Origin of the sequence: Photobacterium angustum (assembly GCF_003026365.1) — a bacterium.
Lineage (GTDB): Bacteria > Pseudomonadota > Gammaproteobacteria > Enterobacterales > Vibrionaceae > Photobacterium > Photobacterium angustum.
Window position 1 is genome coordinate 1 of sequence record NZ_PYOM01000023.1, and the last position, 57,671, is coordinate 57,671.

Sequence of the window (57,671 nt, forward strand, 5' to 3'; positions counted from 1 at the left end):
AAATCGGTGTAACAGTAACAAGCATTGAGGCTTATTACTTTAAATAATGGTGCGCGCGGGAGGATTCGAACCTCCGACCGCCTGGTTCGTAGCCAGGTACTCTATCCAGCTGAGCTACGCGCGCACTAAATCGGTGTAACAGTAACAAGCATTGAGGCTTATTACTTTAAATAATGGTGCGCGCGGGAGGATTCGAACCTCCGACCGCCTGGTTCGTAGCCAGGTACTCTATCCAGCTGAGCTACGCGCGCACTGTTCTTTCTTTAGGAAAGATATTCCTTTTAGCTATAAAAGGAAATAATGCAGTCGACAAACCTTACCTTGCGATAATCGTTGACGAAAGCAAAATAAATGGCGGTGAAGGAGGGATTCGAACCCTCGATACGGGATAAACCGTATACTCCCTTAGCAGGGGAGCGCCTTCAGCCTCTCGGCCACCTCACCACACAAATCGGTGTGAATAACAAGTTAACCACTCATCACTCTAAATAATGGTGCGCGCGGGAGGATTCGAACCTCCGACCGCCTGGTTCGTAGCCAGGTACTCTATCCAGCTGAGCTACGCGCGCACTGGGTGTTTCTCGCTAAAGAAAACACCATATTGATATCAACAACGTTGCTACCAATAAAGAATGGCGGTGAAGGAGGGATTCGAACCCTCGATACGGGATAAACCGTATACTCCCTTAGCAGGGGAGCGCCTTCAGCCTCTCGGCCACCTCACCACACAAATCGATGCGAATAACAAGTTTACCACTCATCACTCTAAATAATGGTGCGCGCGGGAGGATTCGAACCTCCGACCGCCTGGTTCGTAGCCAGGTACTCTATCCAGCTGAGCTACGCGCGCACTAAATGCCTTGTCGGCTAACTTATTCTATCAAAATAAAACAAGTTGAAAGATGGCGGTGAAGGAGGGATTCGAACCCTCGATACGGGATAAACCGTATACTCCCTTAGCAGGGGAGCGCCTTCAGCCTCTCGGCCACCTCACCGTCTTTCGGGGGCTCATATTACTGTCAGCCAAAAATAAGTCAATCACTTTATTGATAAAAAATGACAATCACGAACCGCATGCGTACTTAATAGTCAATGAGGTAATTTATACAACGTAAGCGTTGAAATATTCACTTACTTTTAACTGAATTGGGAATGTAATTACTGCTGATTAAATAAATATTTAAACACATTCATTTATTACAGATACAAAAAAGGCCTGGTTTTTATACCAGACCTTCTTCAAATTAATAGTTACCAGAACCCTGAGAGTCTGTTTCTTTTTCCGCTTGAATTCGCATGTAAATTTCTTCGCGGTGAACAGATACTTCTTTAGGTGCATTAACACCAATACGTACTTGGTTACCTTTAACACCTAAAACAGTTACGGTCACTTCATCACCGATCATTAGGGTTTCACCTACGCGACGTGTCAAAATTAACATTTATGTGCTCCTTGAGTCATCTCAATCTTATAAGAATTTAACGTTTATTATCCAATATTATTTACGATTTCGTAAATAGCCACTGCTCAAGAAACAGCGAGATATGATTGATTATCCAGACTTTGACCGTCAACCACAAACCTTTTATGGATTAAATCTACAGCAGCGACATGATCATCATCATTAATTAACAAAGATAAGCATTTTTTGTCACTCTGATAAGTATGCACTTTAATGTTAGCCTCCGTTAACACCTTTTGAACAGAATCCAAATAATGTTCCGTATTCTCTCCTACCAAGGAAAGAATGGAGACCATACCAATATGGCGCATTTTACTATCAAAAACTAGCTTCAAGCGTGCAATATCATCATTTACAACAACTATTTGTGATTTATTCTCATCACTTGCATGAGCAAGAACCCAAGCAGTTCCACCAAATAATGCTAAATGTTTGCTGATCTCAGTTTCTGGAAGCGCTATTTCAAGCAACGCATGTTGATTTTGTAACGCGATACCAATAATAGTTGATGAAACCATACTATCAAAATTTACTAGCGTTCCTTCACTATCATCAAAAGAAGAAAGTACACGAAGTGGAACGCGATGCTGGCAAGCATACTCAACAGATTGTAGCTGTAGTACTTTCGCACCTAAACGCGCCATTGACGTCATGTAGTCAAAATGAATGACATCGAGTCGTATTGCTGTAGGAACAATTCTGGGATCGGTAGAATAAACGCCATCAACATCAGTAAAGATCTGACATTCGTCTGCATCTAACGCACTTGCAATCGCTACTGCGGTGGTATCAGAACCACCGCGCCCTAAGGTCGTAATATTGCCATCAATATCACGACCTTGAAAGCCAGCGACAATAACAATGTTATCGTCGCCAAGTAATGCGGTTATTCGCTGCGTCTCAACTTCACGAATAGTGGCATTATTAAATGCATTATCTGTTCGAATAACAACTTGATCAGCGATCAACGATACCGCACTGTAGCCACGTTTATTCAATGCCATGGCTAACAAGGCAATTGACACCTGCTCTCCCGCTGCAAGCAATACATCTAGCTCACGCGGTGTTGGTATTTCGTCTATTTGCTTAGCTAAACCTAATAAACGATTGGTCTCCCCTGCCATCGCAGAAAGAACAACGACAACTTGATGGCCAGACTGGCGTGCTTTTATCACACGCTCAGCCACCGCTTCAATTCGCTCTATTGAGCCAACTGATGTTCCACCAAATTTCTGCACTAATAGTGCCACATTACCTCTCCAGTAATTACAGTTTATCAGCTAGCCATGGTGCAACGGTTTCTAGTGCTGCAGGTAATGCTGCTGCATCTGTACCGCCAGCTTGCGCCATATCAGGACGACCACCGCCCTTGCCGCCAACTTGTTGAGCAACTAGGTTAACTAGTTCACCCGCTTTAACTTTGCCAACAAGATCTTTTGTTACACCAGCAATCAAGCCAACTTTATCGTCGCTTACATTACCAAGTAGAACAACACCACTACCTAGCTGATTTTTAAGTTCATCAACCATGCCACGAAGGGCTTTATTATCAGCACCGTTAAGTTTTGCGATTAAAACTTTAACGCCATTGATCTCTTGCGCTTGGTTGATAAGATTTGCGCCTTCTTGAGCCGCTAACTTATCTTTTAATTGTTGAATTTCTTTTTCTAGTTGCTTGCTGTGCGAAACTAATGCTTCCACTTTGCTAACAACTGATGCTGAATCCGATTTTACTAGACGAGCAGTCTTAGCAAGCATTGCATCTTCAGTGTGCATCGCTTCGATTGCAGCAGCACCTGTTACCGCTTCAATACGACGAATACCTGCAGCGATACCGCTCTCAGATAGGATCTTAAATAGACCGATGTCACCTGTACGCGTTGCGTGAATACCACCACAAAGCTCAGTTGAGAACTCACCCATGCTTAGTACACGTACTTCATCATCGTACTTCTCACCGAACAGTGCCATTGCACCTTTCGCTTTCGCCGCTTCGATGTCCATGATATTGGTTTCAATCGCATGGTTAGCACGGATTTGGTCGTTAACCATGGTTTCTACAGCGCGTAGTTGTTCTGGTTTAACGGCTTCTAGGTTAGAGAAGTCAAAACGTAGACCATCTGCTTTTACTAATGAACCTTTCTGAGCTACATGCTCACCTAAAATGTTACGCAGTGCTGCGTGCATTAGGTGTGTTGCTGAGTGGTTTAGGCTGATTGCTGCACGGCGCGCTGAATCTACAGACGCTGTTAGTTTTTGACCAACAGTTAGCGTACCTTCAGCAACTTGACCTTTATGACCAATAGCTGCACCAAACTTTTGCGTATCAGCAACGTTGAACAGTACACCTTCAGCAGTAAGAATACCGCTATCACCACACTGACCACCTGACTCTGCATAGAATGGTGTATTCGTAAGTACGACTAGCGCCTCTTCACCTGCATTTACGCTATCAACAGCAACACCATCACGGTATAGGGCAACAATTTCACCTTCACCGTCTGTTGCGCTGTAACCACAGAATTCTGTTTCAGCATCAACTTTGATTGCATCGTTGTAATCAACACCAAAGTTACCCGCATCACGAGCACGTTGACGTTGTTCTTCCATTGCCGCTTCAAAACCGTCTTCATCAATAGTGAAGCCACGCTCACGAGCAACATCGTTGGTTAAATCAGCAGGGAAACCGTACGTATCGTATAGTTTAAATACTGTTTCACCATCAAGCACTTTACCGTCTAAGTTATCGAGTGCTTCGTTAAGAATTGTCAAACCTCGGTCAAGAGTACGACCAAAGTTGTCTTCTTCAATCTTAAGAACTTTTTCTACTAGTTCTTGCTGTGCTTTTAGCTCTTCACCAGCGGTACCCATGATCTCAGCAAGAGGACCAACAAGTTTGTAGAAGAATGCACCTTGTGCGCCTAGCTTGTTACCGTGACGAACTGCACGACGGATAATACGACGAAGTACGTAACCACGACCTTCGTTTGACGGCATAACACCATCAGAGATCAAGTAAGCACATGAACGGATGTGGTCAGCCACAACGCGTAGTGATTGGTTAGACAAATCTTCAAAACCGATCACTTTCGCTGCTTCTTTAATTAGCGTTTGGAAGATGTCGATTTCGTAGTTTGAGTGTACACCTTGCATGATTGCAGCAATACGCTCAATACCCATACCTGTATCAACAGAAGGCTTAGGTAGCGGTTCCATTGTACCGTCTGCTTGACGGTTGAACTGCATAAATACGTTGTTCCAGATCTCAATGAAACGGTCACCATCTTCTTCTGGTGTGCCAGGACGACCACCCCAGATGTGATCACCGTGATCGTAGAAAATTTCTGTACATGGACCACAAGGACCTGTGTCACCCATTTGCCAGAAGTTGTCAGACTCAAAAGGCTTGCCACCTTTCTTATCGCCGATACGAACGATACGATCTGCAGGAATACCTACTTCTTTGTTCCAGATTTCAAATGCTTCGTCATCGGTTTCATAAACTGTCACAACCAAACGATCGGCTGGCAGTTTAAGAACAGAGGTTAAGAACTCCCAAGCGTATGCAATAGCATCGTGCTTGAAGTAATCGCCAAAGCTAAAGTTACCTAACATTTCAAAGAAAGTATGGTGACGAGCAGTAAAACCTACATTTTCAAGGTCGTTATGCTTACCACCTGCGCGTACACAGCGCTGAGCCGTTGTTGCTCGGGTATAGCTACGCTTTTCAAGACCTAGAAATGTATCTTTAAATTGGTTCATACCTGCGTTAGTGAATAACAACGTTGGGTCATTCGCAGGTACAAGAGAAGAGCTTTCCACTATTTGGTGGCCTTTGCTCTCGAAAAACGCAAGATACGCACGGCGGATCTCATCAGTGCTCATGTACATTGGCAAATCCTGAATTAATGCTTTATTGAAAGACAGAAAATCATACTTATGTGATCTTCCTCCTCGCCCTTTGGGGGTATGAAAAACATACTTTAGTTAAAAGGTCGAGCTGAGTAATCGAACTAAGATAAATTTTTTGGGGGCTATTGTAAAACAACGGCAGCAATAACTGAAAATGTTATGTGGGAAAATGCATTAAATAATCCGATTATTTAATGCATTTGGCAGGTGATTGCTCAAGATTGAATAAGAGGTTCGCGTAATTTATTAGATAAACACTCTTTAACTACCTATTTCGAGATCTCTTTTGCTGATAAGCCTTGAACAGAGTTAAGAAGTGAAGAGACTATGGAATCACTATCAATACTTTCACCATTTAACACTCGCGCTAAAATATCACTGGCAAATTGCTGCGGTGAAATCACAATATCAGGATTCACACTTTTCACTTTATTAATATTTTTACTGTCATTTACCAGTGCAACCGTACGTGCACTGCTTTCTAATTCAATCGCTGACAGCACAATAAAAGCATTATCAGCATCGTCATCACTTAATGCGAGCACCGCTTTTGCATTCATGACACCGGCTTGAGTTAAGATCTCACCGTCGCTGTAATCCCCCACCACAACATCCAAATCTTCAAGTAAATCCTTCGCTGCTTGTTGAGTACGAGGAGATACGATCACGGTGATAGGTTGTTTACGAGAAGACAGTTGTTTTATTGTATTTATAGCAAGGCTAGATAAGCCACAAATAATAAAATGATTGGTTCTATTCATTTTTTTTGTATTACCTTTAACAAGTCGCTCAAAGCCACTATGAACAACAGGGCCTAATACTGATGTCGCCGATGTGGCAAAGACCGTGATACCTGAGACAATGACTGAAATAGTAAATAATCGCGCAGGTTCTGAAACTGGAACAATATCACCATATCCCACTGTCGACATGGTTTCTATCGCATAGTAAAACGCGGTCAATAATGAGGTAATTTTAGGGTCAAAACCATCACCAAAATACAACGCACCATAGGTTGACGTTAGCATTAAAGTGATCACGCTGATCAACGCAAAAATACTACCAGCCGCAACACTGCTTCTTGAAAAATGGCGACGAACTAAAAACAAAATTAATAAAGAAATTAAGCCATAGTGAATATTGTGCGTCTGATCAGGGTGGATGTGCGCGGTGTAAAGCGTATCGATGATCATTAAAGTGAAACTGATCATCCACGATATTCGAGCTCGAAAAAAGAGTCCAATAGAGCTCAAAGCTATAAATACGCCCAACATGAAATAAGGCGCATTGGTTAAAAAGCTATGGTTAATTTGCTCATAATCTTTCACATTAAAGATCGTGATCAGATCAATCGGTAAACCATAAATAGTATGGAAAATTAAACCGCTATTAACTAATACAAATAACGCGACAAAAATATGTCTAATACTATATAGCCATAACGCGAAACGCCGAAAAATGCGTCCTATCCAACGCAATAACGAAAAACCGTCTTTCACTTTGTATATACCTATTAAGCGATATCAATAAGTTACCGTTATAGCTTAGTCAAATAAAAATAACGTTCCTCTATATTAAAACAAAACATGGTGCTACGGAGGATCTAATTTTCATTCTATTAATAAAATACACCAGATATAAAAAAACCCAATCCTAAGATTGGGTTTCTTGATACGAAGTTAACGTAATTTAGAATGCTTCGTCTTCTTCAATATCACTATTTTTCTCGTCAACTTGATCACCTTCAATTACAGGTGTTAGCAGCAAGTCACGTAATTTTGTCTCAATTTCAGCGGCAATCGCAGGGTTTTCGACAAGGTACTTACAAGAGTTTGCCTTACCTTGACCAATTTTATCACCTTGGTAACTGTACCAAGCACCCGCTTTTTCTACTAGTTTATGCTTAACGCCTAAATCAATTAGCTCACCATTACGGTTAAAACCTTGACCGTAAAGGATTTGAGTTTCAGCTTGCTTAAACGGTGCTGCAATTTTGTTTTTAACCACTTTAATGCGTGTTTCGTTACCAACAACTTCGTCACCTTCTTTGATTGCGCCAGTACGACGGATATCAAGACGAACAGAAGCATAGAACTTCAGTGCATTACCACCAGTAGTCGTTTCAGGGTTACCAAACATCACACCGATCTTCATACGGATCTGGTTGATGAAGATACACATACAGTTTGACTGCTTAAGGTTACCCGTTAACTTACGCATCGCTTGTGAAAGCATACGCGCTTGTAAACCCATGTGTGAGTCACCCATTTCACCTTCGATTTCAGCTTTAGGTGTTAGAGCAGCCACTGAGTCAACAACGATTAAATCAACAGCGCCAGAGCGAGCTAATGCATCACAAATTTCAAGCGCTTGCTCACCTGTATCTGGCTGAGAAACTAATAGCTGATCGATATCAACACCTAGCTTCTGTGCATAAATAGGATCAAGTGCGTGTTCAGCATCGATGAAAGCACAGGTTTTTCCTTTACGCTGAGCTGCTGCAATCGTTTCAAGAGTTAAGGTTGTTTTACCAGATGATTCTGGACCGTAAATTTCTACAATACGTCCCATTGGCAAACCACCAGCACCCAGTGCAATATCTAGCGATAATGAACCGGTTGAAATGGTTTCGATATCCATAGTACGGTTATCGCCCAACTTCATGATTGAACCTTTACCGAACTGCTTCTCAATCTGGCCTAACGCTGCGGCAAGAGCCTTTTGTTTGTTGTCGTCCATTCGACTCTCCAACGGATGCTAAAATGAAATGAGTGAAGTATTTCTATGTCGCCTAGTATACTGTCTATTCATACAGTGTCCATAGGTGATCATGATTTTTTTGTTAAATGTGCTTTAGTCTTGTGCTACTCCGCCATACTTGTTGCTCGTTCAAGCATGACAGACAATGATTTAGCAATCGCTTGTAATCGTATATTTTTTCGATCGCCTTCAAAGTGGCAACACGTTGTTTGTCGCCAACCCGTTGCATCAGCCCAACAAAACCAGACTGTACCCACAGGTTTTTCTTCACTGCCACCATCAGGGCCAGCAATGCCACTGATCGCCACACTGATATCTGCCCGTGAAGCCGCTAATGCACCACATGCCATTTCAAATACAACAGCTTCACTTACTGCACCAAATTCAGCTAAAGTCGCGCTAGAAACACTTAACATTTCTTGCTTTGCTTCGTTGCTATATGTAACAAACGAGCGATTAAACCAAGCAGAACTGCCCGCAATTTCAGTGATCGCATAAGCAACACCACCTCCAGTACAAGATTCCGCAGTCGTTGCAATCCAATTTTTATTTTTTAATGCCTGACCTAAATCTGTCGCAAGCTGTTCGATATTCATTTTTATTTGCTCCTTGCTAGCGCTATCAACGTGAAATGCTCTAAATATTTCGTTTCGTAATATGAATTACAATTTCTTTTCTCGACTTTACGCCTATCTCAGGCTGTTGCAAATATCTAAAAAAACGTATTTCGCTACTTTGCCCTATAGTCAGATTCACGTATCCTTAGCGATCAAATATTCATTGGTCATGCTGTTATGTAGGCATGCCCACGTTCAAGCAAGAGTAGGCAATATCGTGACGATAAAAGGCTCAGAAAAACATACACCTATGATGCAGCAGTTCTTAAGAATCAAAGCTGAGAACCCTGATATATTATTGTTCTATCGCATGGGTGATTTCTATGAAATGTTTTTTGATGATGCGAAACGTGCCTCTCAACTGCTTGATATTTCGCTAACAAAACGCGGCTCAACCAATGGCGAGCCTATTCCGATGGCCGGTGTGCCTTACCATGCGGTTGAAGGTTATTTAGCTAAATTGGTTCAGCAAGGTGTATCTGTTGCGATTTGTGAGCAAATTGGTGATCCGGCTACCAGTAAAGGCCCTGTAGAACGTAAAGTCGTACGTATCGTCACTCCAGGTACGGTCAGTGATGAAGCGTTACTCAATGAGCGACGTGATAACTTAATTGCCGCTATTTATACTGCAAATAATAAATTTGGCTACGCAACATTAGATATCACCTCTGGTCGCTTCATGCTCACAGAGCCAAACAGTGAAGAAGAAATGCAGGCTGAACTACAACGTACTAGCCCTGCTGAACTACTTTATCCTGAAGATTTTACCTACCTACATTTAGTAGAACCGTTTAAAGGTAAACGTCGTCGCCCTATTTGGGAGTTTGAATTAGACACCGCGCGCCAGCAACTAACTCTGCAATTTGGTACCCGTGATTTAATCGGCTTTGGGGTTGAGAATGCGGAGTTAGGGCTATGTGCGGCTGGCTGTTTAATGCAATATGTCAAAGACACCCAACGTACGGCATTACCACATATTCGTGCGATCACTTTAGATACTAAAGATCATGCGGTTATCTTAGATGCTGCGACACGTCGCAATTTAGAGTTAACGCAAAACCTTGCCGGTGGCTACGATAACACGCTAGCAGCCGTCCTTGATCAAACCGCAACGCCGATGGGGAGTCGTTTATTAAAACGCTGGCTGCACCAACCTATTCGCGATCAAAAACAATTAAATGGTCGCCTAGATGCCATTGAAGCATTTAAAAATAGCGGCATGTTTGTCGATGTATCGGGCGTCTTGCGTCACATGGGTGACTTAGAACGTATTCTTGCACGTCTTGCATTACGTTCAGCACGTCCACGCGATTTAGCACGCATGCGAACGGCAATGCAATATCTACCAGAACTTGCTGAATTATTAGCGGAAATACCCCAAACACGCATTAACGACTTAGCCATTCACGCAGCGCCGATGGACGAGCTATGTGAATTACTTGAACATGCCATTATTGAAAATCCACCGGTTATTATTCGTGATGGTGGCGTTCTTGCACCGGGTTATAACGCAGAACTTGATGAGTGGCGTGATTTAGCCGATGGCGCAACTAAATTCTTAGAAGAATTAGAAGCCAGCGAACGCGAACGTCACGACATCGACAGCCTAAAAGTTGGCTTCAACCAAGTGCATGGTTTCTTTATTCAAGTAAGCCGTGGTCAAAGTCACTTAGTACCAAGTCATTATGTTCGTCGCCAAACCCTGAAAAACGCAGAACGTTACATCATCCCTGAGCTTAAAGAGCATGAAGATAAAGTCTTAAACTCTAAATCAAAAGCACTCGCCCTTGAGAAGAAATTATGGGAAGAGCTGTTTGATAAGCTATTGCCTCACCTTGAACAACTGCAAAATGCAGCAAGTGCATTATCAGAGCTTGATGTATTAACCAACCTTGCTGAACGTGCTGATAGCCTTAATTACTGTCGTCCTGAATTAATGACAGAAACAGGTATCGAAATCACAGCAGGTCGTCACCCTGTCGTTGAGCATGTGCTAAGCGAACCATTCATAGCCAACCCTATTTCGCTACATCAAGAGCGCCGTATGTTAATTATTACTGGTCCGAATATGGGTGGTAAATCAACCTATATGCGTCAAACGGCATTAATTGCGTTAATGGCACATGTAGGCTCTTTTGTCCCAGCTGAAGCGGTAAAAATTGGTCCATTAGATCGCATCTTTACCCGTATTGGTGCCTCTGATGACTTAGCATCTGGTCGCTCAACTTTCATGGTTGAAATGACAGAGACGGCTAATATTCTTCACAATGCTACCAAGCAAAGTTTAGTCTTGATGGATGAAATTGGTCGTGGTACTAGTACTTATGACGGCTTATCGCTGGCATGGGCAAGTGCGGAATGGCTCGCTGATAAAATATCAGCCATGACACTCTTTGCGACTCATTACTTTGAATTGACTGAGCTGCCATCACTGTTAACAGGGTTAGCTAACGTTCACCTTGATGCCGTTGAGCATGGTGATGAAATCGCCTTTATGCATGCAGTACAAGAAGGTGCCGCAAGCAAGTCTTATGGTTTAGCGGTAGCGAGCTTAGCTGGCGTACCTAAGACGGTGATTAAACGCGCTAAGATCAAACTACAGCAATTGGAGGCATCTGGTCACCAGCAAGCTCTGCAACCTAACGAAATCACAACGGGCGCCCCTAAAGAAGAGCATCAATTAAGTTTGATCCCAGAGCCGAGTGAAGTAGAAGAAGCTTTAGCAAACGTTAATCCTGATGAGTTAACACCACGCCAAGCACTTGATGAGCTCTATCGTTTAAAAGCGCTGCTTTAATTAAAAATCATTGAAATCAGATATAAAAAAGGACGCTTCAGCGTCCTTTTTTATTACTTTAAATTCATTATTGGCACGTCAAAAGTGATTTAAATAATTGTTAGCGCCATATTGAATCTAAACTTCTTGATTAAATAGTGATTCGATATTTAACCCTTGATGAGTCAACATATCACGTAAACGTCGTAAACCTTCAACTTGAATTTGACGTACTCGTTCACGAGTTAAACCAATTTCTCGTCCCACATCTTCTAATGTTGAGGCTTCATAACCTAATAGGCCAAATCGACGCGCTAACACTTCACGTTGTTTAGGGTTGAGTTCTTGTAACCAGTGAACAATCGAGTTTTTAATATCATCGTCTTGGGTTGATGATTCAGGACTGCCACCTTTCTCATCAGGAATAATATCAAGTAGTGCTTTTTCGGAATCCCCACCGATCGGATTATCTACCGAGCTCACACGCTCATTTAAGCGCAGCATACGGTTCACATCATCAACCGGTTTTTCCAATTGTTGAGCGATATCTTCTGCCGTTGGCTCATGATCCAGTTTTTGTGCTAATTCACGTGCTGTACGTAAATAGACATTGAGCTCTTTAACGACATGGATTGGCAACCGAATAGTACGGGTTTGATTCATGATAGCCCGTTCAATCGTTTGACGGATCCACCATGTGGCATAGGTAGAAAAACGGAAGCCACGCTCAGGATCAAACTTCTCAACCGCGCGAATCAGGCCTAAATTACCTTCTTCGACTAAGTCGAGCAACGCAAGTCCTCGGTTACTATAACGGCGTGATATTTTAACCACTAAACGAAGATTACTTTCAATCATACGTTTACGGGCAACTTCATCGCCTCTTAATGCGCGACGTGCATACAATACTTCTTCTTCTGCGGTAAGTAATGGCGAATAACCAATTTCACCGAGATAGAGTTGAGTTGCATCCAATGCTTTTTGAGTGGCCTCATATTTGGCAAGTTCAGCATCATCTGTATCATCAGTTACAGGTGATGCTGCGGTAGTTTCAGAACTATCATCAGCAGACGTCGTTGCTGGCACATCAATGTCCAGTTCTTCGTCTAAAGTGAATGAATCAAGGTTTGTGGCTGTGCTGCTTCTACTCATAGCGCCTCCCAGATGGCGAGTTAGCAAGACATTACAACTTCATCATGTCATCTCTTATTGCTGCATCATTGATCTTTCACTTTTTACTTCGGTAAATAGCGCATCGGATCGACGGATTTACCCTTATAGCGAATTTCAAAGTGTAGCCTTACACTGCTAGCCCCAGTGCTTCCCATGGAAGCTATCTTTTGTCCAGCTTTTACTTGTTGTTGTTCTTTTACTAAAATTTTGTCGTTGTGTGCATAAGCACTTAAGTAGTCTTCACCATGCTTAATAATGACTAAATTACCGTAACCCGGTAGCGCATCACCAGCATATACAACAAGACCTGCGGCAGTCGCCTTAATGGCTTCTCCTCGCGTACCTGCAATATCAATACCTCTATTGCCGTTATCTGAATTAGAAAAACCAGCAATAATTTTCCCTTTTACAGGCCAAGCCCATTTAGATGTTGCTGAACTTGTACTTGGTTTAGTTGTTACAGGTTTGTTAACTTTTGAGTTTTCAGAGTACTCTTTTGGTTTTGGCTGTGCAACCGTTTTATTGGTTGTTTTTTGCTCTGGTTGTTTAACAACTGGCTTTTTCGGTGTTGTTGGAGTGGTATTTACAACAGGTGGCTTGACCACAACAGGAGGCGTTGAAGAACTATTACTCCCATTAGGGATCACTAAACGTTGACCTGGGTAGATAATATAAGGTTCTGATAGATTATTGTTTTTCACAATATCTTTTACATTTTGCCCAGTAACATAGGAAATAAAATATAAAGTATCTCCTTTCTTTACCGTGTATGAATTTCCTTTAAAACTACCACGCTCTAATTGTGAATAATCTTTGCTGAGATTGGCAACCGGTGCTGGTGTATGACTACTACAAGCTGATAGCAGGATCATACTCGTCACTGCTAACAAGGAAGGTTGAATTATTTTTTTCATCATACACTCTGTATTCATGGTTTAAGCCAAATCTCCAGCCAATAAAGGCACAAATCTTACGGGTTCAATCACGGTTTCGCAAAATGCTTCGCCATTTCGAACAATCAATTTCAATTCTTGCTGTTGGCAACCAACAGGTAAAATTAATCGTCCACCATCAACAAGTTGAGCAAGTAAGCTCTGGGGGATCTCACTTGCTGCAGCTGTCACGATAATCGCATCAAAGGGGCCTTTGCTTGCCCATCCTTGCCATCCATCGCCATGTTTGGTTGATATGTTATGTAACTCTAACTGCTTAAAGCGTCGTTTTGCCTGCCACTGCAACGCTTTGATTCGTTCAACAGAATAAACATGCTCAACCAGTTTAGCTAATACGGCGGTTTGATATCCAGAGCCAGTACCAATCTCTAATACAGACGATTGATAGGTTAACCCTAGTAACTCTGTCATTCTTGCCACAATATAAGGCTGAGAAATCGTTTGTCCGCTACCTATAGGTAACGCATTATTCTCATATGCCTGATAAGAAAAAGCTTCATCAATAAAGCGTTCGCGAGGCACTGTTGCAATCGCATTGAGAACGCGTTGATTACTTATTCCTTTATTGTTTAAAAATGTTATCAAGCTATCTACTTGATTTTGATACCGCATGATTACTGGATCTCCACATTTTGCATCCAGCCCTCAATTCCAACCATGGCATCATGCGCGGTTAAATCTACTTGTAGCGGCGTGAGCGATACCGCCCCTTGCTCTACCGCATAAAAGTCAGTACCAAGACCAGCATCTTGGCATTGGCCTGGAGGGCCTAACCAATATAGCGGTTGCCCTCTTGGATCATGCTCTTTGATCATATTCTCAGCACGGTGTCTTGCCCCAAGGCGAGTAACTTGCCAAGGCTTAAGCTGCTCAAAAGGCACATCAGGCACATTAATATTTAAAATATTGTTGCTGGGTAATGGCTGCTTAGATAGTTGTTGAATCACTTGTTTCACAACCTTTGCTGCCGTTATAAAGTGTGTATTACCAACAAGTGATACAGCAATAGCAGGAACACCTAAAAAATGCCCTTCTGTTGCCGCAGCCACTGTACCGGAATACAGCACGTCATCGCCTAAATTAGCACCATGATTGATCCCTGCAACGACAATATCAGGACGTTCATCCAACCATTCATTCAATGCAAAATGCACACAATCAGTTGGCGTGCCTTGCACTGAAATACGATTTTCAGCTTCTTGTCGAATACGCAGTGGATAATCTAAGGTCAATGAATTTGAAGCGCCCGATCGATTTCGATCAGGTGCAACCACAATTACATCGGCCAGTTGGCTTAATTCTTTTGCCAGTGTATTAATACCTTCGGCAAAAATGCCATCATCATTGCTGATCAATATTCTCATCATTCACAACCTCAGATTTAAGTGGCATGATTAACTCACGCACTACCGAGGTGGCAAAACTACCAGCAGGCAGAGCAAATGAAACAATCAAATCTTTGTCTTCAAAATGCCATTGCATATTATTAGGCATTAATAATAATGCGCGACGATCATGACGCATTCGGTTATCTCGAACAAGCTTAACCAATGCAGGTTCTCGCTCAACAATTGCTAACTCAAATCCTTGTGCTTCAGCTTGAGTAGGCAGGGCGTTATCACCAAGCAACGGACCGGTAATAGCTACCTCGCCACGATTGACTTGCTGTTGGAGTACATTTGTTACCACATCAGCAATAAACGTACGCTCATCGCCTGCCATTTGTAAGCAATCGCCTGCCATTATGGTTGAAGTTAAACCTTGCTCAATTCGCTTTGATAATACTTGGTTAAACATCCAAGAACGTGCTGCTGATAAGTAAAAACTACGCTTACTCTTATCACGCACACGGAATTCATCATTGCCCCAAGCGCGTGCTTTAACCACGTTATTACCACCATGACCAAAACGCTGTTCACCAAAATAGTTTGCAACACCTTGTGCTTTGACCATTTCCAGACGCTCAGTTAATGCATCAAGGTTATCTAGATCAGTCAGGCGTAATTGGAACCAGTTCCCCGCTAAATCACCTGGGCGTAATTTTTTATCATGGCGTGTCACTTCAAGAATTTCGACACCTGGATGTTCAGCTTCAAATTGGCTTAAATCAGGATCAGCTTTACCCGGTAAGTGAACGCTTAACCATTGCTCAGTAATTGCATGGCGATCTTTCAACCCAGCCCAGCTAACATCACGTGATTTAACACCACATGCTTTAGCTAACTCATTCACTACATATTTGGTGTTTTCACCGACTTTGCGAATTTTCACCATCAGGTGCTCGCCTGTACCGCTAAATTTAAAACCAAGTTCTTCATTAACGATGAAGTCCTGAGGGCTGGCTTTAAGGCGTCCGTGACAGATTGGCTTTGCATGTAGCCAATTAAAACAATCCATTATATTTTCTGCAGTGTTGGAGTGAGACATAAGCTCAAGATACCTTTTTAATTAAAACAACCGCTTCACAAGCAATGCCTTCTTTACGTCCAGTAAAACCTAAACGCTCAGAGGTCGTTGCTTTAACATTTACATTGGCGATATCTGTTTCCAGATCTTCTGCAATCGCTTGGCACATCGCATCGATATACGGCGCCATTTTTGGCGCTTGTGCAATAATAGTAACGTCTACATTACCAAGACTGTAACCTTGTGCTTTAACTTTACTGTAGACATCACGTAATAAAAATCGGCTATCAGCACCAGCCCATTCCGCATCTGTATCGGGAAAGTGACGACCAATATCCCCCGCGCCTATTGCGCCAAGTAATGCATCACATACCGCGTGTAATGCAACGTCACCATCAGAATGAGCGATCAGACCTTGCTCATAAGGGATCGCTACCCCACCAATAATTACCGGGCCTTCACCACCAAATTTATGAACATCAAAACCATGACCAATTCGCATTATGGTAATTCCTTTAATAATTGTTGTAGGTAGAACTCAGCTAAAGCTAAATCTTCTGGTTGGGTTACTTTTAGGTTATCCGCACGCCCTTTCACCAGCACAGGAGAAAAACCACAAAATTCAAGCGCAGACGCTTCATCAGTGATCACCGCTTCTTTTGCTAAAGCGATCGTTAACGCATCACGTAGTTGACCGGCACGAAACATTTGAGGTGTTAATGCATGCCATAGTTGCTCACGGTCAACTGTATGATCAATCACTGCGAGTGAATTTGAATTAACAGTGCTACGTTTCATGGTATCGCGTACCGGCGTGGCAAGGATTGCACCATATTCAGACGTTTCTGCCGCAGCCATTAATTGACGAAGATCTTCGATACGTACACAAGGGCGAGCTGCATCATGTACCATTACCCAAGCGTTATCATCATTGATTGCACCTAAGCCTGAAAATACCGAATCCACACGCTCATTACCGCCATCAACCACAGTGATGTGAGGATCGCTAGCTAATGGTAACGTTGGAAAGTAAGGATCATTCTTACTTACCGCAATCACAACATGTTGGACTTCAGGCAAGCTTAATAACCGCTCTACCGAATGTTCTAAAATAGTTTTACCAGCAATCGTTAAATATTGCTTAGGGCGATCAGCGGCCATTCGACTACCAATCCCAGCTGCAGGTACAATAGCAATGCATTTATCGATCATGAAAGGTTATCTCATCACTTAACTAAAATATGTAATTAGTTACTATCACTAACAACACGAATAAATGTTTCCCCTGGTTTCACTAAACCAAGATCGGTACGTGCACGCTCTTCCACAGCTTCTTTGCCGCCATGAAGATCTTTGATCTCCGCATACATTTGCTGATTACGCTGATGTAATTCGGCATTAGCAGCTTGTTGTAAGCTTACGCTCTCTGTGACAGCGGTAAATTCTTTCATACCGTTTTTGCCATACCAGAAATCATATTGTAGCCAAGCGATAAGAACCAATAATACAATAATAAACAGGCGCATACTTCTCCCTGCGACAGAATTTTAAACAGCAAGCTGCATTCCGATTATTGAATAAACCTAAATAATTGGAATACATTTTGCGAGTCAACAATAATCCCATAATCAGTCAATGGTGACTACTATTATGCCATGAGACTTTACATCTCCCTTACTTAGTCCTTCTTTTTGTTGAAAATAAAAACAGCGTTCATGACTACAATACAAATTAAGCATTTATTGCCGCACAAATATTGATGCCGCTTAGTGATACGTTTTTTTATTTTAGAGATAAAAAAACCGCCTCTTGCAAGGCGGTTTTATTTAACCAAATTGAGTAATCTCAATCATCGCTTAATAAAAAATTAAGCTTGGCCTTTAACTTCTTTAAGACCGTTGAAAGGAGCACGCTCACCTAGTGCTTCTTCGATACGGATAAGTTGGTTGTACTTAGCAACACGGTCAGAACGGCTCATAGAACCAGTTTTGATTTGACCTGCAGCAGTACCAACAGCTAGATCTGCAATAGTTGCATCTTCAGTTTCACCTGAACGGTGAGAGATAACAGCAGTGTAACCAGCATCTTTAGCCATCTTAATAGCAGCTAGAGTTTCAGTTAGAGAACCGATTTGGTTGAACTTGATTAGGATTGAGTTAGTGATACCTTTCTCAATACCTTCAGCTAGGATCTTAGTGTTAGTAACGAATAGATCGTCACCTACTAGCTGGATCTTGTTACCTAGTAGTTCAGTTTGGTGCTTGAAGCCATCCCAATCTGACTCGTCTAGACCGTCTTCGATAGAAACGATTGGGTATTGGTCAACTAGCTCAGCTAGGAAGTGGTTGAACTCTTCAGAAGTGAAGATACGACCTTCGCCTTTTAGGTTGTACTCTTTCTTCTCTGCGTCGTAGAACTCAGATGCAGCACAGTCCATAGCTAGTGTTACGTCTTTACCTAGCTCGTAACCAGCAGCGGCAACAGCTTCTGCGATTACTTCTAGTGCTTCAGCGTTAGACTTAAGGTTTGGAGCGAAACCACCTTCGTCACCAACAGCTGTGTTGTAGCCTTTAGACTTAAGAACTTTAGCTAGGTTGTGGAATACTTCAGCACCGATACGTACTGCTTCTTTAAGAGTCTTAGCACCAACAGGTTGAATCATGAATTCTTGAATATCAACGTTGTTGTCTGCGTGCTCACCACCGTTGATGATGTTCATCATAGGTAGAGGCATAGAGAACTGACCAGCAGTGCCGTTTAGCTCAGCGATGTGCTCGAATAAAGGCATGCCTTTCGCAGCAGCTGCTGCTTTTGCGTTTGCTAGAGATACAGCTAGGATTGCGTTAGCACCGAAGTTTGATTTGTTTTCAGTACCGTCTAGGTCGATCATGATTTGATCGATTTCAGCTTGGTCTTTTGCATCTTTGCCGATTAGCGCTTCAGCGATTGGACCATTTGCTGCAGCAACAGCTTTAAGAACGCCTTTACCTAGGAAACGTGACTTGTCACCATCACGAAGCTCAAGAGCTTCACGAGAACCAGTTGAAGCACCAGATGGCGCAGCAGCCATACCTACGAAACCACCTTCAAGGTGAACTTCAGCTTCAATTGTTGGGTTACCACGTGAGTCAATGATTTCACGAGCTAGAACTTTAACGATCTTAGACATTGTGTTTCCTCTTGCTTTATCTTCAAATTAAAAGCTAAAAAAATAGCTGTAGCCATAACAACTACAGCTATCAGTAATCCTTACTGGTTAAGCTCACCGCGGTGGAAATCGCCCGCCGCTTTTACAAAACCTTCAAACAATGGGTGACCATCTCGAGGTGTCGATGTGAACTCAGGGTGGAACTGTGCAGCTACGAACCAAGGATGATTCGGAACTTCAATAATTTCAACAAGTTTCTTGTCAGCAGACAAACCAGAAACCTTTAGACCCGCTTTTTCAAGCTTAGGTAGTAAAGTATTGTTTACTTCATAACGGTGACGGTGACGCTCATGGATCGTTGGCTGACCGTATAACGTACGCGCCTTAGAACCATCTTGTAGATGACATAACTGAGAGCCAAGACGCATTGTACCGCCTAGATCTGATTTCTCTGTACGCTCTTCAACGTTACCTTCACTATCAATCCACTCAGTAATAAGACCAACAACTGGGTGTTTTGTTTCAGCATTAAATTCAGTTGAGTGCGCATCAGCCATTTTGGCTACATTTCGAGCAAATTCGATTAGTGCTACCTGCATACCTAAACAAATACCTAGGTATGGAATATTATTTTCACGTGCATATTGAGCTGCACGGATCTTACCTTCAACACCGCGGTCACCAAAACCACCTGGAACCAAGATTGCGTCAAGGTCAGCCAGTACTTCTGTACCTTTTGACTCAACATCTTGAGAATCGATGTATTTGATTTTTACAGATAGACGATTTTTCAGACCTGCGTGTTTAAGTGCTTCGTTAACTGATTTATATGCGTCTGGCAGTTCAATGTACTTACCAACCATTCCAATTACGACTTCAGAGGTAGGATTCGCTTCTTCATAAATAACTTGTTCCCACTCAGAAAGATCAGCTTCTGGTGCTGTAATGCCAAAACGCTTACACACTAAATCATCAAGACCTTGAGACTTAATTAATTGTGGGATTTTGTAGATTGAATCTACATCTTTCATTGAGATAACAGCTTTTTCCTGCACGTTACAGAACAGGGCAATTTTTGCACGCTCATTTGCAGGGATCATACGATCAGAACGACACACTAAGATGTCTGGCTGAATACCAATAGAAAGAAGCTCTTTTACTGAGTGCTGAGTTGGCTTAGTTTTCACTTCGCCAGCCGCGGCTAGGTAAGGAACAAGTGTCAAGTGCATGAACATGGTGTTCTCACGACCTTGCTCTACTGCTAATTGACGAATAGCTTCCATAAATGGGAGTGATTCAATATCACCTACAGTACCGCCTACTTCAACGATTGCAACATCATGACCTTCAGCACCCGCTAATACGCGAGATTTGATTTCATTCGTGATATGAGGAATTACCTGAATCGTTGCACCTAAGTAATCACCACGACGCTCTTTGCGTAATACGTCTGCGTACACACGACCAGCTGTAAAGTTATTACGCTTAGTCATCTTGGTACGAATAAAACGCTCGTAGTGACCTAAGTCTAGGTCAGTCTCTGCACCGTCTTCCGTAACGAATACTTCGCCGTGTTGAGTTGGGCTCATTGTGCCTGGATCAACGTTAATGTAAGGGTCAAGCTTCATCATAGTCACGTTAAGACCACGCGCTTCTAAAATCGCTGCAAGTGATGCAGCAGCAATGCCTTTACCTAGAGAGGAAACTACTCCGCCCGTAACAAAAATGTAATTCGTAGTCATGTTTAACCTGGAAGATTGGTGTAGAGGATAAATGTATCTGGACGGGAAATTAGTATACCAGACACCATTTATCGCCACAACGTGAAAACTATCACACCGCCATTTGATTTTTTTTGCTTCAAATCAAGTAAGCGTTATGCCACTGAAATATCAAGCTTTAACAACCAAAAAGATACCAAAAAGGTATAATACATTTAAAAATCATGCCTGAATTTTAATTACTGGTTTTTACTTTCTTTCTCTTTAACGCTATTCCATGCTTCATCTAGCTCAGTTAATGAACACTGACTAATGATCTTCCCTTGTTCTAGCACATTTTCTTCCACTTGGCGAAAACGCTTTTCAAATTTTTTATTGGCTTTTTGTAATGCCAATTCTGGTTTTACTTTTAAATGACGACTCAAATTCACCACAGAAAATAGTAAATCACCAAGCTCTTCTTCTATTCGTTGTTGTTCTGGCACCACTTGAATCACTTCGTCCATCACTTCATCAAGCTCTTCTTTTACCTTATCAACCACTGGTGCTAATTCATCCCAATCAAAACCAACATTCGCGCAGCGTTTTTGAATTTTATCAGCACGCATTAATGCCGGTAGTGCGTTTGGAATATTGGCAAGCAAGCTCACATCTTGCTCTTTGGCTGCGCGCTCTTTGGCTTTTTCTGCTTCCCAGTTTTGTTGAACAGCTGCTTCATCATCAAAATCAGCATCACTAAAAACATGGGGATGGCGACGAACCAGCTTTTCACTTATGCCAGCCACTACATCATCAAATTCAAACAACCCTTGCTCTTTTGCCATCTGACTATAAAAAACAACTTGGAACAGTAAATCACCTAATTCTTCTTTTACATCATTCCAGTTTTTCTGCTCGATGGCATCGGCCACTTCATAGGCTTCTTCAAGGGTATAGGGAACGATTGAATCAAAGGTTTGTTTCAAATCCCACGGACAACCACGTTGTGGGTCTCGCAACTGAGACATAATTGCTAATAATTGTTCCATCTGAGATGCTTTTTTATTATCCATACCACTAACCCTTTAAAAATGGCGCTTTAAAGATCTAACTTTAAAGCGCCAAAACTTCGATAGTTAATACTAGAAAACTAATTTAGAAATTCATAGCAACGATCAATCGTCATGTTGGCAATACTCATGTTGCTTATGATGATGAGCTTTAGCGTGATCACAATTTTCATGTTGATTATCGCCATCATAATAGTGATTCTCACATCGATGTTGATGTGACTCATGGCGATGGTGTCTGCACCCTTGATGATGTGATTCATGATGTTGGCAATCAGAGTGATGAGAGCTTGTATGATTAAAAGAATCTACGTTAGAAGACTCTGCTAACGCATAGTGTGGCAACAGACATGACATTAACAATAGCAATCCTGTTGTAAGACCTTTACCTGTGATCAGGTTTAATACATTCGATTTCATAATACCCCCTTTAATTATTTAAACGTTACTTTATCTGCACCCACTTTCATTCCCTGCAGACAAAGAATAAAAAACAGCAATTGTTTGATTTCATCACTAGGTACATTGACAAAATTATTATCAGGAATAAGAAACATTGAAATAAGTAATAAAACACTCGCAACACTATTTTTAGTTAATAGTTTTAATAGTAAATTTTTCATAATAGTTCTCTTGCCGCTTTATTAATAAAGCAACATCATTAATTAATAACAACTATCACTCATCCATATAATTTAGATGGGATAATTACTTTGTTAAATTAACACTTATTTTGAATCCAACTCAGATCCAGAAATAAGTAAACTATTAAGCAATAGGAGGGCGATAAATTGATTTTATAACGGCAAGAACAAGCGACTCTTGAAGGTATTCAATCGGTAACAGCTTACTAACGCGAGCTATAATGAGTGGAGGAAAAGAGAGTAGATGAAATGGATTACTACCAGTACGAGGCAATACTCGACAACATGAACATTGTGAACAGTCACTACAACCGTTATCACATTGTAAACTGCAGTGATGAGATTGTTGAGTAGCTGTCTGCTGGTTTTGCAGTTCGTTCTTGATATCAATATCTAAATTAACTGCATTAGATACTTGAACATTTTGACTCATATACGCAGCATTTACACTACTACCTAACAGTAATATTGCTATAAATAATGCATATAATATTTTATGTAATTGAGATAAATACATACTGAGTCTTTATTTTTAAGTTAATAGAATACTATCGGTCTATTATATATGAGTCAACATTAAGTCTTGTTTTAGATCATTAAATAAATAAAGAAATGAATTATTTTATATAATATATTAGTGTTAAATAACTGCTACCACTCATTATATTGTATAAATAAAAAGGGAAGCATAATGCTCCCCTTAATTTTTATCTTTAATCAGTTAATTAACCGTATAAACGTTTAGCCTCAGCGACATCTTTAACTTGTTCAATGCGTTTAAGTACACGACCTAACACTTCTAGATCAGTTAATTCAAGCTCAAAGTCCATGATAGACATTTGCTTTTTATAATCAACTCGGCTTTTCATTCCCGCTACTTTTACTTTTTCATTCATTAAAGTATTGGTTAATTCTTTCAATAAGCCATTGCGCTCAGAAGCCGTCACACGCACGGTAATTGTATAGTTACCGACAAAACCACCGCCCCAAACCGTATCAATAATACGCTCTGGCGCATGGTGACGAAGCTCTTCAAGCTGCTCACAATCCATACGGTGAACAGAAATACCACGGCCTTGTGTAACAAAACCTTGAATATCATCGCCAGGAATAGGCTGACAACAACGAGCAAGGTGAGTCATCAGATTATCAACACCTTCAACAACAACTGCATCACGTTGTGGTTTTTTATGACTTGTTGCTTGCTTATTGCTTGCCTCAGATAGCTTTTCTAAAAGCTGCTGATCTTCTTCTTCAGCAGTGGGTTTATTCACTAACGCATTAATATGGTTAATCACCTGATTAATACGTAAATCACCACTACCAATCCCTGCATATAGCTCTTCAGGCGATTTCACATTAAAACGTTTTGCCGCATAGTATTGCGCATCTTTTAATGTTGCATGAATTTTTACCAGCTCTGCTTCTAAGATCTCTTTACCCGCAATAATATTCTTATCACGATCTTGCTTACGGAACCACGCATGAACTTTGGCACGAGCACGGCTAGATGTCACAAATCCTAAATTCGGATTTAACCAATCTCGTGACGGATTCGGCTCTTTTTGAGTGATGATCTCAACTTGATCGCCCATTTGAAGATGATAAGTGAAAGGTACAATACGCCCTTCTACTTTGGCACCAATACAACGGTGACCCACTTCAGAGTGAATATGATAAGCAAAATCAAGCGGTGTCGCATTCGATGGCAAGTCAACCACATCCCCTTTTGGGGTGAAAGCATAAACGCGATCATCAAATACCTGACTACGAAGCTCATCCAGCATTTCGCCAGAATCTGACATTTCTTCTTGCCATGCTAATAGCTTACGTAGCCAATTAATTTTTTCATCATAAGCCGATTGTGCACCACCTGATGCTGTACCTTCTTTATACTTCCAGTGTGCCGCAACCCCTAATTCAGACTCTTCATGCATTTGCTTAGTACGGATCTGAATCTCAATGGTTTTACCTTCAGGGCCTAACACCACAGTGTGGATAGACTGGTAACCATTAGGTTTTGGGTTGGCAACATAGTCATCAAACTCTTTCGGTAAGTGACGGTATTTGGTGTGCACCACACCTAATGCGGCGTAACAGTCTTGTAGCTCTTCAGCAACAATACGTACCGCTCGAACATCAAAAAGCTCATCAAATTCCAAGCTTTTCTTCTGCATTTTGCGCCAAATGCTGTAAATATGCTTAGGACGACCTTGCACTTCTGCACGGATATTTGATGCTTTCATCGCGTCGGATAAATCATCAACAAAATGAGTAATGTAATCTTCACGATCAATACGACGCTCAGATAACTGCTTAGCAATTTGCTTGTAGGTATCAGGATGCTGATAACGGAAAGCGTAATCTTCAATTTCCCATTTAAGCTGACCAATACCAAGACGGTTTGCTAATGGTGCATAAATGTTGGCACATTCTTGCGCTGCAGCTCGGCGTACTTCATCTGGCTGATCTTTAACTTCACGTAAATTACAGATTCGTTCAGCTAATTTAATAACCACGCAACGGAAATCATCAACCATTGACAGTAACATGCGTCGAATATTATCCACCTGCGCAGCTTGCGCAGTTTCTTCCGCCGTTGATTTTAACTGGCTGATTGCACACATTTGTTCAACACCTTGAACTAAATGTAAAATCGTCCCGCTATATTCTTCTTTTAGCGCGTCAGTGCTATAACAACCGCCTTCCACTAATGGGTATAGCAAGGCTGCAATTAACGTATCGGCATCCATACTCAAGGTGACAAGGATTTCAACTAGCTCACGACCACGCCACAAAAGTAACGGACCGTTTTCTTGTTCAGCGGCAAGTTCAATACAACGCTGATATGTTCCTTCTATCCGACTCGATACTTTAGCATCTTGACGTAAACTCTCGACCCACGAGACAAGCTCAAATGTGGTATTTTCCTTTAAATGCGCACCGCGAACTGCGACCATGTTTCTATCCTGTTTTCTCTGAATACCGATGATTGTCTTACATCACATTGCTATTTTTTTTATGGTGATTAGCTTTTAACAAACAACGCCATTGATTCTAAATGCCCTGTATGAGGAAACATATCCATCATACCAAGACGTGCCAACTTATACCCTTGCTGCAACAACATTTGACTATCACGAGCCAATGTTGCTGGATTACATGATACATAGACCACTTTGCTTGGCGCTAAATTTACAATATGTTGCATCACGCCAGCCGCCCCTGCTCGTGCTGGGTCTAATAAAATCTTATCAAATTGCTCTTGCGCCCACACTAGTTTCGTTACATCTTCATCCAAATTTGCTTGATAAAATGTTGCGTTATCTAGACCATTCGCTGCCGCATTAGCAGTTGCTCGCGCGACCATTTCATCAACACCTTCTACGCCGACTACCGCTTTCGCTCGTCTTGCCAGCGGAAGGCTGAAATTGCCTAGTCCACAGAATAAATCGAGTACCCTATCCTGCGGCTGAATATCAAGCCAATTGATGGCTTGTTCAACCATTTTAACGTTAACGTCTCGATTAACCTGAATGAAATCTTTTGGTGAGAACGTCAGTCTTACATCGTCAATATCGTAGTACGGTTGCTCACCTAATACATGATCAAGCTCATCTGACGATGGCGCTAAAAATAGCATCAATGCATGTTCAGTTGCGAAAGCTTTAATCGCTGCAAGATCGTTGTCATTAAACGGCTGCAAATGACGAATTAACAAGACGCGACCATTATCCGCATTAACCAATTCTATATGGCCGACATGCTTACGTCCTTTAAGATTGCTTAACAGTTCGCGTAATGGCGGTAACAAATCATTAAGTGTGGTCGCCAAAACAGGACAAGCATTCACATCAACAATATCTTTACTCTGTTTTTTACGAAAGCCAAATACCATTTTGCCATTAGGTAACATGCGGACACTAAAGCGTGCACAGCGACGGTAATGTTCACTTTGCCCAACAATAGGTTCAACTTGTGTTGCATCGTCTTTTTCTGTGATCGCAAATTTCGCCATCAATTCACTTAGTGCCTGTTGTTTGGCGATAACTTGACCTTGGTGGGATAAATGTTGCAAGTTACAACCGCCACACTGGTCATAGATTGGACAATGAGGTTTAATACGCGCAGTACTGTCTTTTAAACGTTTGATCACGCGAGCTCGGGCATAATTTTTTTTGTCTTCCGTCAATTGCACAACAACGGTTTCATCGGGTAATGCACCATCAATGAAAACAGGTTTATTGTTCAAATGGCCGATGCCAGCACCGATATGATCTAAACGGCTGATAGTTATTTCTTTATGCTTGGTATCGGTTTTACGTTTTTGAGGCTTAAAAAAGCGTGCCATAAAATTTTGCTCACTGTTCAGGCATTGAGTATTTGTCGAACAGCACTGATTTCTTTAATCTAGTGCTACTGATGGGAGCTAATTCTCCCACAGATTTGTCTGCTTGTAATTAAGAGAACCATGACCAGATATGGACTTCGTGCCAGAGTATTTACTCTGACATTAGCACCTACACTTATAATCGGCTTATTATTAAGCGCTTTTTTCACCATGAGCCGTTATCAGGATCTGGAACATCAGCTGATTTCTACAGGTGCGAGTATCATCGAGCCGTTAGCTATTTCAGCGGAATACGGCATGACAGAAAAAAACCGAGAAGCAATTCGTCGGTTGATTGGTTATACCCATAGAAAGCATTCCGACATCATCCGCAGCATTGCGGTGTTTGATAACCATAATCATATTTTTGCCACATCTAACTTCCACCGTAATTTTGATTCCTTCATGTACCCTGAAGGAAAACCTATTCCTCGGCTACTTGATACTCAGTTAACCGATAACACCTTAATTTTACGTGCGCCAATTCTTACCGAAGGTCAATTTGGTACTAATGTTGGTAGCGACGTGCGTGGTAAAGCCCTCGGTTATATCGCTATCGAACTGGATCTCAGCACACTACGACTACAACAATACCAAGAAGTGTTTACCGCCTTAATGGTGTTATTACTGGGCTTAACCCTGTCATCATTGTTTGCGTATCGCTTGATGCAAGACGTGACACAACCGATTTCTCATATGATCAGTGTGGTAGATAGGATCCGCCGTGGCCACCTTGATATTCGAATTGAAGGCCGATTGTTGGGCGAATTAGATACTCTGAAAAACGGTATTAACGCCATGGCAATTTCGTTGTCGGAATACCACATTGAAATGCAACAAAGTATCGATCAGGCAACATCCGATCTACGTGAAACGTTAGAGCAGCTAGAAATTCAGAACGTTGAATTAGATATTGCGAAAAAGCGTGCACAAGAAGCGGCTCGGGTGAAATCAGAGTTTTTAGCCAATATGTCTCATGAGCTCCGCACCCCGCTAAACGGAGTTATTGGCTTTACCCGACAAATGCTCAAAACCAAATTAAATACGAGCCAGAAAGATTACCTATTAACGATTGAGAATTCAGCCAATAACCTGCTGACCATCATCAATGACATTCTCGATTTCTCGAAGCTCGAAGCCGGTAAACTGTTACTGGAAAACATTCCTTTCGACTTTACAGATTCACTCGATGAAGTCATGCGCCTACTTGCGCCAAGTGCCCACGAAAAAGGCCTAGAACTGACACTGAAGATTGACGATCGTATTCCAGCAGGCTTAATTGGTGATCCATTACGTATTCAGCAAGTGGTCACTAACTTAATTGGTAATGCGGTTAAATTTACCGAGCATGGCAATATTGATGTCTCTGTCGAGTTAAAATCCGATGTGGATAATAATATCGCCCTACAGTTTATGGTCCGAGATACTGGTATTGGTATTTCAGAACGTCAACAAGCGCAATTATTCCAAGCATTTAGCCAAGCTGACGCCAGTATTTCTCGCCGTTATGGCGGTACAGGCTTAGGCCTTGTGATCACCCAAAAACTGGTGAGCCAAATGGGAGGCGAAGTCAGTTTAACCAGTCGCTTACACCAAGGCTCGACCTTCTGGTTCACCATCCAAATGAACAAGACGGATCTCCCCGTATCACAGCCAATTGATACAACAGCACTACAAGGTAAGTCCTTACTATTGGTTGAAGCCAATATGCAAGCGGCCTCTGTTATTCAACAACGTTTAATGCTCGCTGGTATACATGTGACATATCGCGCAAGCATGCCTGATGATATTGATCACCATGACTTTGCTCTATTGTGTTTATCGCCGGGTGAGCAGCCACCACTGCCAGTAATACTCAATGATGTATTTAAAGCCGAGCAAACAGCGGATAAGGTGTTAGTTTGCTTACCAACAACAGAGCTTGCGTTATCAGAAAAACTCACTCAAACCGGTGTTTATGCCTGCTTAGGCAAACCGCTTGCACAACGTAAACTGTTTGAAGCGTTATGTGACAATGATGACGAGCCACTTAGTGAATTAGAAGTACCACTATTGCCTACTGTTGTTGAAAAACTGCAACCTCTTACCGTGATGGCAGTAGATGATAACCCTGCTAACTTAAAACTAATTTCAGCGCTACTTGGTGAACGAGTAGAAACGGTCATTACCGCAACCGGCGGTAAAAAAGCCGTCGAGTATGCAAAGAACAAAGCCTTTGATTTGATCTTTATGGATATTCAAATGCCCGAAATGGATGGTGTGACTGCCTGTCAGAAAATCCATGACACAGCACTGAACCATAACACGCCAGTGATTGCTGTTACCGCACACGCCATGGCGGGAGAGCGTGAGCGTTTAATTAATGCAGGCATGGATGATTACCTCACCAAGCCGATTGAAGAGCATATTCTGCAGCAAATTTTAGCTAAATGGATTGCACCAACGACACCTCAACCGCAAGTAACGCCATCCTCTGTAGGCAGAGCGCCTGTTACGCTTGAAGGACAAGTTAATGATATCGCTCCAGTTACAAGCAATAACAACGTTAGTTTTGATTGGGATTTAGCGTTAAAACAAGCGGCAGGAAAAGAAGATTTAGCCCATGACATGCTACAAATGCTGCTTGATTTCATGCCTGAGGTAGAAATGCTGGTAAATGAAGCATTAGATGGTAAAGATGTTGAGCTCTGGCCACCTATTCATAAATTACACGGTAGCTGCGCTTACAGCGGTGTTCCACGTCTAAAGAGTTTATGTTTGGAAATTGAAACCGCACTGAAAGCTAATGCCACTTTAGCCGATGTTGAGCCAGAGCTATTAGAGCTGATTGATGAAATGGATAACATCGTCAAAGCGTCTAAAGACTATCGAAACTAACCCGTTTTTGTTTTAAAACAGATAAGCTAACGATCAAAAAAAGCGGTAGATATATTATCTACCGCTTTTTATTTATTAACCCGAAAAAATGAAAGCGATTTAACTTTCTAAAATAACCGTTGCAACCGCATAGTGGCGCTCATCAGCAATGGTAAGGTGAACATGATTCACTCCCATTGCTTGCGCCAGTTCATTGGCTTTGCCTGATAAGCTCAGTAATGGCTTACCACGCTCATCATTTTTAACAGTAAAATCATGGAAAGAGACGCCACACGCAATACCGGTACCGAGTGCTTTTGATGCTGCTTCTTTGACCGCAAAACGTTTTGCTAAAAAGCGCCCTTTTAGCTTTAATTGCTGAAACTGTTCAAGCTCTGAGCTAGACAGTATTTTCTGAGCAAACGCATCGCCAGAGCGAGCAAAAACTTTTTCGACTCGCTCTATTTCAGCAATATCAGTCCCTAAACCAACAATCGCCATTAACCACGCGCTTCCTGCATTAGCAAACGCATATCTGCCACTGACTTTTCTAACCCATCAAACATTGCTCGTCCCATAATTGAATGACCAATGTTGAGTTCATACAGCTCTGGCAATGCCGCTATCGGCTTAACATTGTGATAGGTTAAACCATGCCCTGCATTTACTTTAATACCTAAATTATGGGCGTAGCTTGCACCTGCAGCTATCTTCTTCAGCTCATCCGATTGTGCCTCTTCGGTTGTCGCTTCTGCGTATTGCCCAGTATGAAGCTCAATAAACGGTGCGCCACATGCATGAGCAGCATCAATTTGCGCGCGATCCGCATCAATGAAAAGTGATACTTTGATCCCAGCAGCTGTAAGCTTTTCTGTTGCCGCTTTTACTTTTTCAAGTTGACCTGCAACATCTAGACCACCTTCTGTGGTTAACTCTTCACGCTTTTCTGGTACTAAGCAAACATATTCAGGTTTAACATCTAACGCAATTGCCACCATTTCATCAGTGACTGCCATTTCTAAATTCATGCGAGTTTGGATCGTCTCACGTAAAATACGCACATCACGATCATTAATGTGACGACGATCTTCACGCAAATGAATAGTAATGCCATCAGCGCCAGCTCGCTCGGCTACTTCTGCAGCATGAACAGGATCTGGGTAACGTGTACCACGCGCATTACGTAATGTCGCAATATGATCGATGTTCACGCCAAGTAATATATTGTTCATGTTCCGATTCTCCTTCCTCGCGGGATAAACAATTCCCGGCTTTTTAATGGCTTAGAACCAAGATACGGTTTTAATGCCATCCTTGTAAATCGTTTTGCTGCGCGCAATTGCTCTGGGGTTTCAAATCGCCTAGCGGCAATAGCTTTTAATTCATTGCCACGAAAGGTTAATAAACCAATTTTCATTGAAGCAATAAACCCCTGCTGCTCGCGATAGTTATAGGTCATATCATCTTCAACACTTAATCCACTACCAGCGCAATGCAGAAAATCAATCCCGTAGCCTAGATGATGTAGCAGCGAAAGCTCAAAGCGGCGCAAAGCAGGCTCTGGGTTTTCCGCTTGTGCTAGTTCTCTAAGCACATTCAAATAATCCAGAAACAGCTGAGGATAAGGAGTATGGTTGCCCAATACACGTACCAGTATTTCATTCACATACATTGCTGAATATAAAATATAGCTGCGTAGGGGTAAACCAATACTGATAGGTTCGGCATGAGTAAGAACAGGCATCGCACCTTTGCCACTCCACTTCATAAATAAGGGAGTAAAAGGTTGGAGTGTGCCTTTTAGATTAGAGCGCTTACGGCGAGCGCCTTTAGAGAGAAGAGTAAGACGGCCGTGATCCTCGCTAAATACATCAAGGATCAGGCTCGTCTCACTGTAGGGACGAGAATGAAGGACAAAACAACGCTGTAGCCCTTCCATTACTACCCTTATAAGTCGTCGATGTAACCAAGGCTGCGCAGTGCACGTTCGTCATCTGCCCAACCTGATTTCACTTTAACCCAAAGTTCAAGGTAAACTTTACGTTCAAACAAGTCTTCCATGTCTAAACGCGCTTCGCGCCCTATCACTTTGATTTTATCGCCACCTTTACCAATTACCATTTTCTTCTGGCCTTTACGTTCAACCAGAATCAAACCATTGATATCGAAGCCATCTGTTTCAGGGTTGTAATCGAATCGCTCGATTTCAACCGTCACAGCGTATGGCAATTCATCACCCGTAAAACGCATCAGCTTTTCACGGATAATTTCAGAGGCCATAAAGCGTTGAGAACGATCAGTTACGTATTCTTCAGGGAAGTAGTACTCACACTCAGGTAAGTGCTGACGTACGATTTTCTCTACCGCATCAATGTTTGTACCATGCTTTGCTGATACCGGAATTACATCAACAAATTCCATCTTACTTGCAAGCTCTTGCAAATGAGGGAATAGCTCATGCTTATCTTTTACGTTATCAACTTTATTCACTAACAATACCGTTGGTAACTGGCTCTTCGCCAGCTTGTTTAATACCATCTCATCGTCAGCAGTCCACATAGTGCCATCAACTAAAAACAATACTAATTCAACATCGGTTAATGAACTGCTTGCAGCACGGTTCATTAAACGGTTAATTGTACGTTTTTCTTCAATGTGCAATCCTGGAGTATCAACATACACAGCTTGATAGCCGTCACGTGTGTCTACACCCATTATACGGTGGCGCGTGGTTTGTGGTTTACGAGAAGTAATAGATAACTTCTGTCCCACTAAACGGTTTAGCAAGGTTGATTTACCGACATTCGGTCGACCAACAATGGCTATAAAGCCACAATGTTGTTTATCTGTCATGATTCCAACTGATTTAGTGCAAGTTCTGCTGCTGCCTGCTCTGCCTTGCGCCGACTGCCGCCTTTGCCAATTACAGGTTTATCCAAACCTGTTACGTCACACTGTACGGTGAACTCTTGGTTATGAGCTTCACCTTGTACCTTAGTTACAGTATATGCAGGTAGCGGTAAACGACGACCTTGTAAACACTCTTGAAGACGTGTTTTTGGATCTTTTTGATTGATGCCAGGCTCAATCGTATCAAGGCGAGTTTTATACCAAGCCAATACGATACTTCGTACTTGCTCAACATCGCTATCTAGATAAATCGCGCCAATGATTGCTTCAACACAGTCAGCAAGAATCGAATCGCGACGGAAGCCACCACTCTTTAACTCGCCAGGTCCCAGTAACAAATGGTCGCCAAGTTCGAATTCTCGACCTAACTCTGCCAATGTTTTTCCACGGACTAGTGTTGCACGCATTCGGCTCATATCACCTTCATCCACTGAAGGAAAACGGTGATATAAGTCATCAGCAATAACAAAACTTAAAATAGAGTCACCTAAAAACTCTAGGCGCTCATTGTGGGTGCCATTAGCACTGCGGTGTGTCAGTGCTAATGTCATCAACTCACAATTATTAAATTGGTAGCCCAGCTTGCGCTGAAGCCTATTCGCTGGAGTTGTCATTTTCTCTCGATTATTTAATGCTACCGATACGATTAAAACGTACGCCGGTAGGGATCCAAGATGGAAGTAAACTATCTGCTTGTCGATCAAACTCAAAGCTGATCCAAATAGCTACCGCCTTGCCAACGAGATTCGCTTCTGGCACAAAGCCCCAGTAACGACTGTCGGCACTATTGTCACGGTTATCACCCATAACAAAATAGTTTCCTTCTGGTACAACCCACTCACCAATACCAGGACGAGGCTCATATGCCATACGACGATCACGACGTAATGGGTTGATCAGAATATGGTGATCAACATCACCTAGTTGTTCTTTAAACTCAACTAAACGTGCCATACCTTGCTTAAAGTCACTATCAGTCATATCGGTTAATTTAACCGGTTTACATACTGAAGTACCTTTAGGTTGAATACACAGTTGCTTATCTTCACTGTAGCGAACAGTATCGCCAGGTAGGCCAACAACACGCTTAATATAATCAATCTTTGGCTGAGGTGGGAATTTAAACACCACTACATCACCACGCTTTGGCTCACCTGTACTAACGATTTTATCGTGGAAAACAGGATCTCGTAGGCCATAAGCAAATTTTTCAACCAGAATAAAATCACCTACGTATAAAGTCGGTAGCATTGATTCTGATGGAATTTGAAAAGGTTCATAAATGAAAGAGCGGAATACCATGATCAAAGCAATGACAGGGAACATTGAACTTGCTGATTCAACCCATGCTGGCTGTGGCGCAACACTTTCTAGCGTTTTAGCATCAACTTGACCACCGGATTGTTCAGCGGCTGCAGCTATTTTTAATTGACGCTTCGGTGCCCAAAGAAACTTATCAAGTGCCCAAATGATCCCTGTTACTAACGTAGCTAGTACCAGAATCAAAGAAAAAGTGTTTGCCATGTTATCCCTTATGTTTAACCCGACCAACAAAAGAATGTTGATCTGCTCTGCCCCATTTAGAGCGTCAGAGTAAAAGAAAGTGCCATTTAATTAATAAATAAGCACTTTCTAATCGTTTTTGAAGCTTACTCGCTAAAGATAATTATTTATCTTTACCCACATGAAGAATCGCTAAGAATGCTTCTTGAGGCAGTTCTACGTTACCGATCTGCTTCATACGCTTCTTACCTTCTTTCTGTTTCTGCAACAGTTTCTTCTTACGACTAATATCACCGCCATAACACTTAGCGATTACGTTTTTACGTAATTGCTTCACAGTCGAGCGAGCAATAATATGCGTACCAATCGCAGCTTGAATTGCAATATCAAACATCTGACGAGGGATAAACTCTTTCATTTTCTCAACAACATCACGACCACGAGATTGTGAGTTATCTTTGTGAGTAATAATAGCAAGTGCATCAACACGCTCACCATTAAGAAGAATATCAACACGTACCATGTCTGATTCTTGGTAACGCTGGAAATTGTAATCAAGTGACGCATAACCACGAGATGTTGATTTCAAGCGATCAAAGAAATCCAGAACCACTTCTGACATTGGAATATCATAAGTTAGTGCAACTTGATTGCCGTGATAAACCATATCAACCTGTACACCACGCTTTTCAACACATAGGGTAATAACGTTACCTAAGTATTCAGTTGGTACCAGAATATTACAGCGAGCAATTGGCTCACCCATAATTTCGATATCATTTACTGGTGGTAGTTTAGCTGGGCTATCAACGTACAACATTGTGCCGTCGGTTTTCTTCACTTCATATACTACAGTCGGTGCTGTTGTGATCAGGTTTAGATCATATTCACGTTCTAGACGCTCTTGAATAATCTCCATATGAAGCATACCCAAGAAACCACAACGGAAACCAAAACCTAATGCAGATGAGCTTTCTGGCTCATAAAACAATGACGCATCATTCAGGCTTAATTTACCTAGAGCATCACGGAAGTTTTCGTAATCATCAGAAGATACTGGGAATAGACCTGCGTATACCTGAGGTTTTACTTTCTTAAAGCCAGGCAGCGCAGTTTCACAACCACCTTTTGCAAGCGTTAAGGTATCACCTACAGGTGCGCCAAGAATATCTTTAATACCACAAACAACCCAACCAACTTCACCTGTATTTAGCTCTGTTGTATCAACTCGTTTTGGCGTAAAGATACCTAAACGGTCAACACCCCAGATTTGACCTGTGCTCATGACTTTGATCTTGTCATTTTTCTTTAGCTTGCCGTTCTTAATACGAACTAAAGAAACAACACCTAAGTAGTTATCAAACCATGAGTCAATGATTAGCGCTTGTAATGGCGCATCTGGATCACCTTCAGGTGCAGGAATTGCTTCAACAATCTTTTCAAGAACATCGTCAACACCTAAGCCTGTTTTCGCTGAACAGCGAACAGCATCAATAGCATCGATACCAACAATGTCTTCAATCTCTTCAGCTACACGCTCAGGTTCAGCCGCAGGTAAGTCAATCTTATTTAAGATTGGCACTACTTCCAAATCCATCTCAATGGCAGTGTAACAGTTAGCAAGAGTCTGAGCTTCAACGCCCTGACCCGCATCAACCACCAGCAATGCGCCTTCACAAGCAGCAAGTGAACGAGAAACTTCGTATGAGAAGTCTACGTGTCCCGGTGTGTCGATAAAGTTTAATTGATAAGTTTCACCATCTTTAGCCGTGTAATCGAGCGTCACGCTCTGGGCTTTGATGGTAATACCGCGTTCGCGTTCAAGATCCATAGAATCTAAAACTTGTGCAGCCATTTCTCGATCAGAAAGGCCGCCACAAACTTGAATTAGACGGTCGGATAAGGTCGACTTACCATGGTCGATATGTGCGATAATCGAAAAGTTACGAATGTGCTTCATGAATGGCGTGACTAGCTCGTGATTAAAATGAATGGGATCTTACGATCAAGTTGTCGGATTCTACCGAATTTAAACGCTACTCGCTATCTTTCGATGCGGCATTTATCAGCTTATCTGATGAAATCGGTGCGCCGAGAACTCGAATAAGGGTTGGTTTGTACGCTGAATTACTCTCTAAGCGTTTGGCATAATGCCGTGCAATCAGTAATCCTAACGTTGTCGCAATAACAGCAGAACTGATAACACCCAGTTCGTTACTCTGGGCTAAATCAACAAATATCCATTGCCCCAACCCACTGCCTAACAGTAAAAAAAGCAGCGGGAGCATGTAGATTAATAAGGCAGAGCTTAACATACTTCGCTCAGATAAGCCGATTTCAACTACCTGCCCGATAGAAAGCGACGATTGCGTCGCTATTTTTACATCATGGACACGACCAGGCATTGCTTTCGTTACAATGCCTGTTCCGCAACTATTACGTGATGCACAATGACCACAGCTTGTTTGTTGCTGGCAACTTACCGTCACCGTTCCTTTTTCAACAGCGGTCACTGTCGCTAAAGTGCGCATCATGACTAATTACCTTTTACTGCCTTATTGGGTGTCCCTTTAGTGTTATCGAAAGTGACACTTTCTGCAATCTGTCTTGCTGTTGGTGGCGGAATATCGCCGACAACCGTAATTTCTTTTTTGTCTTTAACTATATTACTCAATGTTCGGCGGCCTTGACGAACAAGCTGACCGCTTAACGCATAGCTATCAATATCAGACACATATACAGAGAAGCTAAATAAGCCATCACTATACATCCGACTTTCAACAGGACGTTCTGTCATCAAAAGACGATGGCGATCACCTGAAATTAATTTAAAGCCATCAGGTAACCATGACACTTTCCAATCAAGATTAGCTTTTTCTTGTACTGGTAATTTTACCACTTCTGGTAGTTTTACCGTTTTCAGCTTACTTAGCATTTCAGCAACTTTCGGATTAACCGCATACGAAACTGCGCGAAATTGCTCTAATAAATCACCATTTCGATCCAATAAATCAGCACGCATAACCAAATGACTTAGCTGATCAACCCATACTAAATATGAGTAACGCTCACCGTCTTTTGGTGCAATACGGATAACATCGCAAGTAACTCCCGCTTCTCGTGCGCGTCCCATTGAAATGAAATCGTAGTAATGGGCTAACTCTTGAATATTAGCCTTCATCAGCGGCATGATAGGCGCCACTATTTTTGCACTTTTTACCGTGAATGGATCAAGACCGGGTTCAAAGTAACTAACCTCATTACCGCGTTGAATCACTTCTTGAGGTGGGCCGCTTAAGTAGAGTAAATGACTATAGCCTTGACCACCCTCTAGCGCATGTCGATAGCGCAAGGTATCAATACTGTTCTTTTTTACTCGTATGTAAGAAATTTCGTAGCTCAGCTTTTGGCTTGCCTGCTCCATTTGAAGCAACAAAGCCTCTGCCGAAGGCTTTTCAGCTTCAGCAAAGGCTTGGAGAGGCAAAAGCAAGCTGACCAATGCTATCGCACCGACCAGAATCTTTTTCATTAATCTGCCACAGAATTATGTTGTTTAAGTAAAGAGTGATCAAGGCTGCCGTCTTGCGCATTAAAACGCAACTGCAACTCATAATCTTGCAACATGGAGTTAATACGACGACGTTGCTCCATCAACTGCGCTTCAGTTGGTGCACGATCCGTATTACTTGCCATATTAGTATTTAAACTTACCGGTTCCGCTTTACCTGTAAACGGAATCGTTTGTAACACAGGCAAATCATTGTTAGTTGAACCTGATGAATTATCTTCACCATCATACTGCTGGACGCCAACTATAACAGCTAAAGAGACACAAGCAGCAACGGCCACTTGGCCAAATTGAGTAAGCCATGCCGGTAACGTGCGCTTGGCTTTAAATGGTGTTGGTTGCTCTTCAATTGTTTGCGAAATTGGCTCTGCAACAACCGCAACGGGTGTTTCAGTATGGCCAACTGAATGGGCAGGTTCATCGTCTAACGCTAATGCGACATTCGCTGCAATATTCCATTCTTTGCATTGCGGAGCATCACCGCGCAACACATCACCAATTAATGTGTAGTCACGCCATGTAAGCTCATCTTCTTTGTCAACAGTCAGCGCATTAATAATGCTCTGATCTAGCTCTTCGCCATCGAGTAATGCCGAGATCTTTTCTTTATCAGCCATTTTTTCCACCGTTGGGTGCAACATTATTGCTGCATGAGAGGACGGATACGTTTTTCAACCGCCTCACGTGCACGGAATATACGAGAGCGAACTGTACCTACTGGACATCCCATTACCTCTGCAATTTCCTCATAACTTAGACCATCCAGTTCACGTAATGAGATTGCGGTTTTGAGATCGTCTGGTAGCGCTTCAATCGTGCTAAAAACAACCCGCTTCAATTCATCTGACAACATTTGGTTCTCAGGGTTCGAAATTTCTTTCAGCGCACTACCACTTTCATAGTATTCCGCATCTTCTGCATCAACATCAGATGCAGGCGGACGACGCCCCTGAGCGACTAAATAGTTTTTTGCAGTATTTACTGCAATTCGGTAGAGCCATGTATAGAAGGCACTTTCACCACGGAATGTTGGCAACGCTCGGTACGCTTTAATAAACGCTTCTTGCGCTACATCTGGTACATCACCAGAATTACTGACATAACGTGATACAAGGTTACAAACTTTGTTCTGGTATTTAATAACCAGAAGGTTGAAAGCTTGCTTATCTCCCCGCTGTACTCGCTCAATTAATACCTGATCAGTTTGCTGCTCGCTCATTCGAGCGTGTACTCCTATATCTGTCTTTACTCAATATTGCATTAGCTAAATAAAGCCACAAATACTTACGTTAAGTGCTCTATCAAAAATGCTATATCATGATTTGTTCGGCGTAGTAACGCTAATAAGCCGAGTGTCACCTTAAACAAATCATTGAGTTATGAAATATTTATGAGCATGAGCACTACTTATGACCGAGGGATAATGGCAAAGTTCCTACGTCCATTAAATAATTTCGGCTTATTATGTTTATTTTTATATCACTGTGATCTATGCACGGTGTATTAAGTGAACACTATCTTACCTTAATTCACGATACTAACGGGCTTTTCAGCGTGAAAAAAGCAAAATTAATAACAAGTTTTAGGATTATTACATAATATAACTTTTTTATTATTCACCTTTAATCGTCATTAATTCATGCGTTGACGCTAGGTATAAAAATTGTCATGCGATATATTTGAATACTTAATCGTCTACAAAACTTATTTGTCGTACAATTTTTTATGCTAATTTGACGTGAATTTGTTAGGATATGGGCAGATAACAAAAGGATATGAGATCTCGTATGAATCAGGTTCATCAACATAATTGCGATGTATTAGTTATTGGCAGTGGCGCAGCTGGTCTTTCATTAGCCTTACACCTTTCATCATCTGCCAATGTTACTGTGTTATGTAAAGGGCCTCTTAGTGAAGGCTCAACCTATTATGCTCAAGGTGGGATAGCGGCGGTATTTGATGAGTCTGACAGTATTGACTCTCATGTTGAAGATACCCTTATTGCTGGCTCTCATTTATGTGATGAAGACGTTGTTCGTTTTATTGCCGAGAATGCTAAAGAATGTGTTCAGTGGTTGATTGATGGCGGCGTACCGTTTGATCGTGAAGAATCAGATCAAGAAGGGAACCCTCGCTATCACCTTACGTTAGAAGGTGGTCATAGCCACCGCCGCGTATTACATGCCGCTGATGCAACAGGCATGGCAATGCAGACATCACTTCAAGATCAAGCCCGTAATCATCCCAATATTACCATTTTAGAACGTCATAATGCGCTCGATTTAATCACCGAAAAAAAGCTGAATCCAAATACCGAATCAAATCGCGTATTAGGCGCTTATGTGTGGAATCGTGATAAAGAAATGGTAGAAACACTGGGGGCTAAGTTCGTTATTCTAGCCACAGGTGGGGCTTCAAAAGTCTATCAATATACCTCGAACCCAGACGTTTCTTCCGGAGATGGTATCGCAATGGCGTGGCGCGCGGGTTGTCGTGTAGCAAACCTTGAGTTCAATCAGTTTCACCCAACCTGTTTATTCCACCCTGAAGCCCAGACCTTCTTACTAACAGAAGCACTGCGCGGAGAAGGGGCTTATTTACGTCGCCCTGATGGCTCTCGTTTTATGCCGGAATTTGATGAACGTGCAGAGCTCGCGCCTCGTGATATTGTTGCCCGTGCCATCGACTATGAAATGAAACGTTTAGGCGCTGACTGCATGTACCTTGATATCAGTCATAAGCCAGCAGACTTTGTTAAAAAACACTTCCCAATGATTGATGAAAAGCTACAAAGCTACGGCATTGATATCACGAAAGAGCCTATTCCTATTGTTCCAGCCGCCCACTATACCTGTGGTGGCGTTATGGTTGATAAAAAGGGTAAAACGGATATTGATGGCTTATATGCGATAGGTGAAGTGAGTTACACCGGCTTGCATGGTGCTAACCGTATGGCATCAAATTCACTGTTAGAGTGTGTGGTTTATGCTTGGTCTGCAGCCAAAGATATTCAGGCTAAAATGGATACAATTGCCGTTCCACCAGCTTTACCAATATGGGATGAAAGTAAAGTTAGCAACTCGGATGAAGAAGTCGTTATCCAACATAACTGGCACGAATTACGTTTATTTATGTGGGATTATGTCGGTATTGTCCGTTCAACAAAACGACTTGAACGTGCCATGCACCGAATAGAGTTACTGAAAAATGAAATTACCGAGTATTACAGTAATTTCCGTGTTTCAAACAATTTAATTGAACTGCGTAACCTTGTATTAGTTGCCGAGCTCATCATTCGTTGTGCTATTGAACGAAAAGAAAGTCGAGGTCTTCATTACACCTTGGATTACCCAGAATTAGACGATAACGCACAACCCACGGTTTTAACCCCGAAATAAATCGTCAATATCATCCACGCAGACAAAAACATAAAAAGTCCCGATCAAGTATCGGGATTTTTTGTATATCCCAATAACATAAACCTCTGATCTAAAAATAACTATTCATGCTAACGAGGTGAAAAATACAAATACGTAAACATTTTTAAATGGCGATAATGACGTTCGGACAAACTATCACGCCAGACAATAATCCAACGATGAGATAACCCTTCCACTTTAAAAATGATCAACCAACGGGTTAACGGACGTATATGACTCACGCTACCTAGTTGCTGTTGATAATACACCTCACCATCAGAAGAAAGTCGAAAACGCCCTTGTAATCGATAACTGTATATCGCCGAATTAAGGTATTCGTCATACAGCTTCTCACACATAATCAAAGCAATAGGAAGAATAAGTAATGAACTTGAGAATAAGAGGAATATAGCCACACACAGGTAAGCTACCGTTAATGTGGCTATCTGTAATTTAGATGGGAATAAATAAAGATCAGCGTAATTTACTGTTGTTGTGAGCAACAATCATATCCACCATATTCGCATGAGCTTCATTTTCACTGCGGCCGTGTTTCATCACCCATGTAAAAAGATCAGGATCATCACACGTTAATAGATTAATAAAGTCTTGCTGCTGTTGCTCTGATAGTTCATCAAAACGCTCTTCAAAGAACGGCATAATAATCACATCTAACTCTAGCATTCCACGTCGGCATGCCCATTTAACTCGTGCTTTATCTTCCGCGCTTAACATATTTAACCTCGATAACTAGAACTAAAAACCTATTTAATGCTGTAGATTTAAAACAAAGAGAAACAGCTATTTATAGTAGCAGTGACATCACTTCCCGACCATGCGCTTAAACAAGCAATCATTAAAGATGAGACATTAAAACAATAAATCCCCTCTCTAGGGCTCTTGCTTGATTCCCACAGCGAGACGATGGTTAATTATTTTATTTACTTGGTATACCATGTCGTAATAATGACAACATTCTGTGGACAGAGATATGAGTACTTGGTCAACAAATCTAACGTTTTCCCCCCTTGCTTTATCATCGCAAGATCCTCTTCCTGCTTTAGCATTAAGTAAGCTTGATGACTGGGGAATGGTCACGTTAATTGGTGCCGACAGTAAAGCCTATTTACAAGGTCAGTTAACGTGTGATCTTGTATCACTAGAAGCAAGTAAATCAACATTAGCAGCACATTGTGATGCAAAAGGTAAAATGCGTACTGTGATGCGTATTTTTCATATCGACAATGGCTATGGTTACCTTCAACGCCAAACTGTCATGGCAACCCAGATCCCTGAGCTAAAAAAATACGCTGTTTTCTCTAAAACCGACATCAATCAATCAACTGACATAGTATTAGGTCTTAGTGGTGAACAAGCTCAAAGCGCGATTGATAACTACTTTACAGGTAGTGATGATGTCCGTCATAACGACACAGCAACTGCGGTAAAAGTAGATAACTTACGTTGGTTTATTATCACACCAATAGAGCATGCTGAAACGGTTGCTCAACACTTTGCGGCTAACGCGACGCTAACCGATACTGCGTTGTGGAACTTATACGATATTAAAGCAGCGCTCCCCCGTGTTGAAGCAGCAACTGAACTTGAATTTATTCCACAAGCGATGAACCTTCAGGCCGTTAACGGTATTAGCTTTAAAAAAGGGTGTTACACAGGTCAAGAAACGGTTGCCCGTGCAAAATACCGTGGTATTAACAAACGCGCGATGTATATCGTGAGCGGTGGATCCACACAGTGCCCACAAGCAGGTGATGCACTTGAACGTAGCGTCGGTGAAAACTGGCGTAAAGGTGGAACGGTTATCACTGGCTACCAATTTAATGATCAACAATCGTTAGCTTTAGTCGTATTACCAAACGATCTCGATGACGATGCACAATTTCGATTTGCATCACAAGCTGATGCCATCTGGGAAAAACATCCATTACCCTACGCTTTAGATGATGACGCATAATTCTATCGATACTGCTGTTACCCGTTTTCTTGAAGAAGAAGGGGTTGATTTCCGTCTTCTTCATCACAGCAAGCCAGCAAAAACCATTGAAGAAGCAGCCCAAGAACGTGGTGTTGACCCAAAGCAACTGGTCAAATCCATTTTGCTCAAAGATATGGCAGGGTTTCATGTTTTGGCCTGTGTACCTGGGCCGAATGCTGTTGATCCTAAGAAAGTCCGTGAGCTATTTGGTTGTCGTCGTATGACCTGTGCTGATGCTTCTGATGTTGAAAAAATCACAGGTTTGGTCATTGGTACTGTTGCGCCATTAGGCTTGAAACGCCCATTACCTATTATTTTCGATCATCAAATAGAGCAACATACTAAAGTGAACATTAGTAGCGGCGATCGTATGGCAGGGCTTGAGTTAGCTACCGATGATTTAGTGATTTTATGCGATCCTATGTTTGGTGATATCAGCCGAGACTAACCCATTAAGAAGTAAAGCCCCTAAAATAAGGGGCTTTAATTTAGTTCTAACAAATTAACTGGCCTTACTTATCTCATCACCTTCTACCCATCCGCCGTGTTCTTGGCGTGGGTGATAATGCGTTGGTAATTTTTTACTTCTTTGCGTCCATGGCGATTCTTTAATGGCTTTCGTCATATCTTCATAGCCAGCCTCTCGGCGTAAACGAATAGAGCGACGTGAGAATTCTGCGTCACTTAATGGAATATGACCTTTCAGTGGATCAAAGGTAATATGAACTATATCAATATGTCTGCCTACTTTTAGTGACACCACATCAGGCACTTGCTCACTATCAACGACACCTTTTGAATGCTCTAAAATATGATCAAGATTACGCTTTGCTACGAGCGCTTCAATATGATCACAAGAACGACTCGCGTACTGGATCTCTTTTTCACGCCATAACACTTCACTCATGGTTTGTGGTAACTCACCTTTCGCATTCCATAAATCAACCATAAAGACGAGTAAGTCTTCATCTTTTTCAGCTAAATCTAAAATGCCATTGATTGGTGAATTTGAAACGCACCCGCCATCCCAATAATGATCATCACCAATTTTGGTGGCAGGAAAACCCGGTGGTAAAGATCCACTAGCAACAGCATGAGCTGGCTGTAATGGCTGTGTCTGGCTATCAAAAAATACCAACTCCCCCTTGGTGACACTTGTTGCGCCAACAGTTAAACGGGCTTTCTGGTGATTAATAATAGAGAAATCAGACAGGTCATCGATAGTTGAAAATAACGGGCTAGTATCATAAAAGCTGGTTGCTGATTCACCTGGCAATGACAGCCATGGATTAATAATACGTGGCACAAAAAAGCCAGGTTGGCCCATTATTAATGCTTGAGATGCACTAAAGGTATTAAACATCGGTGCCATTGATGGTAATAAATCAACATCAGTTTCTGGTCTTGAGATACGATCCCAAAAATCAGTCAATTTATTTAAACGATCTTCAGGTTTATTGCCAGCCAAGATGGCACTATTCAACGCGCCGATAGAAATGCCAGCAAACCAGTCTGGTGTGTATCCCGCTTCTTCCAGTGCTTGATACGCGCCAATATGATAAGCACCTAATGCACCGCCACCTTGTAGAACAAGGCAAACCTTTGGTTTTTTCTTAGTACGTGTTCTAGCCATTATAATCCCTTTTTATCTTATAAGTCCGAGTATTACTCTACAGATTAAAAAGGCACCAGCTTGATAAAAAAACAGATAGTCGATATAAAACAAGGCGAATTCACAAGCTGTTTTTTATCAATTGCAATCTATTTCATATTTTACTATTGCAATTAGCACTCTTTGATACTCGCTCTTTTATTGTGCCAATTTCGCTTATTAATGTTATTTCTTACTAGGTATTCCACACTATGTCTGTTTCTCCTTCACATAAAAAAGATATCAACTGGCGTGGGGTTGATCTCAACCTACTGATCTCCTTTTCCGCTCTATTGGAAACACAAAGTGTTACGAAGGCTGCAAACAAACTTGCGATTGGACAATCTGCCATGAGTCATAATTTGTCTCGTTTAAGACAACTCCTTGACGATCCTTTATTTGAACGTCAAGGACACAATATGATCCCAACCCAAAAAGCGTTAGAGCTCTCGGTCACTGTCGAAAAAATTCTAAACTTAATCACTAGAGAGTTATTACAACCGAGTACATTTGAGCCAGAGCTGTTCACTGGAACGTTTAAAATAGGCCTAACCGACTACGCAGAGTTACTCTTCGCACCCGCCATTTTTGATGCCATTCATACTTGCTCACCACATAGTCATCTCAGCTTCTTTAATGTCGATCGTCATAACTATCAAACCGTTTTTAATGATCAACGATTAGATTTAGTGATTGGCTCAATGACCAATATAGGCAAAGACATTAGTAGTCAATATTTATATACCGAAGATCATGTTTGTTTATTCGATAGTAAAGCAACCGGACTCAATGCCCCTATCACCATAGAACAATATAGTGCGCATCCGCATGCTTTAGTTTCACCAGATGGACAACTCATTACACAAGTTGATGAGCAACTAAAAAATCATGCATTACAACGTCAAGTCGCGGTAGGTTCACGTAACTTTTTGACCATCCGTCATTTACTCAAAGGAAGGGATTTACTGTGTGTGGTTTCTCGCTTAATGGCACAATTAGATCTGTTTCATGACGATTTAACCCAATGTCCAACCCCTGTCGATATTGCAGATTTCGATATTCGTTTATTATGGTTACATCGCAATGGTACTCACCCGCGTAATGAGTGGCTACGTCAACGGGTTGCCAGTACGGTTATCGAACAGGTAAAACAACTCCAGAAACAATAACGGATAATAAAAAAGCAGAGTATGAATACTCTGCTTTCTACGGCTACTTTCCCGATTGAGGTTCTTGAATTTGGTATAACTTGTGTTCGTCACAAGGTTCATCGCAGTTACATTCTTTATCAACACCCACGTTGGCTAAACCACCACAGCTGCCTTTGATGGTACGTTGTTTTAAAAACCAACCTATCGCCATAGCAAAAATAACAATAAGAAAAATACCTAGTGTTAACAAAAATGTGGTCACAACTTAAAACCTCCAATTTTTGTTAAACCGCTAACAGGCGATAATGATGACATCCCTACTTTAGCAACAGATGCTTTCTTTTTACTACCGCAACCGCAGCCACATGCGCCTTTTTCACGCTTACAGTCACGACCTTGCTCTGCCGATGTTAACGCTTCTTTTGCTACGCTACCTGATAACATATCAGCCAATGTTGTGCGTGGTGCAACTCGACTAACATTAAATCCTGCCTTTAATAATCGAGCCAATGATCGCTGACCAATATTTCCTAAGACAATTTCAGACACGCCACATTCAACCAGTTGACGCTGGATTACTTTTTTATGCTTACAGCCTAGTTCGCGACTACCTGTATTTTCAATTCTCGCAACTTGCTGTCCTTGTTGATCGTAAATAACAAAAACAGCCGCTTTACCAAAGTGCCCTGCAACCTGCTCTCGTGATGTTAATGCAATAGCCATTGCCATAATTTTTCCTCACTCACTTAACCGAGCGCTCACAACGAATATGATCGCTTTTTATCACTTATCAAAATAAAAGAGCTCATGGTGTTGGGATATAACCGTCAAGTTCTAACGCCAACCCTTGCACTAACGCTTGCGCCACTTTTTTTCGTCCCGATGCCACTATATTGCCTAATGTTTGACGAGAGACACCGAGTTGCTTTGCCGCTTCTACCTGTTGCAAACCTTGCATATCAACTAAGCGAAGTGCTTCTAATTCATCGCTATCTAAACGTAATGACACGAGTTCTTTCATCGGTACGCCATTGGGCTTAAAGCAACTGTACGCAGGACGACATCCTATTCGACGTTCAATCTTAGGCCTAGCCATGGTTCACCTTATCTATCTAACTATGGTGAATTATTGGCGTATGCCAGAAACATTACTTTGATCTAGATACGTAATAAGCAATATAAATTTTTCTTATCTAAACACATCAATGATTTATAAATTCACAAAATAAAATCCCAATATAACGGCTTTTAAAAACAATGAAGATGAAAGTACCATGCGCGGATATTGTAGCGAAGAGAAGATAACAGGCGTGAAGATGGCGCGAACTACCTTTAAAAATGAAGTCTGTTTATTTTATTCGACACCCCTAAAAACCTTACAAACAGAATAATCATCTAAAATTTTATTTCTTTGCTAATTAATAAGTTAGATAGTTACATATAGGAAACAGCATATGCTAATTATGTCACAGAAGTGTCATACACAAACTGCTATACTTAGCGCCGTCAATAGCCAGGAAGGTTGGAGTTAGCAGTATTATGCGGATGTTTAAACGCTACTTACCAAAATTAATCGCCAAACATGTCAGTCGCTTATTTAGTGGTCGCCTCTACATTGACGGACGCGGTGGGTACCATTTTGAAAATGGTTTACTACTGGTTCCTATCAAAGCAGAGAAGCGTCATTACGATACCGTGAATGAGGTGAATTTAGAGGTAAGACGCTTACGTGAAACCTATGAAGCTTAAGCGCTATTGCTAACTATAAAGCCCATATCAAAATGGGCTTTTTTGATCTTACTGTTCTTCATCTTCAGCAATAATGATGGCGTAATCTTCCGCCAACAATAAATCATTCAGCTCGTTATCATCATTCACCCTAATCTGAAATAACCAACCGTCACCATAGGGATCACTATTGACGAGCTCTGGTGCCGAGTCTAATTCATCGTTAATCGCAATCACAACACCAGACAAGGGTGCATAAATATCTGAAGCTGCTTTTACAGATTCAGCCATCGCACACTCTTCCCCCACGTCTGTGGACGATTCAATATCTGGCAATTCAACATAAACCATATCACCAAGCAATGATTGAGCATGATCGGTAATACCAATAGTGTAAATCCCATCACCTTCAGAACGAATCCATTCATGGCTGTGGGTATATTGTAATTCAAGAGGAACGTAACTCATTTTCACATCCTTATAAAAGTAGCGATAATCTTCAAAGCGCTACTGTCACCATGTCAGATCTATATAAATTAACGCACATTATTTATGCCTGATATTTACTGTAGGTGAAAAAATCCATTTTGTTAGTCACGAAAAACAAAAAAGTCACCATCAGGTGACTTTTTCAATATTCAATAACAAGCATGTTATTTTTCGTAGCGAGCAAGCTCTGGTAATTCGCCGCTCAAACCTAACGCTTTACGCATAAACTCGTCTTTCACACCCGGTGCTTTATCTGCTACTAACATGCCTATGTCACGTAATAGTTTTTTAGCTGGATTTGAACCTGAAAACAGATCTTTGAACCCTTGCATCGCGGTGATCATTTTCGCTGCTTCAGCCTTACGCCAACGTTCATATTGACGTAAATGCGCCTGTTTACCTATATCTTTATCTGCTAACCATAGTGCTTTGAGCTCTTGTGCCAAAGCCGCTGCATCCAGCAAACCAAGGTTTACTCCCTGTCCTGCCAATGGATGAATAGTATGTGCAGCATCGCCGACTAACGCGACCCGTTCACGAACAAAATCACGCGCATAACGCATACGAAGTGGAAACGCTTGGCGCTCACCTTCTACACAACATAAACCTAAGCGATTATCAAATGCAGTCGTTAGATGCTGATTAAACAACTCATCAGACATCTCACATAATTGTTTAGCCTCTTCTGGCGGTACAGACCACACGATAGAGCTTAAATCAGGTTCAGATAACGGTAAAAAGGCTAACGGCCCTTGTGGCCGAAAAATCTGTCGTGCCATTTTCATGTGTGGCTCTTGGCTACGAATATTGGCAACAATAGCACTATGACCGTAATCCCAATGAGTTAATGGAATATCTAGTTGCTGACGTACCCAAGAGTTTGCCCCATCAGCACCGACAACCAATTTCGCCGTCAGATGTTTGCCAGATGCTAATGTTAGCCATGCTTCTGATTCACCAAAAGCGATGTTTTCACAACGCTCTGGAGCTAATAACGTCACATTACTAAGCTGTTTTACTCGATCTAATAAAGCGAGCTGAATGACTCGATTTTCAACAATATGCCCCAGATCAGGCTGAGCTAATCGCTGTGCATCAAAATGGATTTGAGCAAAGCTATCTTGCTCCCATACGGTCATTTCCGAATATGGGCTCATACGACGACTTGCAATCCCTTCCCATACGCCTAAACGACGGAAAATACGTTCACTGGCACGGCTTAATGCCGATACACGTAAATCAGGTAATGACTGCAATTGAGGATCGGGTAAATGTCCTTCAATAACGGCAACTCGAAGTTCAGTTTCAGCCAATGCTGCAGCTAACGTTAAGCCCACCATTCCGCCGCCAATAATCGCGACATCAACACTTTGCATCATAGCTATCGTTCTACCTGTCCCATAGCACGACGCAATAGCGGTGCTTTTAATGTGTTTGAAAGATTCATTGTAGCCAAACCGACATTTCGTCCAGCCGTCAGCAATGGATTATCGTTAGCAAATAAGTTTACTAATCCTGTTGTCATCATAATGGTATTTTGACGATCAGGCATACGGCGATCTCGATAACGCCCTAACACCTCAGGTAAACCTATATCGTTACCTTGTTGATGACCTGAAACGATCTCTTCAGCAAGCGTCATTACATCTCGAATACCGAGGTTAAACCCTTGTCCTGCAATAGGGTGTAATGTTTGCGCCGCATTACCAATCACTGCAAAACGATGCGATACAAGCGAGTTCGATTGACGGAGTAACAGCGGATAGCATGAACGTTTACCCGTTTGGGTTAACGCACCTAAACGCCACCCAAACGCTTGTTGTAGCTTGGCAAGAAATTCTTCGTCAGATAAATCCATGATCACTTGTTGTTGCTCTGGTGGTACACACCACACTAAAGAGCTTCGCCCTTGAGACATCGGCAGCAAGGCAACAGGACCATGTTCTGTAAAGCGTTCAAATGCTTGATTATAATGAGGCTCAGAGGTTGTGATATTGGCAATAATAGCTGTTTGTTCAAAATCATAGTCTGAGCGACCAAGCTTTACTAACTGACAGCAATGAGAAATAGCCCCATCAGCAGCCACAAGCAATGACGCCTGTAAACATTCACCGTTATCAAGCTCAATAGTCGCGTGATCTACGCTGCGCTCAATTTGCTTAACACTGGCAGGACAATATAGATCAACATTTGCTAGCTGCTGAAGTTTATGGTGAAAAACTTCACCTACATCAGCGAGTTCAACAACATAACCTAGCGCATCGACCGCCTGCTCCTGTGAGGAGATACGAACCATACCCGCATGACCACGATCTGAAACATGAATATCGTTTATCGGCGTTGCAACATCACGCAAGGCTGACCACATACCAATATTATCTAGTAAGCGTGTCGTACCATACGATAAAGCGATACTTCTTGCATCATAACCCGGATGAGTATCAAACTCAGGCATCACAGCTTCAACCACTGCAATACGTAATGAGTGACGGCTCAATACATCTAATGCGATAGCAAGACTCGCTCCTGCCATTGCACCACCAGCAATTACAACATCATAGTGCTTCACTATTTATCCCTTCACAAAACAACGTTCAGTGTAACGTTGGTTTTTCCTCTGTATCTTCAGCAACCGGGCGCTGACCTAATTCAGAATGACAGCTCAATACACACATACGAACATGCTCAACAACTTGTTCAAATAAGGCTGCTTGTTCTTCCATATCGTCATCTTCATCAATACCTAACTGAGCGATCTCTTGAAGGTCAGCTAAAGCTTCAGTGACAGCTTCAGACAATTGGTTCTTTTGGAGATCCATCAGTCCTAAACCAGAAATAAAGCTAGTTACCCATTCCGTTAATGCATCTGCTCGCATCATTAATGGCTCATCATCATCTGGCATCAGTAATGAAAACTCAAAACCACCACTAAACAGCTCATTCGCTGTTGTCGTAAACAAAGAGCGGATCATTGTTTTAGCACCGTCGGTTAGTGGCTCACCTTCGTTGGCATAATCACTAACAGGACCAACCCAGCTTTCATCATCAATCGCTAAACCACCGCAAATCATGCCACTTAATAAACCATGTAATTCAGCAGGTGCCGCTGCAAGCCCTTGCTCTTTTAACGCAGATTCAACAGCTTGGTATGTAGGTAGGGTTATTTCACTCATGGTTTATTACCTTTATTTTTAGATCAAACAACGAATAAAGCGTTCTATTGTTACTTCACATTGCTATATCCACTTCATTTAGAGAATTGAAATCAAGCAAACATCAATAATTACATTTTTACTTAATTTCTAAAGCAGAAATAACAATGGGTCAGTAACCGCCTGTGTTATGCTAACACTTAAGCTCTGTTCGGCAAATCATAACGCCGAGCATAACGTTCAATAGTTAACCACCCATCAATTTGGTGTGATTAATATCTGTTTAGTTAGAGACTATTGAGCACAAAGTGAAGTATAGCCGCTTGCATGTTGTAACCGCTTTTCCTATGATTTGGCGATAAGCAAAAGCGGAATGAATACCCATTAGGCATGGAGCAAACCGAAGATTTATGAGTACTCAGGCTGTAGAGATTCAAGTATTCGGCAGAAATATCAAAGTTAACTGCCCAACTGGTCAAGAGGATGCACTTCGTGCTGCCGCTTCTGATTTTGACCAACGCTTGAAAGATATGTCAGAGCGCACTAAAGTATCCAATGTAGAGCAACTGTTACTCTTTACAGGGCTTAACATCTGCAACGAGTTACATGCAGAGCGACTAGAACATAACGGAAGCGCTGATATTTTATCCAATAAGATCAGTGCACTAGAAGAAAAATTAGATAAAGCATTGCAAAATTATCCAAAGCGTTGATAATGAATTAACCCTGGGGTGTGCGTCAGTGAATGAACGTCCCCGAGCCGATAAGCAAATACCCAGGATCTGCTTTTATTAGCTATTGAGCATGCTCAGCTCGACTGAGAAGCCTACGGTTAATGTTGCCGATCCACCTTGAACGTCTGGTTCAAGGGCATTATTTCGCAACGGCACCTTGGGGCACTCCTCTGTTTTTACTTCCAATTTCAAAACCATATCCATACAATTTAGCAAAATCCCAAATCAAGGATTGAGCCAAATGACACCACAGCTTGTAACCCCACGACAAAAAATAAGACAACAAATCCGCTTGCAGCGACAACAACTTCTTCCTGAAAAACAAAGACACGCTAGCCTACAATTACTTAAACAAGTTCAGCAATGCGAACAATTTATTACCAGTCAACATATTGCGCTCTATTTGACCAATGATGGTGAGATCAGCACTCAACCCATAATCGACTGGTTATGGCAAAGCGGAAAATCTGTTTACCTACCGGTTTTGCATCCTTTTAGCAAAGGGCACTTATTATTTCTTCACTACACCCCTAGTACCCCTATGCGCAAAAATCGCTATCAAATTTTAGAGCCCACTCTCGATGTTCGAACAGTAAAACCCATTAATGAATTAGATATTATTTGTACCCCACTGGTGGCTTTTGATAACTCGGGTCAACGGTTAGGTATGGGAGGTGGCTACTATGATCGTACTCTTAGCCAATGGCATCAGCATAAACAAGGCCCTTACCCACTAGGGTTAGCCCATGATTGCCAATATGTAGAACAATTGCCAAGCGAGCAGTGGGATGTGCCGTTACCTAAGATTATCACTCCGTCAAAGATCCACTGTTGGTAAAAACACAAATAAGAGCATCAAATTAACACGCTTAAGCAATCGTTTACTTTAGTTTCAATAAAAACGAACAATCTAACTAATTGTTATAAATAACCTTATGTTTTATTTCTTATTTTGCATTGTGATTGTTCATAATCACACTGACGAACGATTTTCAATTCGTTATAATTAGCATCAACGCTTACTCGGCGTATCAGTCATAACGAGGAGAATGGCATGACACAAGATGAAATGAAAAAAGCAGCAGGTTGGGCAGCACTTGAATACGTACAGAAAGGAACAATTGTAGGTGTAGGTACTGGCTCTACGGTTAATCACTTCATCGATGCCTTAGCAACTCGCAAAGAAGAAATTAAAGGTGCTGTTTCAAGTTCAGTCGCTTCAACTGAACGTCTTGAACAACTTGGCATTACTGTATTTGATGCAAATGAAGTTGCTTCACTTGATATTTATGTCGATGGTGCTGATGAAATTAACGCTGACTACGACATGATTAAAGGCGGTGGTGCTGCGCTTACTCGTGAAAAAATTGTCGCTGCAATTGCGAAAAAATTTATCTGTATCGTTGATGACACCAAGCAAGTTGACGTATTGGGTCAATTCCCGCTTCCAGTTGAAGTAATCCCTATGGGGCGCTCTTTCATTGGCCGTGAGTTAGTAAAACTTGGTGGCGATCCAGCTTACCGTGAAGGCGTTGTAACCGATAACGGTAATATGATCCTTGATGTCTACAACATGAAGATCACCGATCCTAAAGCAATGGAAGATAAGATCAACGCCCTACCAGGTGTTGTAACTGTTGGTCTATTTGCTCACCGTGGCGCTGATGTATTATTGGTTGGCTCACCTGACGGTGTAAAAAAATTCGAGAAATAACATACAATGATCGCGTTTTATTCAAAAATATAAAACGCTACTGATCTCAGTATAAATGTTATTTCCTTTCAAAACGGCATAGCTTATTGATTCTAATTCTAGCTTATGCCGTTTTTTATTATCTTTTTTGTAATATTCTTACCCATGGTGGCTATTTTTTGATACTTTATTAATAAGCTATTAGCAAACGTTTAACCATTTCGCTACTGTGGCTGTAAAGAAGACATTTCACCACCTGACATTTCTTTGTTTTACATTCAGTTAGCTGCGTTTTTAAGGATGAGAACCATGGCCAAAGTTTCACTCAATAAAGATAAAATTAATATTCTATTATTAGAAGGACTACACCCTTCATCTCTAGAAGTGCTACAACAAGCAGGTTACACCAACATTGAATACCACAAAGGATCTCTCGCTGGTGAAGAGCTACTAGAAGCTGTAAAAGATGCTCACTTCATTGGTATTCGCTCTCGAACACAATTAACGCCTGAAGTTTTTGCTGCAGCGAAAAAACTTACCGCTGTTGGTTGTTTCTGTATTGGTACTAACCAAGTTGATTTAGATGAAGCTATGCGTCGCGGTATCCCCGTTTTCAACGCACCATTTTCAAATACCCGTAGTGTTGCAGAGCTTGTTTTAGGTGAACTTCTTCTTCTTTTACGTGGCATTCCAGAAAAGAACGCTAAAGCGCATCGTGGTGAATGGATAAAATCTGCAGACAACTCATTTGAAGCGCGTGGTAAAACCCTAGGTATTATCGGCTACGGTCATATTGGTACTCAACTTGGTATCTTGGCTGAAAACCTCGGAATGCGCGTTTGTTTTTACGATATTGAAAGTAAATTAACCTTAGGTAATGCTACACAAGTTGCATCGTTAAGTGAGCTGTTAAATAAATCGGATGTGATTTCACTGCACGTACCAGAAACACCAGAGACACAAAACATTATGGGTGCTGAAGAATTTGCACGCATGAAACCTGGTTCTATCTTTATTAACGCAGCACGCGGTACTGTCGTTGATATTGATGCACTTTGTAGCGCGTTAGAAAGCAAACATATTGCAGGCGCGGCTATCGATGTATTTCCTGTTGAACCAAAAACCAATAACGACCCATTTGAATCCCCTCTGCTGCAATTTGATAACGTTATTTTGACGCCTCACATTGGAGGATCAACACAAGAAGCACAGGAAAACATTGGTATTGAAGTGGCAGGTAAACTAGTGAAATACTCAGATAATGGTTCAACGCTATCTGCTGTTGGCTTCCCAGAGGTATCACTACCTGAACACCGTGGTTGTTCTCGTCTACTTCATATTCATGAAAACCGCCCAGGTGTCTTAAATCAAATCACGACAATTTTTGCGTCGGAAGGCATTAATATTGCTGCCCAGTTCTTACAAACAGGTGCGGAAATCGGTTATGTGGTTATTGATGTTGAAACTGAACGTTCAAAAGAAGCACTAGCCAAACTGAAAACAATCGAAGGCACTATTCGCGCCCGTATTTTGCACTAATGACTCATAGTTAATGACGTTAACGTGATAATAAAAAGGAGAGCCGAGGCTCTCCTTTTTTATCTCATCAACATATTCTATGATGAAACATGATGCAGAGTATGATCACTTAGCTAATTTAAAAATCACATTTACACTATCAGAAATCACAATGTTATTATCACTGTAGCTTTGATTCACCGCAGAGTTTGCATCAGCTGCATACATCATTGGCGCACTTCTCATGCCATAAGGCATTGGACGATCATTGGTGTTGTAATCTATCTGCCACACACCTTCAACTTTATCACCAAAGCCTTTCGCTAATGATGCTGCCACTTCTTTTGCATTAGCAATAGCCGCTTGACGCGCTTCTTCTTGATACTTTTTCTGATCTTTTACTTTCAAGGTAATGTTATTAATTTGATTAATACCATCACCTAATGCGTCATCAAGATAAGTGTTTAAATTTTCCAATTTGTACACTGTCACAACGACATTACGAGTCGCTTTAAAGCCAGTAAACTCTGGCGCTTTGTCTTTCGGATAACGGTACTGTGCAGAAAGAGAAATATTGGCACTATTAATATTTTTACGTTCAACACCAGCTTTGGTCAAACGCTCTATAAATTTAGTAACGGCCTGATCTGCAGCTTGCTTTGCCCCTGAAGCTGTCGGTTGTGTCGCAACGACATCCACAGAAAATGCTGCCATGTCCGGTTTAACAACCACTTCACCGCGTCCAGTTGTTTCTAAATGAGGAAATGATAGATCAGCGGCAACAGCGCCTGTAGAGATAAGTGCACTGGTACTTAATAATATAGCTAATAGGTGTTTTTTCATTATCAATCCTCGCTAACAAAGAGTTATTTTTATTTATCGCAGTCATAAGATAAATAATCTATCAACTTTGACCCCAAAAAAATGAAATCTATCCCTTATTACATTTTTATTTTGAACATCGTTCCTTTATGGTTAATTAATGACCCTTTCTATTTTCTATAGATAAAAAAATGGAGCCTATTAGGCTCCATTTCTATTCGTTATGCTTTAAATAAATTAAGCATCAACTTTATTTAGGTGAACATCCATTTGTGGGAATGGGATTTCGATACCTTCTTTATCAAGCTCTTCTTTAATTGCTTGGTTAAGATCGAAGTATACAGCCCAGTAATCAGGCGTATTAACCCATGGACGTACCACGAAGTTCACTGAAGAGTCAGCAAGTGCAACAACACCAATTGTTGGCTCTGGATCTTTAAGAACACGCTCATCAGCAGTTACAACACGCTTAAGTACTTCTTTTGTTTTTTGAAGATCAGCGCTGTAAGAAACACCAATTGTAAGATCAATACGACGTGTCGCATTACGAGAATAGTTTGTAATTGGGTTACCAATGATAGATGAGTTTGGTACTACAACTGTTTTGTTGTCAGGCGTACGTAGTTCTGTAGAGAAAATCTGAATTGATTCAACTGCACCCGAAACACCAGCAACTTCAACAAAATCACCAGACTTGAATGGACGGAAAGCAACAATCAGAACGCCTGCAGCAAAGTTCGATAGCGAGCCTTGAAGAGCAAGACCAACCGCAAGACCCGCGGCACCGATCACTGCTACCACTGAAGCTGTTTGAACACCAATACGGCTAAGAGCAGCAATTAATACAATAACGAACAATAAGTAACGAACTAGGCCGTGAATAAATTCAACAACCGCGTTATCCATTTCTTTCTTACGTAATACTTTAGCAACTGCGCCAGCAACTGCTTTAACGATCATATTACCGATAAATAAAATTAGAAGTGCTGAAACAAGATTTACTGCGTATTGGATCAAAAGATCCTGGTTATCACTCAGCCAGTTTCCAGCGTGCAACACACCATTAGTTAATGTGTTATCAGAAATTTTTTCGACAACCTTGTCTGTAACGCTCTCAGTCATTTGAAGTGCTCTCTCTTATGTTTACTTAAAATAAATCTATAGCGTAAGTCGTAGATAGCATGATTATTCTACGAGTTACTCCATTAGAACTGTCTTTCCGTTTGTCTATCTTATAGCGAAAAAACATACTACGGAATTTTGGTGCCAATTATTCCCGTTTTTGCTAGTAAATAGCTACTAAAAAAAACGATGTTTACATAAATTAACTTAAATATCACTAAACAACAATTTAAGTACAATCTATGATGAAATACAAAAAAAAAGCCCGCCGAAGCGGACTTTTTCACATTTTATATAGCTGAAGTTCGATTAAAGAACATCAACTGCGTTTAGATCAGCGAATGCTT

At 41.6% G+C, this 57,671-nt stretch carries 57 protein-coding genes, 7 tRNA genes and 1 other RNA gene (1 of these 65 running past the window's edge); 12 read left to right on the forward strand and 53 right to left on the reverse strand.

Annotation, left to right across the window (positions count from 1 at the left end; all coding sequences use genetic code 11):
* Window positions 1-47: 47 nt before the first annotated feature.
* From CTN01_RS19315 to pncC, 13 genes are all read right to left on the reverse strand, one after another.
* A tRNA-Arg gene (locus CTN01_RS19315) sits at window positions 48-124 on the reverse strand.
* Between the two features lie 50 nt (window positions 125-174).
* Window positions 175-251: transfer RNA gene (locus tag CTN01_RS19320), tRNA-Arg, on the reverse strand.
* A gap of 101 nt (window positions 252-352) precedes the next feature.
* Window positions 353-444 (reverse strand) — tRNA-Ser (locus CTN01_RS19325).
* Window positions 445-492: 48 nt separating this feature from the next.
* Window positions 493-569 (reverse strand) — tRNA-Arg (locus tag CTN01_RS19330).
* A gap of 64 nt (window positions 570-633) precedes the next feature.
* Window positions 634-725: transfer RNA gene (locus CTN01_RS19335), tRNA-Ser, on the reverse strand.
* 48 nt (window positions 726-773) lie between these two features.
* Window positions 774-850, reverse strand: a tRNA-Arg gene (locus CTN01_RS19340).
* A gap of 53 nt (window positions 851-903) precedes the next feature.
* Window positions 904-995, reverse strand: a tRNA-Ser gene (locus tag CTN01_RS19345).
* Between the two features lie 249 nt (window positions 996-1,244).
* Window positions 1,245-1,442: a carbon storage regulator CsrA gene (gene csrA, locus CTN01_RS19350; RefSeq protein WP_005371488.1), complete on the reverse strand. Its 198-nt coding sequence runs from the start codon at window positions 1,440-1,442 to the stop codon at window positions 1,245-1,247.
* 86 nt (window positions 1,443-1,528) lie between these two features.
* Window positions 1,529-2,713 (reverse strand): aspartate kinase, encoded by a 1,185-nt coding sequence (locus tag CTN01_RS19355; protein WP_045150075.1) that lies wholly within the window; start codon window positions 2,711-2,713, stop codon window positions 1,529-1,531.
* Window positions 2,714-2,729: 16 nt separating this feature from the next.
* Window positions 2,730-5,354, reverse strand: a complete 2,625-nt coding sequence (gene alaS / locus CTN01_RS19360) for an alanine--tRNA ligase (protein ID WP_045150076.1) — start codon at window positions 5,352-5,354, stop codon at window positions 2,730-2,732.
* Between the two features lie 290 nt (window positions 5,355-5,644).
* The gene (gene kch, locus CTN01_RS19365; RefSeq protein ID WP_045128790.1) at window positions 5,645-6,874 is read right to left on the reverse strand and encodes a voltage-gated potassium channel protein; all 1,230 of its coding nucleotides are present in this window, start codon (window positions 6,872-6,874) and stop codon (window positions 5,645-5,647) included.
* A gap of 190 nt (window positions 6,875-7,064) precedes the next feature.
* Entirely contained in the window at window positions 7,065-8,114 is a 1,050-nt protein-coding gene (gene recA, locus CTN01_RS19370) for a recombinase RecA (RefSeq protein WP_045084416.1), read from the reverse strand.
* 125 nt (window positions 8,115-8,239) lie between these two features.
* Window positions 8,240-8,731, reverse strand: coding sequence for a nicotinamide-nucleotide amidase (gene pncC / locus CTN01_RS19375; protein ID WP_045128791.1), 492 nt, complete (start codon window positions 8,729-8,731; stop codon window positions 8,240-8,242).
* Between the two features lie 238 nt (window positions 8,732-8,969).
* Here pncC and mutS point away from each other — a divergent pair, with 238 nt between their 5' ends.
* Complete coding sequence (gene mutS / locus CTN01_RS19380; protein WP_045150077.1) at window positions 8,970-11,549, forward strand: DNA mismatch repair protein MutS; 2,580 nt, start codon at window positions 8,970-8,972, stop codon at window positions 11,547-11,549.
* A gap of 117 nt (window positions 11,550-11,666) precedes the next feature.
* Here mutS and rpoS read toward each other — a convergent pair whose 3' ends face one another.
* The 16 genes from rpoS to rlmD form a co-directional block, all read right to left on the reverse strand.
* A complete protein-coding gene (rpoS, locus tag CTN01_RS19385; RefSeq protein ID WP_005371480.1) occupies window positions 11,667-12,680 on the reverse strand; it encodes an RNA polymerase sigma factor RpoS in 1,014 nt (337 codons plus the stop codon).
* Between the two features lie 83 nt (window positions 12,681-12,763).
* Window positions 12,764-13,615, reverse strand: a complete 852-nt coding sequence (locus tag CTN01_RS19390) for a peptidoglycan DD-metalloendopeptidase family protein (RefSeq protein WP_005371479.1) — start codon at window positions 13,613-13,615, stop codon at window positions 12,764-12,766.
* A gap of 21 nt (window positions 13,616-13,636) precedes the next feature.
* Window positions 13,637-14,266 (reverse strand): protein-L-isoaspartate(D-aspartate) O-methyltransferase, encoded by a 630-nt coding sequence (locus CTN01_RS19395; RefSeq protein ID WP_045150078.1) that lies wholly within the window; start codon window positions 14,264-14,266, stop codon window positions 13,637-13,639.
* A 2-nt stretch (window positions 14,267-14,268) separates the two neighbouring features.
* Window positions 14,269-15,018 (reverse strand): 5'/3'-nucleotidase SurE, encoded by a 750-nt coding sequence (gene surE, locus CTN01_RS19400; protein WP_045150079.1) that lies wholly within the window; start codon window positions 15,016-15,018, stop codon window positions 14,269-14,271.
* Window positions 14,996-16,051: a tRNA pseudouridine(13) synthase TruD gene (gene truD / locus CTN01_RS19405; RefSeq protein ID WP_045130784.1), complete on the reverse strand. Its 1,056-nt coding sequence runs from the start codon at window positions 16,049-16,051 to the stop codon at window positions 14,996-14,998. Before truD ends, surE begins: the two co-directional genes overlap by 23 nt.
* Window positions 16,052-16,085: 34 nt before the next feature.
* On the reverse strand, window positions 16,086-16,562 hold the full coding sequence (gene ispF, locus CTN01_RS19410) for a 2-C-methyl-D-erythritol 2,4-cyclodiphosphate synthase (RefSeq protein WP_045130772.1): 477 nt from the start codon (window positions 16,560-16,562) through the stop codon (window positions 16,086-16,088).
* Entirely contained in the window at window positions 16,562-17,272 is a 711-nt protein-coding gene (gene ispD, locus CTN01_RS19415; RefSeq protein WP_045130773.1) for a 2-C-methyl-D-erythritol 4-phosphate cytidylyltransferase, read from the reverse strand. Before ispD ends, ispF begins: the two co-directional genes overlap by 1 nt.
* A gap of 35 nt (window positions 17,273-17,307) precedes the next feature.
* Complete coding sequence (gene ftsB, locus CTN01_RS19420; protein WP_005371471.1) at window positions 17,308-17,586, reverse strand: cell division protein FtsB; 279 nt, start codon at window positions 17,584-17,586, stop codon at window positions 17,308-17,310.
* A gap of 341 nt (window positions 17,587-17,927) precedes the next feature.
* Window positions 17,928-19,229, reverse strand: a complete 1,302-nt coding sequence (gene eno / locus CTN01_RS19425; RefSeq protein WP_045150080.1) for a phosphopyruvate hydratase — start codon at window positions 19,227-19,229, stop codon at window positions 17,928-17,930.
* 80 nt (window positions 19,230-19,309) lie between these two features.
* Window positions 19,310-20,950 carry a CTP synthase gene (pyrG, locus tag CTN01_RS19430; RefSeq protein WP_005371467.1) on the reverse strand — a complete coding sequence of 547 codons (1,641 nt, stop codon included), beginning with the start codon at window positions 20,948-20,950 and terminating at the stop codon, window positions 19,310-19,312.
* Window positions 20,951-21,168: 218 nt separating this feature from the next.
* Window positions 21,169-21,981: a nucleoside triphosphate pyrophosphohydrolase gene (mazG, locus tag CTN01_RS19435; protein ID WP_045186197.1), complete on the reverse strand. Its 813-nt coding sequence runs from the start codon at window positions 21,979-21,981 to the stop codon at window positions 21,169-21,171.
* 102 nt (window positions 21,982-22,083) lie between these two features.
* The gene (locus CTN01_RS19440) at window positions 22,084-22,398 is read right to left on the reverse strand and encodes a hypothetical protein (RefSeq protein WP_045150081.1); all 315 of its coding nucleotides are present in this window, start codon (window positions 22,396-22,398) and stop codon (window positions 22,084-22,086) included.
* Between the two features lie 14 nt (window positions 22,399-22,412).
* On the reverse strand, window positions 22,413-22,601 hold the full coding sequence (locus CTN01_RS19445) for a hypothetical protein (RefSeq protein ID WP_045130775.1): 189 nt from the start codon (window positions 22,599-22,601) through the stop codon (window positions 22,413-22,415).
* Window positions 22,602-22,746: 145 nt separating this feature from the next.
* Window positions 22,747-23,055 (reverse strand): hypothetical protein, encoded by a 309-nt coding sequence (locus CTN01_RS19450; protein ID WP_146146598.1) that lies wholly within the window; start codon window positions 23,053-23,055, stop codon window positions 22,747-22,749.
* Between the two features lie 292 nt (window positions 23,056-23,347).
* Window positions 23,348-25,582, reverse strand: coding sequence for a GTP diphosphokinase (gene relA / locus CTN01_RS19455; protein WP_005371455.1), 2,235 nt, complete (start codon window positions 25,580-25,582; stop codon window positions 23,348-23,350).
* A 68-nt stretch (window positions 25,583-25,650) separates the two neighbouring features.
* The gene (gene rlmD / locus CTN01_RS19460; RefSeq protein ID WP_045132672.1) at window positions 25,651-26,973 is read right to left on the reverse strand and encodes a 23S rRNA (uracil(1939)-C(5))-methyltransferase RlmD; all 1,323 of its coding nucleotides are present in this window, start codon (window positions 26,971-26,973) and stop codon (window positions 25,651-25,653) included.
* A 120-nt stretch (window positions 26,974-27,093) separates the two neighbouring features.
* Between rlmD and barA the strand changes: the two genes are divergently transcribed.
* Complete coding sequence (gene barA / locus CTN01_RS19465) at window positions 27,094-29,889, forward strand: two-component sensor histidine kinase BarA (RefSeq protein ID WP_045150082.1); 2,796 nt, start codon at window positions 27,094-27,096, stop codon at window positions 29,887-29,889.
* Between the two features lie 99 nt (window positions 29,890-29,988).
* Here the strand turns inward: barA and acpS are convergent, their stop codons facing one another.
* The 11 genes from acpS to rpoE form a co-directional block, all read right to left on the reverse strand.
* Complete coding sequence (gene acpS / locus CTN01_RS19470) at window positions 29,989-30,369, reverse strand: holo-ACP synthase (RefSeq protein ID WP_005371449.1); 381 nt, start codon at window positions 30,367-30,369, stop codon at window positions 29,989-29,991.
* Window positions 30,369-31,100 (reverse strand): pyridoxine 5'-phosphate synthase, encoded by a 732-nt coding sequence (gene pdxJ, locus CTN01_RS19475; protein ID WP_045128801.1) that lies wholly within the window; start codon window positions 31,098-31,100, stop codon window positions 30,369-30,371. Before pdxJ ends, acpS begins: the two co-directional genes overlap by 1 nt.
* Window positions 31,097-31,807, reverse strand: coding sequence for a DNA repair protein RecO (recO, locus tag CTN01_RS19480; protein ID WP_045150083.1), 711 nt, complete (start codon window positions 31,805-31,807; stop codon window positions 31,097-31,099). The genes pdxJ and recO overlap by 4 nt, the downstream gene beginning before the upstream one ends.
* An 8-nt stretch (window positions 31,808-31,815) precedes the next feature.
* Window positions 31,816-32,721 carry a GTPase Era gene (gene era, locus CTN01_RS19485; protein WP_005371444.1) on the reverse strand — a complete coding sequence of 302 codons (906 nt, stop codon included), beginning with the start codon at window positions 32,719-32,721 and terminating at the stop codon, window positions 31,816-31,818.
* Complete coding sequence (rnc, locus tag CTN01_RS19490) at window positions 32,718-33,392, reverse strand: ribonuclease III (protein ID WP_005371443.1); 675 nt, start codon at window positions 33,390-33,392, stop codon at window positions 32,718-32,720. The genes era and rnc overlap by 4 nt, the downstream gene beginning before the upstream one ends.
* A gap of 10 nt (window positions 33,393-33,402) precedes the next feature.
* On the reverse strand, window positions 33,403-34,302 hold the full coding sequence (gene lepB / locus CTN01_RS19495) for a signal peptidase I (protein ID WP_045150084.1): 900 nt from the start codon (window positions 34,300-34,302) through the stop codon (window positions 33,403-33,405).
* Window positions 34,303-34,444: 142 nt separating this feature from the next.
* Entirely contained in the window at window positions 34,445-36,241 is a 1,797-nt protein-coding gene (gene lepA / locus CTN01_RS19500; protein WP_045084431.1) for a translation elongation factor 4, read from the reverse strand.
* Between the two features lie 76 nt (window positions 36,242-36,317).
* Window positions 36,318-36,815: a SoxR reducing system RseC family protein gene (locus CTN01_RS19505; RefSeq protein ID WP_045132673.1), complete on the reverse strand. Its 498-nt coding sequence runs from the start codon at window positions 36,813-36,815 to the stop codon at window positions 36,318-36,320.
* A gap of 2 nt (window positions 36,816-36,817) precedes the next feature.
* Window positions 36,818-37,810 (reverse strand): sigma-E factor regulatory protein RseB, encoded by a 993-nt coding sequence (gene rseB / locus CTN01_RS19510; RefSeq protein ID WP_005371434.1) that lies wholly within the window; start codon window positions 37,808-37,810, stop codon window positions 36,818-36,820.
* The gene (locus tag CTN01_RS19515; RefSeq protein WP_045150085.1) at window positions 37,810-38,466 is read right to left on the reverse strand and encodes a sigma-E factor negative regulatory protein; all 657 of its coding nucleotides are present in this window, start codon (window positions 38,464-38,466) and stop codon (window positions 37,810-37,812) included. Before CTN01_RS19515 ends, rseB begins: the two co-directional genes overlap by 1 nt.
* A 23-nt stretch (window positions 38,467-38,489) precedes the next feature.
* Window positions 38,490-39,068, reverse strand: coding sequence for an RNA polymerase sigma factor RpoE (gene rpoE / locus CTN01_RS19520; protein WP_005371428.1), 579 nt, complete (start codon window positions 39,066-39,068; stop codon window positions 38,490-38,492).
* A 568-nt stretch (window positions 39,069-39,636) separates the two neighbouring features.
* On the opposite strand from rpoE, the gene nadB reads away from it, so the two are divergent.
* Window positions 39,637-41,247 (forward strand): L-aspartate oxidase, encoded by a 1,611-nt coding sequence (nadB, locus tag CTN01_RS19525; RefSeq protein WP_045150086.1) that lies wholly within the window; start codon window positions 39,637-39,639, stop codon window positions 41,245-41,247.
* Between the two features lie 110 nt (window positions 41,248-41,357).
* Here the strand turns inward: nadB and CTN01_RS19530 are convergent, their stop codons facing one another.
* Together CTN01_RS19530 and CTN01_RS19535 are read right to left on the reverse strand one after the other, a co-directional pair.
* Window positions 41,358-41,771, reverse strand: a complete 414-nt coding sequence (locus tag CTN01_RS19530; protein WP_045150101.1) for a protein YgfX — start codon at window positions 41,769-41,771, stop codon at window positions 41,358-41,360.
* Entirely contained in the window at window positions 41,743-42,003 is a 261-nt protein-coding gene (locus CTN01_RS19535) for an FAD assembly factor SdhE (protein WP_005371425.1), read from the reverse strand. The genes CTN01_RS19530 and CTN01_RS19535 overlap by 29 nt, the downstream gene beginning before the upstream one ends.
* Window positions 42,004-42,259: 256 nt before the next feature.
* Between CTN01_RS19535 and ygfZ the strand changes: the two genes are divergently transcribed.
* On the forward strand, window positions 42,260-43,243 hold the full coding sequence (ygfZ, locus tag CTN01_RS19540) for a tRNA-modifying protein YgfZ (RefSeq protein ID WP_045150087.1): 984 nt from the start codon (window positions 42,260-42,262) through the stop codon (window positions 43,241-43,243).
* Complete coding sequence (locus CTN01_RS19545; protein WP_173425483.1) at window positions 43,233-43,712, forward strand: aminoacyl-tRNA deacylase; 480 nt, start codon at window positions 43,233-43,235, stop codon at window positions 43,710-43,712. The genes ygfZ and CTN01_RS19545 overlap by 11 nt, the downstream gene beginning before the upstream one ends.
* A gap of 54 nt (window positions 43,713-43,766) precedes the next feature.
* On the opposite strand, the gene CTN01_RS19550 is transcribed toward CTN01_RS19545, so the two are convergent.
* Window positions 43,767-44,897, reverse strand: a complete 1,131-nt coding sequence (locus CTN01_RS19550; RefSeq protein ID WP_045150088.1) for a patatin-like phospholipase family protein — start codon at window positions 44,895-44,897, stop codon at window positions 43,767-43,769.
* Between the two features lie 230 nt (window positions 44,898-45,127).
* Between CTN01_RS19550 and CTN01_RS19555 the strand changes: the two genes are divergently transcribed.
* A complete protein-coding gene (locus CTN01_RS19555; RefSeq protein WP_045128809.1) occupies window positions 45,128-46,084 on the forward strand; it encodes a LysR family transcriptional regulator in 957 nt (318 codons plus the stop codon).
* 43 nt (window positions 46,085-46,127) lie between these two features.
* Here the strand turns inward: CTN01_RS19555 and nqrM are convergent, their stop codons facing one another.
* The 3 genes from nqrM to CTN01_RS19570 form a co-directional block, all read right to left on the reverse strand.
* Window positions 46,128-46,328 (reverse strand): (Na+)-NQR maturation NqrM, encoded by a 201-nt coding sequence (nqrM, locus tag CTN01_RS19560; protein ID WP_045128810.1) that lies wholly within the window; start codon window positions 46,326-46,328, stop codon window positions 46,128-46,130.
* Window positions 46,325-46,795, reverse strand: coding sequence for a NifB/NifX family molybdenum-iron cluster-binding protein (locus CTN01_RS19565; RefSeq protein WP_045150089.1), 471 nt, complete (start codon window positions 46,793-46,795; stop codon window positions 46,325-46,327). The genes nqrM and CTN01_RS19565 overlap by 4 nt, the downstream gene beginning before the upstream one ends.
* A gap of 76 nt (window positions 46,796-46,871) precedes the next feature.
* Window positions 46,872-47,162, reverse strand: coding sequence for a DUF134 domain-containing protein (locus CTN01_RS19570; protein WP_045132674.1), 291 nt, complete (start codon window positions 47,160-47,162; stop codon window positions 46,872-46,874).
* A 443-nt stretch (window positions 47,163-47,605) separates the two neighbouring features.
* Between CTN01_RS19570 and CTN01_RS19575 the strand changes: the two genes are divergently transcribed.
* On the forward strand, window positions 47,606-47,815 hold the full coding sequence (locus tag CTN01_RS19575) for a DUF1107 domain-containing protein (protein WP_039860945.1): 210 nt from the start codon (window positions 47,606-47,608) through the stop codon (window positions 47,813-47,815).
* Between the two features lie 48 nt (window positions 47,816-47,863).
* On the opposite strand, the gene gcvH is transcribed toward CTN01_RS19575, so the two are convergent.
* From gcvH to CTN01_RS19595, 4 genes are all read right to left on the reverse strand, one after another.
* Entirely contained in the window at window positions 47,864-48,262 is a 399-nt protein-coding gene (gene gcvH, locus CTN01_RS19580) for a glycine cleavage system protein GcvH (RefSeq protein WP_045128812.1), read from the reverse strand.
* 185 nt (window positions 48,263-48,447) lie between these two features.
* Complete coding sequence (locus CTN01_RS19585; protein WP_045128813.1) at window positions 48,448-49,662, reverse strand: FAD-dependent 2-octaprenylphenol hydroxylase; 1,215 nt, start codon at window positions 49,660-49,662, stop codon at window positions 48,448-48,450.
* 2 nt (window positions 49,663-49,664) lie between these two features.
* Window positions 49,665-50,852: a 2-octaprenyl-6-methoxyphenyl hydroxylase gene (ubiH, locus tag CTN01_RS19590; RefSeq protein WP_080896235.1), complete on the reverse strand. Its 1,188-nt coding sequence runs from the start codon at window positions 50,850-50,852 to the stop codon at window positions 49,665-49,667.
* 25 nt (window positions 50,853-50,877) lie between these two features.
* The gene (locus tag CTN01_RS19595; protein ID WP_005371382.1) at window positions 50,878-51,456 is read right to left on the reverse strand and encodes a YecA/YgfB family protein; all 579 of its coding nucleotides are present in this window, start codon (window positions 51,454-51,456) and stop codon (window positions 50,878-50,880) included.
* Between the two features lie 389 nt (window positions 51,457-51,845).
* Between CTN01_RS19595 and zapA the strand changes: the two genes are divergently transcribed.
* From zapA to serA, 5 genes are all read left to right on the forward strand, one after another.
* Window positions 51,846-52,148 carry a cell division protein ZapA gene (gene zapA / locus CTN01_RS19600; protein WP_005371380.1) on the forward strand — a complete coding sequence of 101 codons (303 nt, stop codon included), beginning with the start codon at window positions 51,846-51,848 and terminating at the stop codon, window positions 52,146-52,148.
* Between the two features lie 7 nt (window positions 52,149-52,155).
* A non-coding RNA gene (gene ssrS / locus CTN01_RS19605) (6S RNA) lies at window positions 52,156-52,337 on the forward strand.
* Between the two features lie 73 nt (window positions 52,338-52,410).
* Entirely contained in the window at window positions 52,411-53,007 is a 597-nt protein-coding gene (locus tag CTN01_RS19610) for a 5-formyltetrahydrofolate cyclo-ligase (protein WP_045150090.1), read from the forward strand.
* 216 nt (window positions 53,008-53,223) lie between these two features.
* On the forward strand, window positions 53,224-53,883 hold the full coding sequence (gene rpiA / locus CTN01_RS19615; RefSeq protein ID WP_005371376.1) for a ribose-5-phosphate isomerase RpiA: 660 nt from the start codon (window positions 53,224-53,226) through the stop codon (window positions 53,881-53,883).
* 288 nt (window positions 53,884-54,171) lie between these two features.
* Window positions 54,172-55,401: a phosphoglycerate dehydrogenase gene (gene serA / locus CTN01_RS19620; protein WP_045150091.1), complete on the forward strand. Its 1,230-nt coding sequence runs from the start codon at window positions 54,172-54,174 to the stop codon at window positions 55,399-55,401.
* 105 nt (window positions 55,402-55,506) lie between these two features.
* Here the strand turns inward: serA and CTN01_RS19625 are convergent, their stop codons facing one another.
* From CTN01_RS19625 to fbaA, 3 genes are all read right to left on the reverse strand, one after another.
* Window positions 55,507-56,223 (reverse strand): oxidative stress defense protein, encoded by a 717-nt coding sequence (locus CTN01_RS19625; RefSeq protein ID WP_005371372.1) that lies wholly within the window; start codon window positions 56,221-56,223, stop codon window positions 55,507-55,509.
* A gap of 216 nt (window positions 56,224-56,439) precedes the next feature.
* The gene (mscS, locus tag CTN01_RS19630; RefSeq protein WP_005371370.1) at window positions 56,440-57,324 is read right to left on the reverse strand and encodes a small-conductance mechanosensitive channel MscS; all 885 of its coding nucleotides are present in this window, start codon (window positions 57,322-57,324) and stop codon (window positions 56,440-56,442) included.
* A gap of 309 nt (window positions 57,325-57,633) precedes the next feature.
* Window positions 57,634-57,671 carry the end of a class II fructose-bisphosphate aldolase gene (gene fbaA / locus CTN01_RS19635; RefSeq protein WP_005371368.1) on the reverse strand. It continues 1,039 nt past the right edge of the window, so 38 of the gene's 1,077 nt are visible here — the last part of the coding sequence; its start codon lies beyond the right edge, outside the window — the gene reads right to left on this strand; it ends in the stop codon at window positions 57,634-57,636.

What these genes read in the sequence shown, in the direction of transcription:
- nadB (WP_045150086.1), top strand. Translation starts at nt 39,637, where the DNA reads ATGAATCAGGTTCATCAACATAATTGCGATGTATTAGTTATTGGCAGT.
- rpoE (WP_005371428.1), bottom strand. Translation starts at nt 39,068, where the DNA reads ATGAGCGAGCAGCAAACTGATCAGGTATTAATTGAGCGAGTACAGCGG.
- CTN01_RS19555 (WP_045128809.1), top strand. Translation starts at nt 45,128, where the DNA reads ATGTCTGTTTCTCCTTCACATAAAAAAGATATCAACTGGCGTGGGGTT.
- CTN01_RS19390 (WP_005371479.1), bottom strand. Translation starts at nt 13,615, where the DNA reads ATGAAAAAAATAATTCAACCTTCCTTGTTAGCAGTGACGAGTATGATC.
- CTN01_RS19440 (WP_045150081.1), bottom strand. Translation starts at nt 22,398, where the DNA reads ATGAAATCGAATGTATTAAACCTGATCACAGGTAAAGGTCTTACAACA.
- era (WP_005371444.1), bottom strand. Translation starts at nt 32,721, where the DNA reads ATGACAGATAAACAACATTGTGGCTTTATAGCCATTGTTGGTCGACCG.
- eno (WP_045150080.1), bottom strand. Translation starts at nt 19,229, where the DNA reads ATGTCTAAGATCGTTAAAGTTCTAGCTCGTGAAATCATTGACTCACGT.
- CTN01_RS19565 (WP_045150089.1), bottom strand. Translation starts at nt 46,795, where the DNA reads ATGGCAATGGCTATTGCATTAACATCACGAGAGCAGGTTGCAGGGCAC.
- CTN01_RS19545 (WP_173425483.1), top strand. Translation starts at nt 43,233, where the DNA reads ATGACGCATAATTCTATCGATACTGCTGTTACCCGTTTTCTTGAAGAA.
- CTN01_RS19550 (WP_045150088.1), bottom strand. Translation starts at nt 44,897, where the DNA reads ATGGCTAGAACACGTACTAAGAAAAAACCAAAGGTTTGCCTTGTTCTA.
- mazG (WP_045186197.1), bottom strand. Translation starts at nt 21,981, where the DNA reads ATGGATAATAAAAAAGCATCTCAGATGGAACAATTATTAGCAATTATG.
- surE (WP_045150079.1), bottom strand. Translation starts at nt 15,018, where the DNA reads ATGAGAATATTGATCAGCAATGATGATGGCATTTTTGCCGAAGGTATT.
- CTN01_RS19610 (WP_045150090.1), top strand. Translation starts at nt 52,411, where the DNA reads ATGACACCACAGCTTGTAACCCCACGACAAAAAATAAGACAACAAATC.
- CTN01_RS19570 (WP_045132674.1), bottom strand. Translation starts at nt 47,162, where the DNA reads ATGGCTAGGCCTAAGATTGAACGTCGAATAGGATGTCGTCCTGCGTAC.
- rseB (WP_005371434.1), bottom strand. Translation starts at nt 37,810, where the DNA reads ATGAAAAAGATTCTGGTCGGTGCGATAGCATTGGTCAGCTTGCTTTTG.
- CTN01_RS19575 (WP_039860945.1), top strand. Translation starts at nt 47,606, where the DNA reads ATGCGGATGTTTAAACGCTACTTACCAAAATTAATCGCCAAACATGTC.
- recA (WP_045084416.1), bottom strand. Translation starts at nt 8,114, where the DNA reads ATGGACGACAACAAACAAAAGGCTCTTGCCGCAGCGTTAGGCCAGATT.
- rnc (WP_005371443.1), bottom strand. Translation starts at nt 33,392, where the DNA reads ATGACAACTCCAGCGAATAGGCTTCAGCGCAAGCTGGGCTACCAATTT.
- CTN01_RS19595 (WP_005371382.1), bottom strand. Translation starts at nt 51,456, where the DNA reads ATGAGTGAAATAACCCTACCTACATACCAAGCTGTTGAATCTGCGTTA.
- CTN01_RS19395 (WP_045150078.1), bottom strand. Translation starts at nt 14,266, where the DNA reads ATGCGGTATCAAAATCAAGTAGATAGCTTGATAACATTTTTAAACAAT.
- pdxJ (WP_045128801.1), bottom strand. Translation starts at nt 31,100, where the DNA reads ATGAACAATATATTACTTGGCGTGAACATCGATCATATTGCGACATTA.
- rpoS (WP_005371480.1), bottom strand. Translation starts at nt 12,680, where the DNA reads ATGAGTAGAAGCAGCACAGCCACAAACCTTGATTCATTCACTTTAGAC.
- rpiA (WP_005371376.1), top strand. Translation starts at nt 53,224, where the DNA reads ATGACACAAGATGAAATGAAAAAAGCAGCAGGTTGGGCAGCACTTGAA.
- gcvH (WP_045128812.1), bottom strand. Translation starts at nt 48,262, where the DNA reads ATGAGTTACGTTCCTCTTGAATTACAATATACCCACAGCCATGAATGG.
- csrA (WP_005371488.1), bottom strand. Translation starts at nt 1,442, where the DNA reads ATGTTAATTTTGACACGTCGCGTAGGTGAAACCCTAATGATCGGTGAT.
- pyrG (WP_005371467.1), bottom strand. Translation starts at nt 20,950, where the DNA reads ATGACTACGAATTACATTTTTGTTACGGGCGGAGTAGTTTCCTCTCTA.
- pncC (WP_045128791.1), bottom strand. Translation starts at nt 8,731, where the DNA reads ATGAATATCGAACAGCTTGCGACAGATTTAGGTCAGGCATTAAAAAAT.
- lepA (WP_045084431.1), bottom strand. Translation starts at nt 36,241, where the DNA reads ATGAAGCACATTCGTAACTTTTCGATTATCGCACATATCGACCATGGT.
- ygfZ (WP_045150087.1), top strand. Translation starts at nt 42,260, where the DNA reads ATGAGTACTTGGTCAACAAATCTAACGTTTTCCCCCCTTGCTTTATCA.
- CTN01_RS19535 (WP_005371425.1), bottom strand. Translation starts at nt 42,003, where the DNA reads ATGTTAAGCGCGGAAGATAAAGCACGAGTTAAATGGGCATGCCGACGT.
- rlmD (WP_045132672.1), bottom strand. Translation starts at nt 26,973, where the DNA reads ATGGCACGCTTTTTTAAGCCTCAAAAACGTAAAACCGATACCAAGCAT.
- CTN01_RS19450 (WP_146146598.1), bottom strand. Translation starts at nt 23,055, where the DNA reads ATGAGTCAAAATGTTCAAGTATCTAATGCAGTTAATTTAGATATTGAT.
- CTN01_RS19625 (WP_005371372.1), bottom strand. Translation starts at nt 56,223, where the DNA reads ATGAAAAAACACCTATTAGCTATATTATTAAGTACCAGTGCACTTATC.
- zapA (WP_005371380.1), top strand. Translation starts at nt 51,846, where the DNA reads ATGAGTACTCAGGCTGTAGAGATTCAAGTATTCGGCAGAAATATCAAA.
- CTN01_RS19445 (WP_045130775.1), bottom strand. Translation starts at nt 22,601, where the DNA reads ATGAAAAATTTACTATTAAAACTATTAACTAAAAATAGTGTTGCGAGT.
- CTN01_RS19585 (WP_045128813.1), bottom strand. Translation starts at nt 49,662, where the DNA reads ATGATGCAAAGTGTTGATGTCGCGATTATTGGCGGCGGAATGGTGGGC.
- mscS (WP_005371370.1), bottom strand. Translation starts at nt 57,324, where the DNA reads ATGACTGAGAGCGTTACAGACAAGGTTGTCGAAAAAATTTCTGATAAC.
- ispD (WP_045130773.1), bottom strand. Translation starts at nt 17,272, where the DNA reads ATGATCGATAAATGCATTGCTATTGTACCTGCAGCTGGGATTGGTAGT.
- CTN01_RS19505 (WP_045132673.1), bottom strand. Translation starts at nt 36,815, where the DNA reads ATGATGCGCACTTTAGCGACAGTGACCGCTGTTGAAAAAGGAACGGTG.
- serA (WP_045150091.1), top strand. Translation starts at nt 54,172, where the DNA reads ATGGCCAAAGTTTCACTCAATAAAGATAAAATTAATATTCTATTATTA.
- lepB (WP_045150084.1), bottom strand. Translation starts at nt 34,302, where the DNA reads ATGGCAAACACTTTTTCTTTGATTCTGGTACTAGCTACGTTAGTAACA.
- recO (WP_045150083.1), bottom strand. Translation starts at nt 31,807, where the DNA reads ATGGAAGGGCTACAGCGTTGTTTTGTCCTTCATTCTCGTCCCTACAGT.
- ftsB (WP_005371471.1), bottom strand. Translation starts at nt 17,586, where the DNA reads ATGCGCCTGTTTATTATTGTATTATTGGTTCTTATCGCTTGGCTACAA.
- acpS (WP_005371449.1), bottom strand. Translation starts at nt 30,369, where the DNA reads ATGGCGATTGTTGGTTTAGGGACTGATATTGCTGAAATAGAGCGAGTC.
- truD (WP_045130784.1), bottom strand. Translation starts at nt 16,051, where the DNA reads ATGGATTGTTTTAATTGGCTACATGCAAAGCCAATCTGTCACGGACGC.
- relA (WP_005371455.1), bottom strand. Translation starts at nt 25,582, where the DNA reads ATGGTCGCAGTTCGCGGTGCGCATTTAAAGGAAAATACCACATTTGAG.
- alaS (WP_045150076.1), bottom strand. Translation starts at nt 5,354, where the DNA reads ATGTACATGAGCACTGATGAGATCCGCCGTGCGTATCTTGCGTTTTTC.
- ispF (WP_045130772.1), bottom strand. Translation starts at nt 16,562, where the DNA reads ATGCGAATTGGTCATGGTTTTGATGTTCATAAATTTGGTGGTGAAGGC.
- CTN01_RS19515 (WP_045150085.1), bottom strand. Translation starts at nt 38,466, where the DNA reads ATGGCTGATAAAGAAAAGATCTCGGCATTACTCGATGGCGAAGAGCTA.
- barA (WP_045150082.1), top strand. Translation starts at nt 27,094, where the DNA reads ATGACCAGATATGGACTTCGTGCCAGAGTATTTACTCTGACATTAGCA.